The sequence below is a fragment of the Clostridium sp. AM42-4 genome (genome assembly GCF_003480105.1).
Lineage (GTDB): Bacteria > Bacillota > Clostridia > Lachnospirales > Lachnospiraceae > Brotaphodocola.
This window is the reverse complement of the sequence record NZ_QUIK01000008.1, coordinates 1,362-59,032: the sequence shown is the minus strand read 5'-3', so window position 1 is coordinate 59,032 and position 57,671 is coordinate 1,362. Positions and strand designations below refer to the sequence as shown.

The following is a 57,671-nucleotide window of genomic DNA, read 5'->3' as shown; positions in this document are numbered from 1 at the left end:
GCAGCGCAAACGCTGTGGCTTAAAAAAGGATCAGATCGTCATTTCTGATTCTGCCTTAAAAAAGATCATCCATAATTACACCCGCGAGGCCGGTGTCCGTAATCTGGAGCGCCGGATCGGGGAAATCTGCCGGAAATCTGCCCGTGAGTATCTGGAACACAAAAAGGAACACATCCGTGTTACCGAGTCCAATCTGGAAAAGTACCTTGGCAAGGAGAAGATTACCTTTGAGGATGCGAATGAAGAAGACCAGGTTGGTATTGTGCGTGGTCTTGCGTGGACCAGTGTCGGTGGTGACACGCTGCAGATCGAGGTTAATGTGATGCCGGGCAAAGGCGAGTTAAAGCTGACCGGACAGATGGGCGATGTCATGAAGGAATCTGCCATGACAGCCTTAACCTATGTACGCTCCATCTGCCCGCAGTATGATGTGCCGGATGATTATTTTGCAAAGCATGACATCCATATCCATATTCCTGAAGGGGCCGTGCCGAAGGATGGTCCTTCTGCCGGAATTACTATGGCAACTGCCATGTTCTCCGCAGTGGTAAACCGCAAGGTACTGGCAAAGGTGGCTATGACCGGTGAGATCACCCTGCGCGGCCGTGTGCTTCCGATCGGCGGCCTGAAGGAGAAGATCCTGGCGGCTAAGATGGCCCATATGGAGACGGTTCTGGTGCCGGAGAAAAACCGTGCGGATATTGCGGAATTATCGAAGGAGATCACAAAGGGTCTGAATATCCTTTATATGAAGAGCATGGACGATGTGCTGGCTGCAGCACTTGCATAATAAAAAGTGAGGATGAAACATGATTATTAGAAAAGCGGAACTGGAGACAGTCTGTGGTATTACCAGTACATTGCCGGAAAACCTTCTTCCGGAATTTGCTTTTGCAGGGAAATCCAATGTAGGAAAATCTTCCCTAATCAATGGTCTGTTAAACCGCCGTGCGCTGGCGAGGACTTCCTCACAGCCTGGCAAGACGCAGACGATCAATTTCTATAATGTCAATGACAGCTTGTACTTTGTTGATCTGCCGGGCTATGGCTACGCAAAGGTATCTGTTGAGGTAAAAGCAAAATGGGGCAAGATGATCGAACGGTATTTAAAGAAATCGAAGATGCTCAAATGCATTTTCCTTTTAATCGATATCCGGCATGATCCATCTGCGAATGACAAGATGATGTACGACTGGATCGTTTCCAATGGCTATAAGCCAGTTATCATCGCAACAAAGCTTGATAAATTAAAGCGCAGCCAGATCCAGAAGCATGTGAAGATGGTGCGCGAGGGACTTGGTCTCGCCAAAGAAGATATCCTGATCCCGTTCTCTGCGGAAACGAAACAGGGACGGGATGAAATCTGGGCACTGATCGATTCTTTACAAAATCCTGTTTCCGAAAGCGAAGCTATTTCCGGAAACACATTGCCGGATCCGGAAAATAGACCGGAAAAGGAATAAGATGATACGATAAAATTTTACAAAAATTTCACTTGTATGTTTTTCAAATATGTGATACCTTTTAGCTAATCCGCAGAGGAAAAATATGGTTGTCATTCACACAAGGGTGGATGGCAGCAATAAGGAGGATCTGTTATATGTCTCAGGAATACATTACATTTACTATTGGCAGCAAAAAGAACATTGCACTGATCGCTCATGACAATGAAAAACCAAAGCTGATCGCATGGTGCAAAGAGCATAAGGACGAGCTGGAAAAGCATAATCTGTATGGAACCGGCACGACCGCCCGCATGATCACGGATCAGACAGGGCTTACGGTAAAAGGCTACAACAGCGGCCCTCTGGGCGGTGACCAGCAGATCGGCGCGAAGATCGTGGAAGGCGTCATCGATTTCGTGGTATTCTTTTCCGATCCATTAACAGCCCAGCCTCACGATCCGGATGTAAAAGCCCTGATGCGTATCGCGCAGGTTTATGATATTCCCATGGCTGTCAACAAAGCTACAGCGGATTTCATGATCACATCCTGTTTTATGAACACGGATTATCAGCATGAGGTGATCAATTTTAAACGCAATATTGAAGAACGTGCGGAAACATTATAATATGAAAAAGAAAAGAGACCGGTGGGAAAGCCGGTCTCCTGTTTTTAGAGGGAGGACGAAACGTCCATGAAGGTAGTGGATATGCACTGTGATACGATCTCTGAGCTTTTTAAAGCCAGGGAGCGTGGAGAAGCAGGATCTATTTTCGATAACCAGCTTCACATCGACCTAAATAAAATGAAAAAAGGAGACTATTTCCTGCAGAATTTTGCCATGTTTGTGCATCTTGGAAGAGAACAGGATCCGTTTCACTATGCAATGAAGCTGGTAGATTTTTTTTACACGGAGCTTGGGCGTTATGAAGACCAGATCGGCATTGTGAAAAGCTGGAATGACATTGAAGAAAACCGGAGGCAGGGCAGAATGTCTGCCATGCTGACGCTGGAAGAGGGCGGGATCTGTAAAGGTGACCTGGCGTGTCTGCGCGATTTTTACCGTCTGGGTGCCAGAATGATGACGATTACCTGGAATTTCCCAAATGAGCTGGGATTTCCGAATGGAAAGGATGAGAGCGCATCCCCGGCCAGACCAGTGCCGGACACGGTACACGGTTTAACGGAAACCGGAATTGCATTCGTTCAGGAAATGGAACGGATCGGAATGATCATCGATATTTCCCATTTAAATGATGCCGGAATCTGGGATGTATTCCGTTACACAAAAAAGCCATTTGTTGCAAGTCATTCCAATGCACGGGTACTGGCACATCATCCGAGAAATTTAACCGATGAAATGATCCGGGCACTGGCAGAGCGCGGTGGCGTGGCAGGAATCAACTATTACGCATCATTTCTAAAAGACAGACAAGACGAATCAGCGGACACACCATTGGTCTCTTCCCGGGATGCAGTACAAAAAATGCCGCTGCACAGTCTGTGCAGCGACATGGTGGCGCATATGAAACATATGAAACAGGTTGGCGGTATCGGATGTATTGGGCTTGGTTCTGATTTCGATGGAATCGATACCCCGACAGAAATGAAGGACTGCTCCGGAATGCAGCTTCTGGCAGACACCATGAGCCGGAGTGGTTTTACAACCGGAGAGATCGAAGCAGTCTTTCATGGAAATGTACTGCGGCTCTACAAAGAATTATTGTAGAAGGTATTGAAAGAATGCATGTCATGCCCCAGGCTGCGGGTTTCGCTGTTCCAGCCGGTATAAAAGAATGGTAACGGCAAGCAGATCGGCGCATCCGCCTGGGCTGACATTCATCTGGATGAATTTCTTATTTAATTTCTTTAAGGCATCCATTCCCTGGCTGGTGGAGGCACCGCCCAGCTTTAAGAACTGTGCAGCGGCAGTCTTGACATAGCCCTGGACCACGGGGTTGGTCCGGCTTAATACGTTGGTATCGTCGACGTTAGCCATCAGGGTAAGGAGCGTATTCAGATAAGCTTCATTTTCTGTCTGTCCGGAAGAAAAGGAAGCACGGAGCTTTGGAAGGGAAATGGTGCGGACAGAAGGAAAGCCTTTCTGTGCTTCCCCACGGATCCCCTTTGTGCTATAACGCAGGTACAAAAGCTCACCGTTGGTTTTCGGGTTTTTCCGGTCTATTTTCTGGAAATCCTTTCGCATAGCATCGTAGCAGATGTATCCGGCAAGCATAAGGATCTTTTCAGCATCAAAGCGGTTGTGCCGGTTATAGAAGAGCCCGGCTGCTGCCGCGATCGTTCCCATGGAAAAAATCATACCCTTGTGGGTGTTAACGCCGTCTGTTGCCTGAAACATAGCCTTTTCTGCCTCTACGCCTACTGGGCGGATCTGCTCAAACAGGGCATTAAAATCCTTGGAGCTCCACCCATGGCCAAGCTCAAACATCCGGGTCAGATATGGGACAATTGCCTTTGTGCTGGCAGCAAAGGTGTCATAGTTCATATCGGTGTGTGCACCGCTGTCGTGGCGGTCTACCAGACCAGGCTTCGGGGTAGCGCCTACCTCCGCCATGAGCGAATAGGCGCATTCCTCAGAAAAAATAGAAGCAATCATAAATACCAGTACCTCCGCAATACAGGATAGTTTGAAATCTTTAAAGTTTGTTCAGAATCTGCGAAATTTCCGCTGTCAGCTCTGCTACGCTATGGCTGCGGCTGCGGCTGCATACATGGGCAGGCTGTCCGCACAGTAGGCACGTTCTGGGAGAAAAGCCAAGGTCCTCCCTGGAAACCTTGCATGCATCGGGACGGAGTACATCAATATCGAACAGGCGTCCAATGCGGTCCTGATCTTCTAAGGAAACCATGAGCTCCTTTACAAAATCGGGATTTGCATCGACATTGTAGAATGCCTCATAGCCGGTTTTCTCTTTTATGGTTTCCATATGCTGGATCAAAACAAGACGCTCCTTTAACAGTGCCTCAATCCGGCTGCACCCCAGGGCAAAGGCTTCTGGAACACCTGGAAGCACTTTGATGGGGCCAGGTATGTTTAAGGTAAAGCTGATCAGGCTCTTTTTATATTGCTGTAACAGCTGGGCTTGCAGATAGCAGCGGCGTTCCCTGGCCGCCAGCATTTCCTGCAGGTTTACTTCTTCCATAAAAATCCCCTTATTATGTTTTATTTTTATATGCCAATAAAGCTCCGTATTTCACCCGTATGGCAATGAATTCACGATCATTTGGCAGAAATCGGATAAAAGCCATCGTTTTGAAACAGAAGCTGTATTGGATCTCAGAACACTACTTAGTTGTTACGTTTCTCATTATAGGTGAAACATAGCAAAAAGGCAAATACTTAATAAGTTATGGCCTATATAAAGAAGCCCTTATCAGTTTTTAACATTAGGTTTACGTGTATTTAAACTGTTGAAATCTGAAGAAAAACATTTAATATTATCAGAAAAAATGAATTTGGGTCGGCAGAGTGTAAAAAAGTTTGGCACAAGAGTGGTTTTGTGATATACTGAACATAGTGGATATAAAAACAAGTTACTGTTTACGCGTTGCGCAGACAGCAGAAAAAAATAATCCTTAGAGGGAGGATTTCTTATGGATAAAAGTAAATTGGTGATCACGATCGAGCGCCAGTATGGAAGCGGCGGCCGTATTGTTGGAAAAAAGCTTGCTGAGGAATTGAACATTCCGTTTTATGATGACGAAATTTTAAGTATGACAGCCGAAAAAAGTGCAGTAGGAGAGCGCTATTTCCGTCTTGCAGATGAAAAAGCAGGAAATAACCTTCTCAGGAAGATCGTTGGAAACCTGCATCTGCCTACCGGTATTTTTGAAGAACCAAAGAAAGAGGGGGATGTCACCTCACCGGACAATCTGTTCCGTTTCCAGTCGGAGGTTATCCGTGAGCTGGCGGCTGCGCAGTCCTGTGTGATTGTTGGCCGTTGCGCGGATTATATTCTGGAGACCGCTGGAAAAGAAGATCTGGTAAAGATTTTTGTATACGCAGACACAGAAACCTGTGTCCGGAGAACTCAGGAAACCGATGGTATTACAGACAGCAAAGAAGCGCTTAATAAATTAAACAAGATCACCAAACAGCGCAGGGCTTACCACAAGTATTTTACCGGAAAAGAGTGGGAGGATCTGACGAACTACGATCTTCCGATCAATGCAAGTAAGCTGGAGCTTGAACAGGTGGTAGCACTGATCAAAGATTATATCCGCATGATCGGCTACGATATTTAACAGCATATAATAGAATGAATATGGCCCGTGTGAGCTATTACTGTTAGCTTACACGGGCCTGTTCTTCCCTATTTTTTTAAATGAAAGCTATTATTTTTTGGTGATCTTTACAATCTGGATCTCTTTGTCATTGATGGAGCCATCGTACTGGATCTGAAGGGTATCGCCCTCAGCGTACTGGCTGAAATCGGTATCGCCAGAAACGAATGTGAAAAAGTCACCGGTCTGTGCTTCCAGAACGATATGATCACCATCTTCACCGATCTGCGCAACTTTACCTACAAAGGCATTGATCTTAGCCTCATCAGAATCCTTCTGGTCTTCGGAAACGATCTTGATCGCCAGAGGCTCATCGTCCAGATCGCCGAGATAGGTTACTTCTACGGTTTCGTCAGCCTTGATGCCGTCCTTTGCAACAACATATGCGTTGCCGGTCAGAACCTTATATTCCTCACCGTCTACCTCCAGGGTCATGCTGTCAGAAGCAACGTCTTTGATGGTACCTTCTGCAACTGGATCTGTGGTCTGCTCTAACATGGATGAGGTAACCTCGAGTGCGATAGCCGGAACCGGATCGTCTGTGCTGCCGGCCGGGAAGGTGATGTCTACCCAGTCACCCTCGGAAAGCGGGAATTCATTGGTAACCTCTGCGCCGGAAATATCGTATTTCTTCTCTTCGTCGTTGTAATCGTCTTTTACGGTAAGGACATCGCCGTCGATCGCTGTGATGATACCGCTGGTATAATCCTCGTCGGTCTCAGCCTCGGTTGTGGTTTCTGCTGCTGTGGTTTCTGCCGGTGCTGCTGTGGTTTCCGTTGCTTTTTTGCTGGAGCAAGCTGCTGCACTGATAGAAACTGCTGCGATTGCAGTAATTAATAATGCCTTTTTCATAATATATCACTCCTCTGATCTTTCTTTGTGGTTCTATGCTGTTATCTGTGCGTTTGCGCAAACAGTAACAATCATCTCTCGTGAACCAACAAACAAGAGTTTACTACAAAGCCAGGGAAAAAGCCATTGATTTTTTATTAAGTTTTCCGTAAAATGGTGAACATTTGGTGAACTTTGGCCGATGCCTTGCATTCCAAACTTTGTTCTCGGCATGTTGGTCATGGTATTCCAGATCTCGCTTCCAGGTTTTTTCAGCCTGACGATCAAAAATATAGCAGGTGCGAATACCTTTCTGGCTATGGCACTGGTAGGAACGATCCTGGCAGAGGTACGACTGCGGTCCTTGCGGCAAAGTACCAAAAGGATGAGATCTTTGCAACAAAATGCGTAGTGTTATCGACGCTGCTTTCTATGGTAACAGTTCCGCTCTGATGCCTGGTTCTGGCATAAACAACCCTGCCGGGCTGTCGCCGGACGAGGTTTTCAGCAACAATATGATAAAAAAATACGCCTTGTCACAGAAATGTGCTAAGGCGTATCTTTTTTTATGGTATTTTATGCCATCATACGGAAAAGTCCGATGACCTTGCCGAGGATTTCCACATGGTCAACGATGATCGGCTCCATGGTGTCATTCTCCGGCTGCAGGCGGTAATGCCCGTCTTCCTTGTAAAAACGTTTGACAGTAGCGGAATCGTCGACGAGTGCAACAACGATTTCCCCGTTTTCTGCAGTATTGGTCTGCTCAACGATGACCTGGTCCCCATTAAAAATACCTGCATTGACCATACTCTCGCCCTTGACCTTCAGCATGAAAGTATCCTTGTTTGGGAGCATTTCGGCCGGGATCGGGAAATAATCTTCAATATGTTCCTGTGCCAGGATCGGCTCACCGGCAGCAACTGTGCCGATCATAGGAACCTGCACCACCTCGCGGCGGTTTAATGCAAACTCGTCATCCAGGATCTCGATCGCGCGCGGCTTGGTCGGGTCCTTGCGGATATATCCGTTTGCCTCCAGGGATTCCAGGTGGGAATGGACGGAAGAGGTGGACTTTAAGTTGACTGCTTCACAAATTTCACGTACTGCAGGCGGATAGCCTTTTTTTAAGATGCATTCTTTGATATATGTTAAGATTTCCTGTTGTTTTGCGGTAATTTTACCCTGTGCCATAATGTTCCCTCCTTGCGGGTGTATTCTGAAAAATTCTTTCTAAGGATATAGTAGCACAGCTTAGCCAAAAAAGCAAACTTTTGTTCGGGAATTTTTGCGAAAACGTATTGACAAACGCATGTTCGGATTCTATAATAGCAACATAGCAAACGTACGTTCACAATTATTCCGGACAGGGGGAATCACTTATGAGAAGCAAAAGAACAATGAAGCGCAGTTTACGGAATCTTACGGTTATTTTACTTATGATCCTGGCATTTTGTTCCGGTTTTCTGGGACATACACTGTTAAATGCGCGGGCAGAAGAAAAGGCAATACCTGAGCTGAAGCGTTATTACACAAGTGTACAGATCCGCCAGGGAGACAGCCTCTGGGACCTTGCAGGCCAATACTGTCAGGGAAGTCCTTATACCAAGGCAGAATATGTAGAAGAATTAAAGCGCATGAATGGTCTGAAATCCGAACAGATCCATTCCGGTGAATACCTGACGGTCGTGTATTTTTCTGAATAGCTTGCATATGAATCCTGCTTTGGTTATAATAAAATCTGTTTTTTATCCAATATAACCAAGTGAGGAAATTCCCTATGTTACACGATCATATCGTTCCTATAACAGATCTTTCCAGTCCGGAGCTTGAGGTATACTCCAGCTTATCAGAAAACCAGCTATTCCATTATTATGAACCAGAGGCTGGTCTTTTTATTGCAGAAAGCCCGATCGTAATCGGCCGTGCTCTGGATGCCGGATACCAGCCAGTCTCCATCCTTGCCGAAGAGCGGGAATTAAAGGGAGCAGCTGCAGAAATACTGGCCAGATGTGGAGAGGTCCCAGTCTATGTAGCTCCCATGGAGCTTTTAAAACAGATCACAGGTTTCTCTTTGACACGCGGTCTGCTTTGTGCCATGCGCCGCAAACAACTGCCATCTATTGAGCAGATCTGTGCGAAGGCCAGACGGATCGTTGTTCTCGAAAATGTAGTAAACCCGACCAATGTGGGAGCTATATTCCGTTCGGCGGCAGCGCTGAATATGGATGCAGTTTTGCTTACTTCTGGCTGCAGCGATCCTTTGTACAGAAGATCCGTGAGGGTCAGCATGGGAACGGTGTTCCAGATCCCGTGGACGGTACTTAAGCACGACAGTGCCTGGCCGCACCCGGCTATGGAGCTTTTGCGGGATCTGGGCTTTAAAACAGCTGCCATGGCTCTTACAGACCGCTCAGTCCGCATTGATGATCCTTGTGTCCAGGCAGAGGAGAAGCTTGCAATCGTTCTTGGAACCGAGGGCGATGGCCTCGCAAAAGAAACCATTGCCGACTGCGATCACACCATCCGGATTCCAATGTCCCATGGCGTAGATTCCCTGAATGTAGCTGCTGCCAGTGCAGTGGCATTCTGGCAGCTTGGAAACCATCATACAGAAGGCGGGGAAGCTTAGCATGAATATCAAAAGACAGTTTATCCGCTATGTTTCCCAGAATATGTTAGGCATGCTCGGTATGTCCCTTTACATTCTGGCCGACACATTCTTTATTGCTAAGGCTGTCGGTGCGAATGGTATCACGGCATTGAATCTGGTATTACCCCTTTACAATCTGATCTTTGCGGTAGGCGCAATGATCGGAGTCGGCTCTGCAATCCGTTTTACGGTTGAGCGTAATAAAGGAATGAAAGAAGCGGAAGGCTATTTCTTTCATGCACTGTCATGGGCAGCAGTGATCAGTGTCCTGTTTGTTTTGGCAGGAGCCTTTTTCCCGGGACAGATCATCCACCTTCTTGGAGGCAATGCACAGATTGTATCGACCGGAATCATGTATACCCGCATATTTCTGATGTTTGCCCCGTTTTTTATGTGGAATCATATTATCAGTGCATTTGTTCGCAATGATGGAGATCCATCCATCGCAATGTATGCAACACTTGCAAGCAATCTGTTTAATATCGTATTTGACTATGTGCTGATGTTTCCTTTGGGAATGTCTATGCCGGGAGCGGCACTTGCAACCGCATTATCACCGGTTATCAGTATTCTTATCTGCTTCAGACATTTCCGTAGCAGCAGAAATACGATCTGCTTCAAGCCGGTACGTTTGTCTGTCCGGAAGCTGCTTTTTTCCTGTCAGGTTGGTATCTCTGCCTTTGTAGGGGAAATATCCTCCGGTGTCATCACAATGGCATTTAATACCATCATTCTCCGGCTTTCGGGTAATATCGGGGTTGCAGCGTATGGAGTCGTTGCAAATTTCTCGCTTGTGGCAGTTGCATTATTCAATGGAATCGCGCAGGGCTCCCAGCCGCTGCTCAGCCGTTTCTATGGACTTGGCGATAAAGAAAGCCTGAGAACCGTGATCCGTCTTGCAATTAAAACAGCTTTATGTGTCGCCTGCTTGCTTATTGTGACCGTACAGCTCTGGTCAGAACCGATGGCTGGAATTTTTAACCAGGAACAAAGTGCAGAGCTGGCAGCTCTTGCAAGACAGGGATTAAAGATTTATTTTACCGGTTTTTTGTTTGCCGGAGTTAATATTGTCGGAACCAATATCCTAAGTGCCGTAGAGTCAGCACGCTGGGCGTTTGCAGCTTCTGTATCCCGTGGGTTTGTTGCAATCCTTGCGTTTGCTTTCCTCCTTTCTGCTGTATTTGGCATGAATGGGGTATGGATGGCATTTCCATGTGCAGAATTAACAACCATGTTTTTGACGCTGAACGGTATCCGGAAGCTATAAACTATAACTGTACTATACGGGATTTTCAGTTCAGAAAATACCTACCTGTGAACAGTAACACAATGGTGACACAACGGTAACATAACGACAATACAGTTGACAGGGTCAAGTCTCTGTGTTATGCTTACTTACGTTAAAAGAGAAAAAGCGCGGGAGTCTGTGAGACAGGCTGAGAGGAAGATCGATCTTCGACCGTACCTGATTTGGGTAATGCCAACGGAGGGAAGCAAGGAATAGAAGTGTGCGTCTTCGGGCAATTTCCTGAAGGCGCATTTTTTTGTTTCATAGGAAAGTGCGTCCTATGAAATATAATGATTATAGAAACTAGTATCCGGATGCACTGCAAAAGCTCCAGATGCAGGGGAGACGTCTCTGTCAGCTGGAAATCCTGAAAGTGTGTTTGTGCAACGCATGAACAGGAACAGAATCATATTTTGCAGGAAAAGTAGACTGGAGGGGGAGCGCCCTGCAGTCTGGCAGAAGGAGTTTATATAGCGATGGGAATCCGTGTTTTCGGAGTGAGAGGAAGTAAGTAAACTTCGACCGAACAAGAATTAGTATACTGTCTTATTCACATTTCGCATAATGATGCAGAACGTGAGTCATACCGTACACTACCTGCCGCTATCTGACCTGTTTCTTTGGAATCTGGCTCTGGCGGCAGGATTCTGGAAAAAACAGGAGGACAAACAAATGGAAAAACAAAGAATGAAAACGTTTCGCATGGTATTTTTAGCTATGATGGTAGCAATCGGAGTCGTAATTTCACCGATCTTACGGATTGAGGGAATGTGCCCGACTGCGCATCTGATCAATATTACCTGTTCTGTATTTATGGGACCGTGGTATTCCCTTCTCTGCGCCTGTATGATCGGTGTGATCCGTATGATGTTTATGGGCATTCCGCCGTTAGCACTGACGGGTGCGGTATTTGGAGCGTTTTTATCTGGTGTATTTTACCGTGCATCGAAGGGAAAAATCATCTGTGCAGTATTTGGTGAAATTTTTGGTACCGGAATCATTGGATCCCTGGTATCTTATCCGGTCATGGCGTTTATTATGGGACGCGATGGTCTGAACGCCTTCTATTATACCCCGATGTTTATTTCCGCAACGATCATGGGAGGCATCGCAGCTTATGTATTCCTGAAGGCATTGAGCCAGACCGGAATGCTGGCAAAATTTCAAGAGAGTCTGGGAGCAAAGGTTTATGACAGAAACGGAAGAAAGAAAACTGAAACAGTCCATGCAGCTGCAGGGCATGCTGGAGATTCGAAGGTATATTAAAGAAACGGCACCTCTGATCCATTGCATTACCAATCCGATTTCTATCCATGACTGTGCCAATATCATACTGGCGGCAGGGGGAAGACCGATCATGGCAGAGCATCCGGCAGAAGTAAGAGAGATCACGGCGGTTTCTTCTGCGCTGATGCTGAATCTTGGAAATATCACGGATGCACGGATGGAATCCATGAAAGCTTCGCTTACAGAAGCAAACCAGCGCCATATTCCAGTACTGTTAGATCTAGTCGGGGTTACCTGCAGCAGCCTTCGCCGTGATTACGCGAAGCAATTGCTGGAAAACGGAGTATTTTCTGTGATCAAGGGGAATATTTCTGAGATTCTGGCTGTTGCAGAGCTTCCTTTTCACGGGACCGGAATAGATGCAGGAGTCCAGGATGCACTTTCCGATGCAAACGAGGACTGGTATTGCCGTACAGCGAGGACACTTGCGTTTCACCTTGGCTGTACAGTTATGGCAACCGGAAAGCAGGACCTGATCGCAGATAGCCAGGATGTATTTCTTGTTTCAAATGGAAATGCCAGCTTATCTGGGATCACGGGTACCGGCTGTATGGTAGGCGCACTTACAGCGGCTTATCTTCCAGGAAATAGCAGAAAATCCGTGGTCCGGGAAAATCGTGAGAGCAAAGACATCAAAATGGCTGGCTCTCAGGACAATGGTTCTTCCAGAAATACAGGAAATCCTGCCGGGACTGGAACAACAGCAGCACTTCTTGCAGCAGCTACCATGGGAATTGCTGGGGAACATGCTTCCGGGATTTCCCGCGGGCCAGGAAGCTTTCAGGTAAACCTGCTCGATGAAATTTATGCTCTGGGGGAAGATCAGCTTCTGTCAGAAGCAAGAATACGACAGCATGCGTTTTGATTTTCACAGGAAACTGTAGAATGCAGTTCTTGGAAAAATCATTAAAAAGAAAACAGAGAAAACAGAAAAGAGGCAAACCTTATGACAAAAAATCTGGATCTGAGTCTGTATCTTGTGACAGACAGTACCTATCATACAGAGGAATCTCTCTTATATACGGTGGAAGAGGCCTGCAAGGGCGGCGTAACACTGGTGCAGCTTCGAGAAAAAAATACAGGAGGGCGTGACTATCTGGAAAAGGCCTGCAAGATCAAGAAAATCACCGATCGATATCAGGTTCCGCTGATCATCGATGACCGTGCCGATGTGGCTATGGCATGTGGTGCAGCAGGTGTCCATGTAGGAGCCTCTGACCTGCCTGTCGCTGAGGTACGTCGCTTACTTGGACCGGATAAAATTGTTGGTGCAACCGCAAAAACAGTAGAAGCAGCAAAGAAAGCTTATGAGGATGGCGCAGATTACCTTGGTGTCGGGGCAATCTACCCGACCACAACCAAGGTAACGACCGTGCTGACTGCAGTTTCGACCTTGTCGGATATCTGTAAGGCAGTTCCGATTCCGGTAGTAGCGATCGGCGGGCTGAATTTGGAGAACATGGGAATTCTGGCCGGAAGCGGGGCAGACGGAATTGCGGTTGTATCCGCGATCATGAAAGCAAAAGACCCGCAAAAAGCAGTTGCGGATCTTTTACAGGCAGTAAAGCAGCTGTAGCGATGTTCCTATTTCTGGTTTGGGAGTAAGGATACCGCTACTTTACTTATGAGTAACTTAACAGTTTAACGCCGTTTCCCGGTATAGTCCTGCTTCCGGCGTTCCTGAACCACATGATTCAGGATTCCGCCACCGACGATCATAGCGGCGGCTGTAAGTAAAACACGTTTGGCACCTTCCTGCGGGAGGGTGCTTTTTGATTTTATGGAATCTGGATAAAGCTGTAGCTGATACGGAATCTCATATGGCGTGCCCATAGCCAGTGTGTCAGCAATGACATCCAGTTCTCTGGTGAGATCTGGAACTGGAATTGTAAAATGTGAATTCGTCCCCTTTTTGCTGTCGTTTAAGATTTTCTGTTCATTTACGATCATATAATCGTAGTTTGGGCTGCTCCAGGTGATGGAGAGGTAAGCAGTTCCATCTGCCACCGTGAGTAGTGTCGGGCTCTGAACGGATGCTTTTCCGCTTCCTCCTGTCATGCTCAGCTCAATGGCATATTCTCCGTCTGCAAGCTCTGCTTTGGGTGAAAGTGATGTCTGAGCCGCTGTGGCATAAGGGGTGCCAGACAAAAATGCAATAGAAAACAGAGGGATGAGAACTGCTTTCCGGAACATTTGGTGTATCGGTATCGATTTCATAAGAAACGGCTCCTTTTTATATTACAGGTTTTTCTTTTTATACAGAAACCATGATGCTGCACAGGAAAAGCATACCAGATACAGAAGCAAAATGCCGATGCCCTGATAAGAAAACGGTTCATGGTTGGCAATGCAGCGCAGTGCAGCACTGGTCTGCGACAATGGCAGATATTCGATCACCTGGCGGATCCCGTCAGGCATATTCTGTGCCGAGAAAAAGGTATTGCAAAGGTATGCCATCGGCATAATGACATAGTTGGAAAAGCGCGGGACATCCGCGTGGTTTTTGGCGTAGAAAGAAACCACAACTCCAATGGTGGAAAACACCGCCCCATTTAAAAACATAAACAGGAACGACCAGCCATTAAAGCATAATCCCGTTCCGATCGGAAGGACCAGAAGAATGATGACCATTCCCGCATAAAGACCACGCAGGCTTCCGCCGATGATCTGTCCTGCAATGAATTGCCATAGCGGGGTAGGCGAGATCATGACCTGGTCAAACGCCTTCTCATACAGGCGCTGGACGTTTAAATTCTGTGCGATCGCATTGAAGCTTCCGTTCATTGTGGTCAGTGCAACAACGCCGGGGATCAGGAAGTTCAGATAGGACTGGCCATGCGACATCGTCTGGATGCCTAAGCCGAACACCAGAATATAAAGAAGAGGTGCGATCATGGCGGCTAATGTGATCTTATAGAAATCGCGGCGGAATTCTACCCATTTTTCCCATAGTACGGTTATAATTCCCATTATGATCTGCGTTCCAGCTGCTGCCCGATCTTTTCCAGAAAAACATCTTCCAGCGTTGTGCTGCGCAAGGAAGCCTCCGTGCTGGAAGCGGACAGATAGTGGATTGCATCCTCCTTTCCCTGAAAATAATGGTTTGTGATGCCGCCTTCTGCAGCTTCATCTACGGTATAGCGCCCAAGCGCTCCGATCATATTGGCAGGTGCATCTGTTTCACCGAGTGTTCCGTTACACATAAATCCGACCCGGTCACACAGCGTCTCAGCTTCTTCCATATAGTGTGTTGTCAAAAGAATAGTCAGATTTTGCTGGTTCAGCTTTTTTAACAGGTTCCACATCTGCCGCCGTGCCAGGGCGTCCATACCGGCAGTCGGTTCGTCCAAAAGCAGAATTTCCGGTTCTGTCAGAAGGGCGCGGCAAACCATGAGCTTCCGTTTCATTCCGCCGGAAAGCTTACGCACGGTCCGGCGGCGGTAATCGATCAGACCACAGAACTCTAACAGCTCCTCGGTACGTTCCCGGATTTTTTTTGCCGGCATATAGTAGAGCCGTCCTTGGTATTGCATAATCTCATCCATGGTCATATCCTGGCGCATGGAATATTCCTGGGTTACAACACTCAGTTTCCGCTTCAAGCGGTCATTTTTCCGTGTCAATGGTTCCCCGTCTAAAAGAATTTCCCCGTCTGTGGGCAGCAGGAGAGTGGAAAGCATGCCGATCGTCGTGGTCTTTCCGGCTCCGTTTGGTCCAAGAAGGCCAAAAAACTCCCCAGTAGCAATGCGCAGGTTCAGGTCATCCACGGCAAGAAAATGATCATATTTTTTTGTCAGGTGTTTTAGTTCAATCATGGTTTCAAAGTCCTTTTTACAGTTGATCAGGTGCCAATTGTGTGCGCAATGCGGGAACACGAAGGCACTTGGTAAGTATACCTTATTTCAACTTACACTACAATGCTTTTCAAAGATGCATGAGGTATAATGATAGGAAATCGGAAGGAGGCAGCTGCTGCCCAAGGGTATCATTTTCCAGGGATTTTGTGCATGCAAGGTATGCAGGAATAAAGCAGCATGGAAGAGGTTTGACTGGAACTATGAAAAGGACCACACAGAGGAGCCAAAACCAGAGAAAACACAACCAGCACAACCAGACAAACCAGCACAAAAGCCACAAAAAAAGAAACCGGTCTTCAAAGATTTTCGTAAGCTTCCATTAACGGATAAAAACATCATGCTGAATAATTTTTTTATCCCACATGTAGAAAATAGAAATTTTTACTACAATTAGATCTCGCGCAATTTCACTGCATTTCTTGCGCTTCTCCGGCGTTCATCCTCCAGGGCAGCGTAGTGCTTTTTCGTGGTGTTGACATCTGAATGCCCGAGAACATCTGCTACCAGGTAGATATCCCCGGTCTCACGGTACAGATTCGTGCCATAAGTGCTGCGCAGCTTATGTGGGGTGATCTTCTTTAACGGTGTCACGATCCTGGCATATTTTTTCACCAGATTTTCTACACTGCGCACGTTGATCCGTTTTCGCTGCAGGGAAAGGAAGAGTGCATTCTCGCTTCCTTCTTCGGCTACGATGCCAAACCGTTCATCTAGATAATCCTGAAGCGCGTTTTCTACCTCAGCTCCAAAATAAACGGTTACTTCCTTTCCTCCTTTCCGGTGAATATGGATACCGCCATTTTTAAAGTCGATGTCATTGATATCCAGTCCCACGCACTCGGAAACACGGATGCCGGTGCCGAGCAGCAGGGTCATCAGAGCCAGGTCGCGCAGGCGTGTGCGGTTGTGAAAGGCTTTTTGTTTCTCGGTAAGGCCGTCTCCCTGTTCTACGGCATCTAAGAGAAGCGCTACCTCATCGACATCAAGGCGGATGATCTCTTTCTCGTGGAGCTTTGGAAGCTGGACAAGGGCAGCAGGATTCGTTGCCAGCTTTTCCGTCCGGAAGAAATAGTTGTAAAAGCTTTTTAGAGAAGATATTTTCCGCATGATTCCGCGTTCCTTGTTTATGACCTCCTGATTATGGTCATTGAACCGGTACTTTAAATATTCCATGTATTCCTCCAGATCCGTTACGGTAATCTGGTCTAAATGCCCGAGCTTAAAGTCCATGCGTTCCATTTTTGCGAATACCGGATTCTCTTTCTTTAGGAAATCAAAAAAGACGGAGAGATCGTATGCATAGGCAATGCGGGTTCTGGTGGAAGTGCGCGGCTCAATCCCACGGAAAAATTCTGTGCAGAATGGAGGTAGCTCCTTCATCATTTCGCGCAGCTTCTTAATGTTTTCAATATCCTTTTGTTCATAATATGGAATATTCGCCATGATATTCAGTCCTTTCTTTGTCAGTCAGAAATGTTCGAGTCGGGATGACATTTTATTTGATATGATCCGGCCAGCCCTCGATATTTCCTGTCGTTACGGCATGAAAAAGCCGCTCCCGCACCCCTGGGCTGTCTGCATTTAGTGTGCGGATCAGGTTTTTTACATATTCCCGGTGGGTATGACCGTCCATAGGGCACGGGTTTTTGCACACAGGAAGCTGATACTTGTTGCGGAATCCCCTAACGTCAGCTTCCGATACCAGCATCAGTGGACGGATCACCGTGAGGTTCGTCCGGTCCAAATGTGTGACAGGAGAAAATGCATAAAAGCGGCCCTCATACAGCAGAGACATCATGGCTGTTTCGATCAGATCGTCTTTGTGGTGTGCATATGCAATCTTGTTGCATCCAAGCTCTAGCGCCTTCTGGTTCAGAGCACCCTTCCGCATCTTTGCACAAAGGGCACATGGATTAGACTCCTTACGCGCCTCAAAAAGGATTTTTCCGATATCAGTGGAGATGATCTCGTAGGGAATGTTAAAACCGTCGCAAAGGGCCTTTACGGGCTCTAGATTCATCGTATCCAGTCCCATATCAACCGTGATTGCAGAAAGCCGGAACGATTTCGGATAAAATTTCTGCAGGCTGGCAAGTCCGTAAAGGAGCGTAAGGCTATCCTTGCCGCCGGAAATCCCAATAGCAATGTGGTCCCCGTCTTCAATCATCTGGTACTGGTCAATTGCCTGGCGCAGCAGGCTTAAGAGGCGCTGAAGCTTCATATCGTTAAATCCTCGTCTTTCTTATAAAAAATATGGTTTTTAAGCATATTGTGAATGCTAATCAAATTGCAGGATGAAGATAATAACACTCTAACACAGAAGAATCAGAAAATCAAATACGGTATTGTACGGGATTTTCAGCCGGGATTTTCAATTTAGAAAATCCCGGCCTGTGAACAATAACCAAATAATCTTCTGAATTTCACAACAATTTATGAATGTAATGGAAAATAACAGAAAAAAGTGGTATACTACAGATAATACAAATGTATAAATGGAGGGTATTCACATGGCAAACAAATATGCAGGAACTCAGACAGAAAAAAACTTAATGGAGGCATTTTCCGGGGAATCACAGGCAAGAAACAAATATACTTATTTTGCTTCCAAAGCGAAAAAAGAAGGCTTTGAACAGATATCCGCATTGTTCTTAAAAACAGCAGACAATGAGAAAGAACATGCAAAGATGTGGTTTAAGGAGTTAAACGGACTTGGCAATACGGCAGAGAATCTGGCAGCAGCTGCAGATGGTGAGAACTACGAGTGGACCGATATGTACGATGGATTCGCCAAAACTGCAGAGGAAGAGGGATTTCCGGAGCTTGCAGCAAAATTCCGTATGGTGGCAGCTATTGAGAAAATGCATGAGGAGCGTTACCGTGCACTGCTTCACAATGTAGAGGCACAGGAAGTATTTGCAAAGAGTGAAGTAAAGGTATGGGAATGCCGCAATTGCGGACATATCGTAGTGGGAGAGAAGGCACCGGAAATCTGCCCAGTTTGCGCACATCCGCAGGCATACTTTGAAGTTCATGCAGAGAATTATTAAATGAAAAAGAGTAGAATGTCAATGTAGGTAAACCAGATACAAAACCGAAATGCTAAAATCCTTTATATTTATAAGCATTTCGGTTTTTTAACCAGGTACAACTATTCGTTAAACTATTCTTTCGCGAATAGTTGAAAATAGCAAAGGAACACTGCTATTCAGTTTCGTTTGTTTTTGAAATCCCATATTGCTCCACCATACTCCGTGTTTCTTCCTGCATGGCCGTAACAACCTCTGCGGGTCCGAGAATCTTTACCTGCGGTCCCAACGAAAATACCCATGCCAGAAACTGCCTGCTTACCCGGACATCTACATTTATGGTAATATGTTCGTCATCTGCAGGTATCATCATAATGTCTCTGCCAAAGCGGTCAATCATGACCCCGGCTAGATCATTATGGACCAGAATCCTGACTTTTTCATCTTTTCCGCCGATTATGCCAAAGCTCTTTTTGGCATAATCGGCCATATCCAGCTTTTTAAAAGAATCTTTCCCATCACGTTTTTCTTCGGACAGCTCAATATCCAGCATCTTATCAACACGGTAATGCTTGATCTTTTGCGCCTCGGAATCAAAGCCGATCATATAATAGTTTTCATCGTCCCACAAAAGGCCCCACGGGCTGATATGGTACAATTTGCCATGATGGCGTAATTCTGGCTTTTTTTTGATATTCCATTGGAAATATTTAAAGTAGATTTTCCGGTTTCCTGAGATTGCTGTGTGGATTGCATCTACGGAATAATAAATACTTTCGTTCATGTTTTTGATCCGGCCGGATACAAACACCTGACGCTGAAGCTTTTGTGCATCGTATTTACTGACCAGCGTCTCCAGTTTTTTGATCAGGACATTCGTCTTTTTTTCGGTTATGAATTTGGATGACTGGATTGCGTCTACGAGCAGCTTTAATTCAGGAAGCTCAAAAGGGCGGCTGACAACATGGTAATGATAGCGGTTGCCGGTCTGCTCTCCTTCTACCTCGATCCCAAAGGACGAAAGGTCTTTTAAATCGTTGTAGATGCTTTTTCTGTCTGCAGTGATCTCATACTGTTTGAGTGCATTTAAGATTTCAGACATTGTGATATAGTGGTCTTCGTCGGTCTTTTCCATCATGATCTGGGCAAGACGGTATAGCTTAAATTTCTGATTGGTCCCTTTCGGCATAGGCGTACATCCTTTATTCGTATATATTTTTTATCTTACATTATTTTCCGTGTGTCTGCAATCACATTATGAAAGAAGAAGGAGCAGAGGTGATTCTGCTCCTTCTTCTTTCATGCATATTAGGGAGATGCCGGTGGCGCCTCTGGTGCGTTGTTACAGGCAGCTCTCTGTCTGGTACTGGATGCCCTCCTTCATGACGAAAGCACAGTCTAAAAGAGCTTTTTTATCCTGCATCAGATCCCGTTTCCATGCAGAGATATCGGCCAGTTTTCCTGGTTCAAGGGTACCAATCTGGTCAGAAAGCTGCAAAATATCCGCATTCACAGAGGTTGCGGCCTTCAGTGCGGCAAATGGATGCATGCCGCTGCTCATCCATGCTTCGTATTCGTATCCGCTTTCGTAGTTCTGGTGGTTTGCCACAAAATCGGTGCCGTAGCCCAGCTTGATCTTGCTGCTGCAGATGACTTCGCGGCCAGCCTGCAGCGCATCCTTGTAAAGCTCCAGCTTTTTGCGGAATTCCGGCTGCTTCTTTTTGATCTCTTCCGGGTCATAGTGAACAGCTTCTTCGTATGGACTAAAGGTCGGTACCAGATAAATACCTTTTTCTTCTATGATCTGGGCCGTTTCCCGGTTCATCAGGCTTCCGTGCTCCATTCCGTCAATGCCAAAGGAAATCAGCTTCTGCATCAGTTCGTTGGTGTACACGTGTGCAGTCACAGTCTTTCCAAGCTCATGGGCGGTATCCATAATGGCTTTTAATTCTTCGTCATTGAGCTGCTGCTGGATCGGGGTATCATAAGGCGTAAAAAAGCCTCCGGTTGCCATGATCTTTAAGAAATCTGAGCCATATTTGACCTGTTCGCGCACGGCATTTACAAAATAGTCTTTGCCGGTGCCAAGGGTTATGCGTTCATTCTGAAGCTTCTGGGACAGAAGCGGGTTTCTGGCAAAGCCCTGGCTTAGATCCCCGTGGCTTCCTGCAGAGCAGAGAAACATCGGGGCAGCCACGATACGGCTTCCGGCGAAGTAGCCCTTTTCAATGGCATGCTTTACATCCAGAACGCCGTAGCTGTTGCTGGTGATGCCGCCTACGTGCCGGACGGTCGTGAAGCCCCTGCGCAGTGCTTTTTCCGCACAGCGGGCGATTGCCAGGGTTTTTGCCTCCTCACTCTGGGAATAAACTTCTTCGCGCACGGTATGCCAGTCAAAAAAGTCCATGTGCATATGCGCATCAATCATACCAGGAGTAACCTGGCAGTCAGTCAGATCAATGATCCTGGCCCCTTCCGGGATATTCATCTCATTGCCGATCTCAGCAATGTGGTCATCTTCGATTAAAATACTTTGCCCAGTCTTCCACTCCGGGGTAATGCCATCGTAGAGACGGCCGCAGCGAAGGACCTGATAACGTTTTTCCATTTGTAAATCCTCTTTATCGTTCATTTTTTATGGTTACCGTTTCTAAATGCGAGTACAGTAGCCTGTTGTTATAATTTTGTGTTGCAATCCGGCATTGCTTATTCTCCGAAGATTTCTGGATCCTCTGTACCAAGCAGGTTCCGGACAAAATAATCCATCTTCCGGCGCACAAAGTAGGCATTTGCCGGTACATTGTGGTTGGCTCTTGGCAGGACAACCAGATCATACCGTTTGTTGTGTGCGTTGAGTTCATCGCAAAGCCGCAGAGTCTGTGCCATGGAAACATTGTCATCCATAGCGCCGTAAGCCAGCATCAGCTTTCCACTCAGGTTGCCAGCCAGCCTGGTGATGTCTCCGTACCGGTAAACTTCCTCATTGTAAAGTCCGTTGTAACGCTCGGTCCAGGAATGCTCATACATGCGCTGGTCGTAGTTTCCGGAGGAAGCAACACCAACACGGTAAACCTCCGGGTATTTTAACATGGCAGAAACGGTTGCATAGCCGCCGGCAGAATTGCCCCACATGCCGATCCGGTTGAAATCAATCTGCGGATACAGATTTTTCAGCTCATTTAACGCGTAGACATGGTCTTCCAGTCCTGCGCAGGCATGAATGTTGTGGTAGCTGAGCTTATGGAAGTCCATGCCGCGACCGGGGATTCCGCGACCATCGAGGATCAGTCCGGCAAATCCAAGCTTTGCAAACGATTCCAGTCCGCCGTAGATCTCGCGGTCCATGCCGTTATCCCAGGTGAATTCACGCGGGACATTGTAAAGCTGGGCACCACCGTAAATATAGTCGATCAGCGGCCAGAAATCCTGATGTTCGGAATCTGGTGTATCCGGGCGGAAGAAAACGCCGTAAAGCTTTGTCTTTCCGTCTGCTGCCGTCAATGTGATCCGCTCCGGCATCTGGTAACCTAAGGCAAGAAGATCCGTGATATCCGCCTGCTCCAGTTCGCGCACCAGCGTTCCGTCTGTTTTCCGGAGTACGGTAACCGGAGGAAGGTCAACGCGGGAATAGGTATCCACAAAGGCATCCTGTCCCATAGAAATGTGGTGAACGGCATCCTCCGGGGTCAGGCGTGTAAGCGCGTTTCCGTCAAACCGGATGGAATAAAGCTGGTAATACAGCGGGTCGGAGCATTCCGGCACGTTGTTTGCCATAAAATAGATGGTTTCTGCTGTTTCATCGACCCGGACCAGCTTTTGTACGATCAGCTCCTTATGGGATACATCGAACAGATCGCCCTCACAAGTCCATCCCTGGCCGTTTTTGCGGTAACGGTAAAGATGGGCAAAGCCGTTTCGCTCACTCTGCCAGAAGGCTAAGGTACCGTCGCTCGTGATGCAGTTGGAAAACAGATAGCTTCCGTAGCCATCTACCAGACCAAACGCGCCAAGGTTCAGAAACAGATCGGTAGTTTCGTCTACAACGATCTCGCAGGCTCCTGTTTCGGCATTGCCGAGGTAGAGGCGCCCGTTCTGAAAGCCTCTCGCGGTCCAGGTGAAATAGAAATGTCTGCTATCTTCCATCCATTTTACCGTAGACTGGTTTGCTGCGGTAAACACAGGATAGAGAAACTCCGGTGCATCGACCCGTGTCATGGATTTGTCTTTGACAGAGCCAAGATACAGGCTGTAGTGAGGAAGCTCGTCATCGGCATCCGTCACAAACGGGCACGGATATTCATAAAGCTCCGGCCGTAAATCCTTAAGACTGTCAGAATAGGACGCGATCAGCGGGAGCTTCTTGGTCTGTCTGCGGTCTGCAAGGTAGGTGATAAAACGGGTGCCATCCGGACTCCATAAAACGTTCGGGCACTCCTTCATTCCCTGACGCTTTACGGTGATCTGGCTGTAAATGTCAATATAACAGCCGTACTCGAAATCTTCGCTCCCGTCAGAGGTAAGCTGTGTCTGCTCTCCTGTTTTTACCTCAGTCAGAAACAGGTTGTGACGGATATTGGAAATTGCATAATGTCCATCCGGAGAAAAAATTGTATTTTCTGGAATGATTTTTGAGATGTCTGGTGTGATACGATCATTTGCCGGAATACAACCGGAAACAGAGCCGCTTTCGCGGCTCTGTCCGTTACAAGGTAAATTTTGCTGATTCAGGCTTATGATTGTTTCTGTTCCATCGGATGCATTGACGCATACGGTAACGTTTAAAACATCTCCGTTAGAACGGGTCTGGCGTTCATACTGGAATGCAGTGTGATCCGGATTCCAGATGATTTTTGGATCTCCGTTCAGAACGGCATGTCTGGTATGTGCAGTCAGGAGTTTCTCTGCTGCTGCATACCGTGTACTAATAATCCCTTTTTTCATGATAAGTCTCCTGTTTGTTTATAAAAATACGTTGACACCCGGGCCAAGCGGCAGGTTTAACAGTACCCAGACAATCATCTGGACGATCCATACGAGCAGGAATGCAATGGAGTACGGAAGCATCATGGAGATCAGGCTTCCCATACCGAAGTTGCGGTCGTATTTCTTTGCCATCCCGATCGCGATCGGGATATACGGATAGATCGGGGTGATCGCGTTTGTGGTGGAATCACCGATACGGTATACGATCTGGGCGAATGCCGGGCTGTATCCGAGCATCATCATCATCGGAACCAGGATCGGTGCGAAGATGTACCATTTACCGGAGCCGCTGGTCATGAACAGGTTAACTACGCAGCAAAGGATGATGAAGAACAGCATCAGCGGGATGCCGGTAAAGCCTGCTGCCTGCAGCGCATCGGCACTCTTCACGGCGATGATCATACCAAGGTTGGTATAGCTGAACATGTTGATGAACTGTGCGATGACAAATACCAGTACGATGTAACCGGTCATGCCTTCCAGAGCCTGCCCCATTAACAGCGGAACATCGGAGCTCTTTTTGATCGTGCCTGCGATCAGACCATACACAACGCCTACCAGGATAAAGTAGATCATCAGGATCGGAACCAGACCTTTGATGAACGGACCATTTAAGATGGAGCCGTCCTCCGCACGCAGGATACCGCCGGACGGGATGACCATCAGCGCGAACAGTACAATGTAAAGAATACTGAAGATGCCTGCACCACGAAGCGCCTTTGCCTGGACCGGGGTGATCTCAGAGCTGGACTCTACGGCATCGACACCCTCTCCGTTTGCCGGATCATAGGTGCCAAGACGCGGAACGATAAACTTCTTGTTAACAAAGACGCCTGCCACAGTCAGGGTAAATACAGATACGAACATGAAGTACCAGTTGCAGGTAGCGTTTACGGTCATGGCCGGATCAATCATCTGCGCTGCGGATTCCGTAACACCGGCAAGAAGCACATCGGTACCGGCTACGATCACGCAGGCGGTAAAACCGGCATTGGTTGCGGCATATCCGGCAAGAAGTCCTGCAATCGGGTGCATGCCAACGGATTCGAAGGCAGCAGCTGCCAGAGCCGGAACAACGATGATGGAAGCCTCAGAAGCGATACTTCCGTTGATACCAAGGAACAATACGGTTGCAGTCAATGCCCAGAGCGGAACACCAAGGATCGCTCTTCTCATTGCTGTGGTAAGAAGCCCCACCTTTTCAGAAAAGCCGATCGCGATCTGCATGGCAAGGACCAGACCGAGCGGTGAGAATCCCTGGAAGTTGGAAAGCAGGTTTTCCAGCAGCCAGATGAGTCCGTCTTTGCTGATGAGGCTCTTGGCCAGAACCATTTCTCCGTTGGTTGGGTTTACGACGCTGACACCTGCCAGACTGCAGGCCAGGCTGATCAGCGCAAGGATCAGACATAACCACAAAAACAGAATGTAGGGATGGGGAAGCTGGTTCCCGACCCGTTCAATAAAATCGAGGACTTTTCCGTCCTTTTTCTTTTGTGCCATTCCCTGCATAAAAGTACCTCCTAGTTCGTTTTCTTTTTTAGATCATGGTCTTTATTATAAACAAAAAAAGAGGAAGGTGCAACCGTTCCTGTATACACCCTCCTAAATTTCTTCTTTTTGGGAATACTATTTGAAGATTTTTCCGAAAATAAAACGAACCAGCGGACCTGCTGCAAACAGCTGCCAGAAGAATGCCATCGGGAAGTTCTTGATCGTGGTGGAGATCCAGATGCTTAAGAACTCCGGCTGCAGACCGTTCTTGAATAAAATGGTTGCCATCAGGCTCATGTACGGGCACATCATCCAGATGGAAAGGACAGAGATCATCAGGATTACGAAAATAGGCTTATCTTCTGCCGGATTGAAAATTCGGAATGTAACTTTTTTGGCAATTGGTCCAACTACAAAAAAGTCAAAGATAAACGCCAGCGGACACATGATCGGGAGTTCATGAAGTGCAGCTGCAAATACGAAGTTCTGCATGCCGCCTACGTTCAGCGTTACATTGTAGCAAACCATAGCGTAAACCATGGCAAAGACCATCATGATTCCATAAACAATTTCCTGTTTTAAAGATTTTGGCATAATTTCCTCCTTGATTGCATGAGAACATCGTGCAGCTGCAAAGTATGTGGGAGAACTTCTCATGGATAAAAGAGCTGTCAGCTGGTGTACTGCCAACACCGCATCAATATGAATGCAACAAAAAATGCAGCGAAGCCGTCAAACTCGTTGCGACTCCACTGCATTCTGATTTCAGATATCGGAAACCTCTATGGCAGATTTCCGGTGTGCATCTCACTGCGTTCTCATAAAACTGTATTTTGTATTTTTCTTACCGAGGTGCTATTATAGCGGAAATTTTGATTTTGTATAATAGTTTTTTGGTAATTTTTTGAATTTTGTCTCATTAGACAAAAGTATACTCGATACAGACATATTTCTGTATATTATGACGAGTTTCACAGGAAACGCGGTACGGTGTATGTCCGGATCTGAATTTAAACACCTGGACCGGCTTCTTCTGGCTGACCAACTGCGTTCTGGCCCGGTGCTTCCAGGGCTGCATTCGTTTCTGCGGCAGTTGGTGCATTGGATGAAACAGGACCATTTGATGAATTTCCAGGAGCATTCGATGTACCAGGTCCTGTCATTTCATGATCTGGCGCAGCTGATTCCGGTGATCCCGGACGATCCTGCGGTGCACTGATCACACCAGAGGAGGTTTCTGGTTCTTCCTGGGATTTTGTTTCTGTGTTTTCCGTTGCTTCCATGGTCTCTTCTGCAGATTCTGAACTCTCCTCGATCCCTGCTGCACTGCTCTCTTCCACTGCAGGCTCTGTCTGGGCCGGCGCTGCAGCAGGCTGCTCTGATTTTCCACCAGTCTGTCCACCGCCACTGTTGCCCTCTGCGCCGATATTCTTACCGGATTCAGTATCTTTACCAGGATCTCCAAGTCCAGTCTTTTTGGCAATATAGCTGCTGATCTCCTGCACAGACTGCGGCGCTGCATAGGAGGTATCATCAAATAAGAATGCATGAAGCTGGATGACATTGCTTTCCAGTGTGGTTGGGATGACACAGGATTTTTTTCCGATCTTCATTTCCTGATGCGAAAATGGGAAACCGGAGGTCTGTCCGATGTAGTATTTTTTCGCACCCTTTGAAAGGGTGAGGACATCGTTGACGCCGATGCTGGTAGAAATCTGAGGATAAACTGCCCCAACCAGAGTCTTTAAGGTTTTAAATCCAGAAGATTTTGCTTTTTCCATTGCCTGACCCAGCACTTTCCGCTGACGTTCCGTCCGGTTAAAGTCCGTATCCATCAGACGCAGTCTCGCATAAGCAACTGCCTGGACACCATCTAAATGGTTCATACCGCTGTGCTCCAGCTGGTAGGATCCGACTCCGGTGGAGTTTACGGTTTCTGTGATAAAGGAATTGATATAGGCAAACTCTTTGTCGGTGATTTCAATATCAACACCGCCAAGTACGTTGATGGCGTCAACGACTGCCTTCCAGTTGAAGGTTGCATAATCATCGATCCGGATGTTTAAATTGTTTTCCAATGCCTGAACCGCCTGCTCATGTCCGCCGAGAAAATAAGCTTCATTGATCTTGTCGTATTTTTCTTCTTCGTTGGAAATGCGCAGGTAGCTGTCACGGAAAACAGATACCAGTCTGATCTCACCGGTCTTTTTGTTGATGCTTGCCAGCATTTCTACATCAGACAGCGCCCCTTTTCCAAGATTTCCGTCGCGGGAGTCTACTCCGAATACTGCAATCGTCCAGTATCCATTATCACGGAAATGATGATAGAGAGAAAGACCGGCGACAAGGATAACAACCAGGAAAAGGATTTTTCCCATTTCTTTCTTTTTTCTGCGTTTTTTATGCGGTCTTTCGTAAGCAGAACGATCCTGTCTCATACGGTTCTGTTGACTCCTCCTTTCTGCTGCATTCCGGTTCTTTGGATATGGATTTCCCATTTCGCTTTGTTCGATGGTGCGGTCCAGTTCTTTTTGCAGTGCATTTTCATAGGTGTCATAATCCTCCAGATCCAGTTCTTCAATCTGGTCCGGACGTAAGTCATCCTCTTCTTCGACTGGATCATAATGTGCTGTTCTTGCTGTATTTCGTGCGTAACCGGTTATTCCAGGATCCGAACTATGCCGTCTGGAACCGGAAGCTTGGGCAGTTCCCTGTTTTTTCCGTTGCTGTCTGGCACGCATGCGGTCCAGCTCGTCGCCTTCAAAGGCATCGTCTCTGTAATTCAAAGTTCCTCCTCCCTGATCTCATTCAGGATCTGTAAGATGTTTGGTTTTAATTAATCAGTCTTCGGTAATATGGCCATCCAGCGTCTCTGGTTCCGACGGTGGCATTGTTGATAGAACCGCTGGTTTCATGGACGCAGCGGACTTTTCCATCGGAAGTCCAACCAAGAAACATGACAACATGGGCATCTGCTCCGGTGCGGATCAAAAGGTCGCCCGGCTGTAAGTCTTCCCGGCTGATCCGTGTTCCAAGGGCAGCCAGGCCACTGGTACTTTCATAAGGCAGATGGTTCCCTGTCACGGACCAGTATACCCAGCTGATCCAGCCGGAGCAATCCAGACCCTTTAGGGTACGGCCATCTACGTCTGGAGAGACCAGCGTACCGAAATGATTTCCATCGTAGTTTTTGGCAGATGGTTTTCCGCCCCAATAATAAGGTACCTTACCGACGGAATTCAATGCAAACCGCAAAAGTTCTTTTCTGGTCTCGGAAATGTCCGCTGGCAGCCCATCCAGATATTCTTCAATTTCCGAAGCGGTCAGCGGTGTCCCGGTAGAAATAGAAGATACGCTCAGTCCATATTTCTGGTACCAGTCTTCGGATGCAAGTGCAATCGCAGCCTGCCGGTTCTCTTCTGTCCAGCCCTGCCAGCCGCCTTCTGTGAATTTGCTTTCGTCATTTCCGGCTGCATCCAGTGAAAAAAGGCTGGCGCTTTCCGTCAATCCACCAATCTTCATGGTAACGGTCAGGTCGACATGTCCAGGGCAGCTCAGCGTGGCCGGGCCTGTTCCGGATGCGGCTGATGTTTCGGCATTTGAAACCGATGCTTCTGAATCCTGTCCAGATGTTGCATGCCCGGATGATTCCGATGATGTTTCCTCTGTAACGGCAATGGACTGTCCGCCTTCGGATGCCTGTATGGAGACTGCCTGTTCGGCATCGGATGGAGATGCAGTCTTTTCCTGTGCCGCATAGGAAGAAGACGCCTGGGATGCATTCGCTGCCCTGGTTGGTGCCGTGATCACACCGCTGGTGGATTCCGGTATGGTTTCTGTTTCCCTGGTTTCAGCAGCAATGCTTTCCGCCTTGCTTGATTCCTGTGCCTTTTTTTCGGCTGTGGCAGCTCCGGCTGTAATCACGCCATGCGCATTGGGTGCTGTTGTTTTATCTTCTGAAGAACTTGTTTCTGATTCTGTATGTTCTCCGGCTGTTTCATAAGGAAGTTCCAGATCATCCTGTTCTTTTTCGGCTTCTGCTTCTTCCAACAATGCCTTTTTCTCCAGCTCTTCCGCAGATTTTCCAACACAGCCGGAACAGTAATATACATCACTGATGGACATAGTATAGGAATGTGCAGCTTCCCACAGTGCTTTTGCATAGGAAAGAAAGGCGGCGCTGTCTTCCGGATTATGATAATAGGTATAGACGTTGGCCATAGCCATGATCTGTGGAACATCGGAATAAGGAGAAATCGTATGACCGTCTCCATCCACTGCCTGGATCCGCACATTGCGGAAGCTGCCGATGGTCCAGGTAGATGGATCTTCTTTTTTATGCTGCGAATCTTCCGGGTTATATTTGCCAAGGATCCGTTCCCTGGGAAGTCCAAGCTTCGCTGCCATATCAGCCGGTGTGACATCGGAATAACTGTAGAGGGCGCTGGACCAGTTTGCGTCACGCGTCATCAGTTCGTGGAATACCTGTCCGGCAAGACTTTTGGTGATATCGGTGGTGTCTCCCCATTCTGGAAAGTAGTGAGCCAGATTTAACTCATCCAGAGTGGGAATCCAGACGGTCTCGGTTTCGGTCTCTGGTGTTGCAGCTAAAGATGCTGCAGCAGTCGTTTCTTCCTCCGTTTCCTGTTCGGTGGGCGTCTCGTCCACGGCTGGATGATATAGAAAAGAAATACCAATGCTTCCGGCACCAAGAACCAGCGCCATACCGGCGGCGGCCCATTTGTTTTTATAGCGGATCATGGAATCCATCAGAAGTTTCCCAATCTGCTCAGAATGTAAATGTCGTTTCATGTTTATGATCTCGTTTTTCTTTGGTTTCATATAATAATACAACATCGTATTTTAACACAGAAGTTTTCGGAAATACAGAGTGGAAACTTTAATATTTCATGAAGAAACGGTATTTCGTTGACGAAAATACCATTCTGGTCTATAATAGACGCGATTTCGTTTTGAGGAGGAACGACAATCCAATAGCAAAGCTAAGCGCCATGCACCTGAACGCCGCACGTGAAAGCCTTAGGCATAAGGCTGGCTGGCAGGTTAACGAGGTGGAGAGATAATCGAACATTCGGCGGGTACTCTCCCATGCTTCTCCGGGCGTGTGTATTCTGTGAAATATGCGGGCAACTGCAAAACAAACACAGGATAACCGGAGGGTCTTCTTTTTGTACGCATTTTTCCGAAACGATCCGAATCGTGTATGGAATCCGTGAAAAAGAAACCATTTATTTTGGCACCATGACAACAGAACAGAAAGGAATTTTTTGATATTATGTGTGGAATTATTGGATATTCAGGACCTTTAGACGCAGCAAAGATCCTCTTAGACGGGCTCAGCGGTCTGGAATACCGTGGTTATGACAGCGCCGGAATCGGACTCTGTATGGAGGATACCAGCATCTGTATCGCAAAAAAGGTCGGAAAAGTGAAAAATTTGCGGGAGTACTGCAAAGAACATGTGCATGGAACCGCTCACAGCGGAATCGGTCATACCCGCTGGGCTACCCATGGCGGAGTAACCGATGCAAATGCGCACCCACATCGTGCGGGCAAGGTAACTTTGATCCACAATGGAATTATTGAAAATTACCATGAACTGACCGAACGCTTCCATCTGGATGGCAAGCTTGTTTCCCAGACAGACAGTGAAGTGGCTGCACGCGTGCTCGACGCCCTTTACGAGGGGGATCCGCTTCTGGCAATCCGGAAACTGCAGGATCTGCTGGAGGGTTCTTATGGCTTCTGCATCATGTTTGATGATCAGCCTGGCTCTGTGTATGCGATCCGAAAGGTAAGTCCTCTGGTAGCATCTTACACTCCGGCCGGTGCACTGATCGCTTCCGATCTTACCGCGCTGATCCCGTACAGCAATCAGTACTTTGTAGTCCCGGAAGATAAGATTGTACGCCTGACTCCGTATAAAGTGCATGTTTACAATCTGGATGATATCTTTTCTAAGGTTTATCCGGAAATCCTGACCGTAAACTGGAACATGGATGCAGCCATGAAGAACGGATATCCGCATTTCATGATGAAAGAGATCCATGAACAGCCGGAGGCAATGAAAAACACGATCATGCCGCGTATCAGCAAAGGGCTTCCGGACTTTTCAGATGATGGGATCCCGGATGAACTGTTTGAAAATTGCGATCAGATCCACATTGTAGCGTGCGGAACGGCCATGCATACCGGCATGGTGGCGCGTGCCCTGATCGAACCGATTCTCCGAATTCCGGTTACCGTAACCATTGCTTCAGAATTTCGATATGAACAGCCGTTGATTGATGAGCGCACCCTGGTCTTGATCATCTCCCAGTCCGGTGAAACGATTGACACGCTGGCTGCGCTTCGTCTGGCACATGACTATGGCTCGAAAACCCTTGCAATCGTAAATGTAAAGGGTTCTACTATTGCGCGGGAAAGTGACTATGTTTTATATACGCATGCCGGTCCGGAAATTGCTGTGGCAAGCACCAAGGCTTACTCCGTACAGCTTGCCGCACTTTATATGATCGGATGCCGCATGGCCCTGGTACGTGGGAAATTTACGGAAAACCAAGCCATGGATTTCCTTGCTGATCTTCTGGATGTGATTCCGGCTATGGAAACCATGATCGCACAGGAAGAAAAGATCAAGGCTGTAGTCTCCCATATCATTCCGAAGCCGGATGCGTTCTTTATCGGACGCGGACTGGACTATGCTTTTTCCTTGGAGGGCGCACTGAAGCTAAAGGAAATCTCCTACATCCATGCGGAGGCTTATGCAGCAGGAGAACTGAAGCACGGAACGATCGCTTTGATCTCCGACCAGGTTCCGGTCATTGCCATTGCAACACAGGAACGTGTGTTTGCAAAGACCATTTCCAATATCCGCGAGGTAAAGGCCCGTGGGGCATTTGTGATCCTGCTCACGAAGGAATCTTCCGTGGTAGATGAGAATCTGGCAGATATTTTGATCCGCATTCCAGATATGGATGACCACTTTACGGTATTCCCGATCGCGGTCGTACTGCAGCTGATCGCGTACTACGCTTCTCTTGGAAAGGACCTGGATGTGGACCAGCCGAGAAACTTAGCGAAGTCCGTAACGGTGGAATGAGATAAAATCCCAAAAAATTTCTCAGTTCCAAAACCCGGAAGTTATATCATCACTTTGCTGCCAGATACTATAGACCTGATACAACATTGATCGGATTCCCTTCCATAAACTGCTTTATATTATCCGCCAGAATAGAAACCAACCGCTGTCTTGTCTCAAGTCCTTTCCATCCCATATGTGGTGTCAAAAGGACATGATCCATAGTATAAAGAGGGTTGGTTTCTTCAGGTGGCTCAGTTTCCTGAACATCAAGTCCGGCTCCTGCAATCGTACCATTTTTCAATGCTTCTATAAGAGCTGACTCATCAATAAGTGCACCTCTTGAAGTATTAATGATAAACGCTGAAGGCTTCATAAGGGATAAGGACTCTTTGTTTATCATATGTTTTGTACTTTCTGCCAATGGACAGTGTAAGGAAACATAATCACTATTCTTAAGTAATTCCTCAAGCGATACATAGCGGATCCCCTTCTCATCCTCTCTCGGTGTCCTGGTATATACAAGTATGTTCATATCCAAAGCCCGTGCGATCTGGATAACTTTCCTGCCAATGTGTCCTGCACCTATAACACCAAGTGTTTTTCCATTTACCTCAACATGCGGAACCTGAAGATTTCTGGTAAAATTGTCATGATTTCCGCATGCCAGCATCTTCATCTGCACCTGCATTGCAGAACTCAGATTCAATATCATCATGATCACCGTATGTGCTACACGTTCTGTGCTGTATGCCGGGATATTGCAGACTGTAATCCCCTTCTTCCGTGCTGCTTCAAGAGCAATATTATTATATCCTGTACCTGCCTCGCAGATCAGTTTAACAGATTCCGGGAATTTCTGTATCATTTCTGCACTCACAGGCATCTCCTTTGTTACAATGATATCTGCACTCTGAATACGCTCTGACAGCTGCTGTTCTGTTGTATCATCATATACTGTAACATCAGAAGATAAAATGGAAAAATCCAGCTTCCCATCAAAATTCATTTTCTTTGCATTCAATACCACACATTTATCGTTCATACTATAAATTCCTCCATTTAAATTACTTTAGGCTATCGGGATTGCACCTCTTTATCAGTCGGCCATGCTCTCCGAAGAGCCACATAGGATATTAAAAAGTTTGCAAACCAACCTGCTGGTACAGCAAGCCAGACAAATACAATACCAAAACGCGGTGCACAAATCAACGCAACCGACAGGCGAATCGCCAGGTTCACCATATTTGCAATAAGGAACGGGCGCATGATTCCAAGACCACGCAGAACCCCATCGGTTGCCATTTTGATTCCCATAAAGATGAAGAAGTAACCGAGCCATCTCATATAACCCTCGGATACCTGATAAGCCAGGGCAGTTCCATCTTTGCCAAGGAATAGCGAGGAAATCTGAGTATGCAATGTTTCAATGACTATAAAAGCAAGAACTGCAAAACATACATCTAACACCAGTGCAGCGTGATATCCTTTTTTGATCCGTTCAATTTTCTTTGCACCAAGATTCTGGGAAACATATGGGGAAACCGCATTGCCAATTGATACAAAAATCAATGAAAAAACATTCTCTACCCGCATCGTCGCCGCATACCCCGCAAGTGCCTGTGTACCGAAAGGATTTACAACAGCCTGTACGATCATCATACCGATGGACACTGTAGACTGCTGAAGAACCGAAGGTACAGCAATTTGAAGCATGGAATATAACTCCTGCCTGTTAAACCAATCAAAGCGACTTTTATATCGACGCATCCGGCTAAGGAAAAGAAAAAGTGAACACACCGCAGAAATCCCCTGTGCTATAAGAGTCGCAAGGGCTGCACCAAACACACCGAGACCAAGTCCGGCCACCATCCAAAGATCCATAAAAATATTTAAGATTGACGAGAATACCAAGAGTCCCAGTGGGATTTTTGATTCACCAATGGAAGTGAACATGTTGGAAAGAATATTATACATAAACAGAAACGGAAAGCCCACAAAATAGACCCGCAGATATAACACTGCATCATTCAGTATATCGCCAGGGGTTTGTAATACCCGCATCATCGAGTGGGAAAAGCAAAAGCCAAAAACACCAAGGACTATGCTTAGAATTAAAAAGCTAAACAAGGACGTTGACACGATGGTCTTCATTTTTCCATACTCCCTGGCACCGAAATAGCGGCTCACGAGCACACCGGCACCGACACCTGCTCCCAGTGCCACACAAATGAAAACATTGGTCAGCGCTGCGCAGGCCCCGATAGCTGCAAGTGCAGAGGAGCCAACAAATTGGCCGACGATGATAGAGTCAGCCATATTGTATATTTGCTGAAAAAAACTGCCCAAAATCATCGGCATTGCAAAAACCGTCAACGCTTTAAGAGGCGTTTCTGCGATCAAATATTCATCTTTTGACATTATCATATTCCTCCACAGCCTTTATAATTTCACTTATTCTTTCCTTCACCAGAATTGATTCCTTGTGTTCAAAATGCAAGTTTTAAATTACGTTTCGAAATAATTATATGTAGTTACAGCTGCTAAGTCAAGCCAGAGTTTACTTTCAGCAACATAAATGATATGATATTTAAGGAAAATTACTATTCGGAGGATATTATTTTACAGGGGGACACTTATGTACCTGAACGGTTTAGATGAACTGGATCAGAAGATCATCCAGTTGCTTATAGAAAATGCACGTATTTCTTACTCTGATATCGGTAAAGAAACCGGTATTTCCAGAGTGGCAGTAAAAGCCCGGATTCAGGCTCTGGAGAAAAAAGGCATAATTGAAGAATATACAACTATAATAAACCCTCAAAAGATCAGCGGTGCTGTTTCATGCTATTTTGAAATCGAAACAAAACCAGACCATCTGTCGCAGGTGACAGATATATTACATAATAATGATACCGTTACGCAGATTTACCGTGTCACAGGAAGAGACAAGCTGCATGTACATGCCGTTGCTTCATCAAGTGATGAAATGGAACACTTCCTGCACACAGTCATTGATACACTTCCCGGCGTTATCAGCTGCAGCTGCAATACGGTCCTATCACGTATTAAAGATATTAAAGGATTACGGCTATAGAAGCCTGCATATAAGGCAATGAACCATTTCTGATCCATTACCTTTTACTTTACATACGCTATAATTGATTCGATCCTGGACCACACTTCACAAAGAGGATGCCCAATTTGGGACACCCTCTCTTTCTTAGCACAGGATACGGAATCCAAATCCGTCATTCCTGTTTCCATATATATTCCATTGTGTCTGTGTCTGCAACTTAAATCCCGGCAGATCGCTCGTGAAATTATGATTCCGGTTCATGTCCGGTACCCAGAGACATTTCTCTTTCTATGGCCTGACGAATGGAATTCGATGGCCCAAACTCCTCATACATATCCGCCAACAGCAGTTTCATATCTTCACTGGAAATACAGAAGTCATCCTGTCTGAAACGGTAAATGCTGTTTCTGGTAGTGAGTTTGATGATGCCGTCATCTTCCGCTTCCAAATCTCCCGGTGATGTTTTTTTAAAATGTAATTAAATTATTCCAGTTCATGCCTGGTATTCAGAGACAATTTTTTCCATAGCCTGCCGGATGGGGCATTCCATATTTAAGATATAAAGGGAAATTTTGAAATGCTCTTGAATACGCTTATTTAAGAAATAAAAGGAAAACTACAAGTTGTTTAAGCAAATTCCTTCGCATCCATGATCTTCCCGTCTCTCCAAATACGTTCCAGATCATAGAACAAGCGGTCTTCCTTATCAAAGACATGCACAATGATGTCACCGTAGTCCATCAGGATCCAGTTAGCACTCTGGTAGCCCTCTACCTGCTTGCATGGATATCCGGCTTTTCCAAGCTCCTCTTCTACGTTGTCGGCCATAGCCTGTACCTGGTTTCCGTTGGAACCACTTGCAATGAGGAAGTAGTCTGCCAGTACGGAGACTTCGCGGATATCGATCACGCGGATATCCTCACCCTTTTTATCTTCGAGGGCGGTAATCGCCAGTTTTACCATTTCATTTGCCTGACTCATTCATGTTCTCCTTCTTTGTTTTGTTTAATCTATAACTCCATTCATGCACAGAAATCGCAGCTTTCGCTTTATAGCAGCCTGACATGGCTTTTCCTTACACGGTTTCTGTCTGTTTCTTTTGTTCCATAATGCTTTCAAAATACTGGTATGCCTGCATCGTCATCGGGTCAATGCTGCTTCCCTTTTTATTGAGGTAATCCAGCGTTCCTTTTAAAATCTCATACATGGTCTGATCCAGATCCTGAAAGGCCAGATAGCGCATTTGTGGAAGGTTATCGGCTTTATCCCTGCGCGGCTCGATATAATCCGCGATATAGAGGATTTTGTCCAGTGTTGTCATATCCGGCTTTCCGGTCGTATGACATGCAATGGCAGAGATGATCTCTGCATCGTGAATGCCATATTTATTTTCTGCCAGAAATGCGCCATATTTTGCGTGGATCACGGCCGGAGCCTTGATTTCCGCTTCGGTCAGCGGGACGTTATGCTTCTGGCATTTCTGAATCAGCTCGCTGTCTGTAAAACGCTTGGCGCAGTCATGCATCAGCCCGGCAAGCTCTGCTTTCTTGATGTCGTAGCCATAGCGCATGGCAAGCGCGGTACAGGTAAAGGATACACTTACGGAATGCTCGTAGCGCATCGGATCCAGCTTTGATTTCAGCTGTTTACGCAGTGTAATGATCTGTTCTGTTATCATAGGTATTTCCTCCTCCTCATAGTCAGAGCTTCTCAGGATTCTGGTATAAACCATGTTCTTCAATATAGCGTTCCACGTTTTCCGGAACCAGATTATGGATTCTGCCTCCGTTCATTTCACGCTCTCGCAGTTCCTGGGAAGAAACCTCCATGGTATCACTGTGCAAAAGAAAAATTGCGGCTCCGTATTTCTTGATCAGATACGCAGCCTGCTCTTCTAACGTACAGGAAGCATCTTCGCATTCCCGACCGGCAGCCAGGATTGTAACCTGGCGCATGACTTCCTCCGGATGATACCAGCTTTCGATATGATACAGGGAATCTGCCCCCACGATAAAGAAAAAAGTATGCTTCGGATAAGCTTCTTTCAAAAGCTTTAGCGTCTGGGCTGTGTAGGTATTTCCTGCACGGGAAATCTCAAAATCAGAGAAACGGAAACGCGGTTCCCCTGCAATGGCCAGCTTTACCATTTCACACCGGTCTTTGGTGCCGGTTACACGATGATCTGTTTTGTGCGGGGGATTGTGGGAAGGCATAAACCAGATCTCATCGAGGTGATATTCTTTTAAAGCCTGTCTGCCAAGCATCAGGTGCGCATTGTGGATGGGATCAAAGGTTCCACCCATAATTCCGATCTTAGCCAATCACAGTCACTCCCTTCGCAAACAATGTTATTTCTATGATATTACGAACCCACAGGAGCAGATCATATGGTTTGTTCCTGTGGGCTATAGATCAATGTTTTGTAACTGTACAAGCAATGTAATGCGCTGCCTGTACAATTATGACTTTCTTTTATTAAGGCAGAACGATCTTGCGTTTTGCCTCGTCCTTTGCCGGCTTGTAAAGAACGATCTTTTTGCCGATCACCTGAACGACCTCGGAACGAGTGCGCTCAGCCAGAACTTCTGCGATGGAACGTCCATCGTCCAGGCAGTTCTTTAATACGGTGATCTTGATCAGCTCCCGTGCTTCCAGTGCTTCTGCGATCGCTGCAGTCAGCTCCGGAGTTACACTGGACTTGCCGATCTGGAAGATCGGATCCATCGTCATAGCCAGTCCCTTTAAATAGGATCTCTGCTTACTTGTCATGTTTTATCTCCTGTTATTTATAATAATCAAATGCAAGGCCATACATACGGACGGTGTCGCCCTCTTTGATGCCTGCAGCTTCGAGTTCGTCTAAAATACCATTTTCCTTTAAGAACTTCTGGAAGAACTGGAAGCCCTTCTCGGACTCCAGATTGGTATAACCAAGCATCTTCTCGATACGTGGTCCTTCGACTACAAACTCGCCGTCCTCGTTCTGCTCTACGGTGTACGGCAGGTTGCGGTCGCCGGCGTACTCAATTTCGAATTCTTTCTCAAAGATGACCGGATCGAGGTTTACGGTCTTAAGCAGCTCGTAAACCGCGTATAACAGCTCTTTTACGCCCTTACCGCTGACTGCGGAAATCGGGAATACCTTGATGCCTTCCGGTTCAAACTCCTGTTTCAAGATCTCTACCGGATCCTCATCTTCTGAGTAAACGGCATCAATCTTGTTGGCTGCAATGACCATAGGGCGCTTTAACAGATCCGGATTGTATGCTTCCAGCTCTGCGTTGATCGCGCGGATGTCCGCGATCGGGTCACGCCCCTCGGTACCTGCGGCATCTACCACATGGACCAGAACGCGGCAGCGTTCGATGTGGCGTAAGAAGTCATGACCAAGACCGATTCCCTGGGAAGCGCCCTCGATCAGCCCCGGAATATCTGCCATAACAAAACCGGCTCCGCCGTCTAAGTCAACCACACCCAGATGCGGGTTTAAGGTCGTAAAATGATAATTTGCAATTTTCGGTTTTGCGTTGGACACGCGGGAAAGAAGGGTGGACTTTCCTACGTTTGGGAAACCAACCAGTCCAACGTCTGCAATGACCTTCAGCTCCAGCTGAACCCAGAGCTCGTGGCCCTGCTGACCTGGCTGTGCATATTTCGGAGCCTGCATGGTCGGGGTTGCAAAGTTCATGTTGCCAAGACCGCCTTTACCGCCCCGTAAAATGGTCTCCCGTTTATTTTCACCGGACATATCCGCGATGACCTTGCCAGTCTCAAAATCCTTGATGACCGTTCCTTCCGGAACCTTGATCACCAGGTTTTCTGCATTGGCACCGTGGCACCGCTTCTTGCCCCCTTGTTCTCCATCTCGTGCTACATATTTCCGAACATGACGAAAATCTGTTAATGTATTTAAACCCGGATCTACCTCAAAAATGATGTCTCCGCCTTTTCCTCCATCACCGCCGTCAGGACCGCCTGCCGGCACAAACAATTCTTTGCGGAAGCTTACATGGCCGTCTCCGCCTTTTCCTGATTTAATAAAGATCTTTGCATTATCTGCAAACATGGATTCACCTAAATCCTTTCCTGTGTATCAGCAAACGTATGGGATACGTTTATGATGTCTCTGGCAAAAAAAGGCTTCATACCATTAATCAGTATGAAGCCTTCGTCAGTGTCATTATTCGTTGATTGTTCTCGGGTATACAGAAACCTGCTTTTTGTCTCTGCCCTTTCTCTCAAATCTTACAACGCCGTCTACAGTAGCGAATAAAGTATCATCGCCGCCGCGACCTACGTTCAGACCCGGATGAATCTTGGTACCGCGCTGTCTGTAAAGAATGTTACCAGCTAATACGAACTGACCATCTGCTCTTTTAGCGCCAAGTCTCTTGGACTCAGAATCTCTACCGTTCTTGGTAGAACCTACACCTTTTTTATGAGCGAATAACTGAAGGTTCATTTTAAACATCTCTTACACCTCCTCAAATCGAATTTTTATATACGGTTCTCCGTACGTTTCCTCAATGTCCTCTAAACCAAGGACCAGAGAATTCATAAGGAGTGCTGCTTCCGGACTAATCGTTCCGGTAAAACGGAAACGGAACATCCCGGACTGCTCGTCCTCATCTGCCTCAAACTGGTCTTCCGTGAAGTGTTCCACAGAGTTTGCCATGTTGAGGGTCAGGGCAGACACGGCTGCACAAACCAGCTCCTGTCCTTCCTGATAGTCATCGGCAAGGCCTGCATGACCCAGAAAAGAAATCCCATGATAACGATGTTCGGAATCAACAGATACGGTTACGTTAATCATGATTAATTAAGCATTGATCTTGTCGATCTTGATCTCGGTAAAGAGCTGTCTGTGACCATTTTTCTTATGATAGCCAGTTTTTCTCTTGTACTTATAAACGATCACCTTTTTTGCTTTTGCCTCTTTAACTACGGTTCCGGTAACAGTTGCACCTGCTACAGTCGGGCATCCGATGGATAACTCTCCGTTGTTAACTGCAAGAACCTGGTCAAACGTAACGGTTTCGCCAGCGTTTACACCAAGCTTTTCAACCTTAATGATATCGCCTTCTGCTACTTTGTACTGCTTACCACCTGTTGCAATAATCGCGTACATATGGCACCTCCTATTATCATTACTCGCCAGTTTCGGTGTCCGAATCCGATGGACTCGGAACTTTCAAACCTCGCTGTGCGGCACATACTCATGTATATTAGCATGAAATGTTGTTGCTGTCAATCTTATTTTTATCTTTTTTCGAACTTTTTTCGCAGCCCTTTTTCAAAGGGCTTCTGCCCATTTCCGGTCTGAACATTTTCCTGCATGAAAAGCAGTAATTTCGGAAATTTGTCCAGAATTACTCTCTCACCCACGTACGCGGGGAAAACAAAAGCAGCATTGGGAACAATTCCAGACGTCCAGCCAGCATGTCAAACATCAGGATATATTTGTTAAACGGATTAAAAATCCCGAAGTTGCAGGTCGGACCCACTTTTGAAAGTCCCGGACCAATGTTATTCAAGGTCGCTGCTACCGCCGTAAAGTTGGTAGTCATGTCGAAATTGTCCAGGCTGATCAGAAGCAGGGACACGGTAAAGATTAAAATATAAGCCACCAGATACGTGTTAATGGAACGCAGCACATTATGCTCGATCGGCTTTCCTTCATATTTCAATACCTTGACGTTCCGCGGGTGGATCAGGGAAGACAGCTCTTTGTTTACGGTCTTCACGGCAATCGCGATACGGGAAACCTTAATACCGCCGCCGGTACTTCCGGCACAGGCACCCACAAACATCAGACATACCAGGATTGTTTTGGAAAAGCCCGGCCATAAGTCAAAATCGGTTGTGGAATAACCAGTTGTGGTGATGATAGATCCAACCTGGAAGGCTGCATGCTTTAACGCTGTCAGGATATCCGGGAACATACCACGGATATTCCATGTGATGAGAAGTGTGCTGACCAGGATGATCCCAAGATACCCACGCATTTCTTCGCAGTGTAGTGCATCCTTCGGTTTCCGGATCAAAAACAGGTAATATACATTAAAGTTTACGCCAAATAGGATCATGAAAATGGTAAAGATCCACTGCTGCAGCGACGTATAGTCTCCACAGCTGCTGTTGACAATACCGAAACCGCCGGTTCCTGCCGTACCAAAGCTCATCGCCATAGAATCAAATAACGGCATGCCGCTCAAAAGCAGCAGAACGATCTGGACAACCGTAATAAAGAAGTAAATCAGATATAAGATCTTTGCGGTTGTGCGCACGCGCGGAACCAGCTTTCCGACAGACGGTCCAGGGCTCTCTGCCCTCATGATATGAATGTTGTAGCCCCCGGCAAGCGGGAGGACTGCCAGGATAAAGACCAGAACGCCCATACCGCCGATCCAGTGGGTGAAGCTGCGCCATATCAGCATACATTTGCTTAAGGCTTCCACATCCGGAAGCACGCTGGCTCCGGTGGTCGTAAACCCGGAAATGACTTCAAACAGTGCATCCTCGAACAACGGGATCTCCCGGCTTAAGAAAAACGGCAATGCACCAAAGAAACTTAATACGATCCAGCTTAAGGAAACTGCCACAAAGCCCTCTTTGGCGTAAAAAACAGTGCTTTTTAATTTTTTATGCGCCAGAAGCCAGCCGCTGATGGCACAAAATAAAGCGACACCAAGAAAATAAAATCCACTCGGCTCCTGATAGACCAATGCCACCACGCATGGCAGGATCATCAGGATTCCCTCAATTCCAAGGACCCAGCCTAAAAAATAAAATACAATTCCAATATTCATGATGCATCCCTCTTATCTTAAGACATCCTTCAGATCTTTCAGGCCCGAATGGGTCGTGACCACGATGACGGTATCGCCCGGCTCGATCGTATCTTTACCACGCGGGGTGATGATCTGTCCGCCGCGGTTGATGCAGGCGATCAGAAGGTTATCTTTAAAGGACAGCTTTTCCAGCGGAATGCCGATGAGCGGCGCGTCTTTTTCCACGCGGAACTCCAGCGCCTCGGCTTTGTTCGCGACAATCTTATACAGGGTTTCCACATTGCTTCCCATGGAATTCTGCATCGCACGGACATAACGGATGATGCCGTCTGCCGTGATCATTTTCGGATAGATGATGCTTCCGAGGTTCATCTGCTGGATGATATTTTCAAACGCGATGCGGTTAATCTTGGTGACCAGCTTTGCCCTGGAAACGCTTGCCGCGTAAAGGGAAAGCATGATGTTTTCTTCATCGAATCCGGTCAGCGCCGCAAAGGATTCGGTCTGGGTAATGCCCTCTTCCATTAAAAGCTGCTGGTCGGAACCGTCTCCGTGAATGATCATGGCCTTTGGCAAAAGCTCACTCAGTTCATGACAGCGGGTCAGATCCTGCTCGATGATCTTAACCTTAATGCCAGTGTCTTCCAGCATCTTGGCGAGGTAGTAAGAAATCCTGCCGCCGCCCACCAGCATGGCGGTTTTGATCGTATTATTGGAAAGTCCGACCTGGCGGAAAAACTCGGTTGCCTGAGATCCGGATGCCACAAAGGAAATTTTATCGCCCTTTTGCAGGCAGAAGCTTCCGCCAGGGATGATGACATCGTTTCCGCGCTCTACTGCACAGATCAGGATGCTGCAGTGAAGACGTGGTCCAACCTCGTATACCTGCATATTGTCAAGCACAGAGTTATCTGGAATGATAAATTTCATCAGCTCCACGCGGCCCTTTGCAAATGCGTCGATCTTAATGACAGACGGGAATTTTAACAGTCTGGAAATCTCGGTAGCTGCTGCCAGCTCCGGGTTGATCGCCATGGACAGGTTCAACTCCTCCCGGATATACTGTACTTCGTTCGCGTACTCCGGATTACGGATTCTCGCAATGGTGTGGCAGTTACCGGCTTTTTTTGCGATCAGGCAGCAGAGCATATTCAGCTCATCGGAGTTGGTGGTTGCGATCAGAAGGTCCGTTTCTTTGATTCCGGCCTCCATCTGCACCTGGTAAATCGCACCGTTCCCCTCTACTCCCATCACATCGATGTTATCGGTCACATAGCGGAGCTTGGCGCCGTCCTTGTCGATCACGGTGATATCATGTCCCTCATTATTTAGCTGTTCGGTCAGGGTCAGTCCGACCTTACCGCAGCCTACAATGATAATCTTCATGCTGCATCCCCTTTTCCTATCCCTTTCCGGTCTACAGGCCCTATTTTGTTGTGATCTGGGCAATCTGTTCCCACAGGGGTTTCTTTTCTTTCTTTCGTGTCATTTCCACCAGGTTGAGCGGTGTCATGTCAACAACGGTCGTTTTGACCGGATCCGGCCGCACGGCAGCTTTTAAGGTGTCCATGAGAAGTGCCTTATCCTCTTCCGTATCCATATCGATAAAATCGACCATGATGATGCCGGACAGATTGCGGAGTCTCAGCTGGTGTGCAACTTCCTGTGCTGCTTCTAAGTTGATCAGGCGAATGGTATCAGCGAGATTCTTCTTGCCGGAATATTTTCCGGTGTTCACGTCGATGACGACCATGGCCTCTGTGCACTCTATTATAAGGTATCCGCCAGACTTTAGCCATACCCTTTTCTGACAAGATTGTTCTAATGCATATTCCAGCGAATATAATTTCGCAAGACTTAAAAGTTTATCCTCATAAAAGCGCAGTCCGGTTGTCTCTGAGAGATCTGAAATGCGGAAATATTCCTGCAAACGTGCAAAAAGATCCGGCTGGTCCGTCACAACCTCCTCCAGACTTCCGTTTGGACAGTTGCGCAGCGCTTTTAAGTAATCCGGCTCCGCTTCATAAAGAAGACTGTAGCAGGTCCGGTACTGCGCAAGGTTCATGACACGGTCAAACTGCTCCAGTAACGCGGAAAGCTCCCGAAGGAGCTTTGTTTCCTGTCCATATGCATTTGTACGGATGATGACACCGGTGCTTTTGCCGTCTAGAAGCTGCTCAATCTGCGGATGCATGCGCTCTTTCCACTCCCGGTCGTCAATCTTAGAAGAAAAGCCGATCACACGCTTTCCGGCAGTCAGGACTGCATATTTTCCGGAAAAATTTAAGTTCCCGGACAGCACGGGATCCTTTGTTTTCACCGCATCCTTTGCCACCTGTACGATGATCTCATCGCCTTCCTTCAGTTTCCGGTCCCGGCCGTCGGCAAACAGCGTGACCTTATTGTCAGTCAGACTGTAGTAGCCAGTACGGCCATCGGAGAAATCCACGAAAGCGGAGTTTAAATTTTTTACGACCTTTTGGACTTTACCAATATAAATATTACCCAGAATGGATGATGCATCCTCCAGTCCAAGCTCCAGAGTCTCCTTGCCGGAAACCAGAGCTGTCAGGACACGGTCATGCCAACGGGTTACGATCAGCTTATTCAATGTCTTCACCAAACGATTCCAGGGTCACGAAGTCGTGTTTTTCTTCGTTTCCCTTATCTGCGTATACTTCCAGGCGGGTAACCATAAGCGCAAACTCGCCAAGTGTTTCGCCGCGGCTTTCTGCGTAAGCGCGAAGCACGGCATCCGGCTTTAAGTTTGCTGCACTTCCGGTCGCAATTTGTAAAAAGATCTTATGGTCCGAACGGGCTTCCATCTGGTAGATCTGCGGGCGGATATTGATCTCTTTCTCTCCCTTTTTGGTCTTCTTTAAAAACAGGATCTCTTCTTTTTTCAGAAATTCCGGGATCCCGGCGAAAAATGCATCCAGATCTTCTGGCTCATAACCCTCCCGGAAACGGACTTCGTAGTCGGCTGCTGCAACTAAGGACATGGCATTGCCTGCATCATCCGGAAGTGCCCGGTAAGAAAGCGCTTCCATGCCCTCTACCATATTTTCATTAATGCGGCGCAGCATTTCTTTGGAAGAATCGGTGCTCAGCACTTCGATATCGACATACTCGCCACGGCTCTCCAGTCCCACGCCGAGCGGAGCCGCAAACGACATGATCTGGTGCGGGCTGAAGCCCTCACTGTAGCGGATATCGACATCGGCACGGCGCATCACCTTCTGGAAATAACGCATGATATCCAGATGACCGATGAATTTCATGGTGCCTTCCTTGGCAAATTTAATTCTTATCTTCAAAGCAGACACCTCCTCCAAATTTTCTCGCGCCGCAGCCGGAACACTGCTGACGGCAGTTCGGAGTCACCTTCTCGCTGATGGCAGTCAGCCACTCGCGCTTTAAGAACTCCTTGGTCACGCCTGCATCGATGAAATCCCACGGGAAGATTTCATCTAAGCTGCGCTCTCTTACGGTATAGAAATCCGGGTCTATGCCGCAGGTCTCGAAGGCCTGCATCCAGGTGTCGTTGTTGAAATACTCACCCCAGGAATCGAACATGGCGCCGTTTTTGTAAACCTCTTCCACAACGCTTGCCACACGGCGGTCTCCGCGGGCCAGAACACCCTCAAGGACCGTCAGGTCAGCCTCATGGTAGTTATATTTTAAGCTCTTGCGGTTTAACATCTCCTTGAACTTATCTTTTACAATGTAAGCGCGCTCCAAAAACTCCTCCTTGGTGCACATCTGCGCCCACTGGAACGGGGTAAATGGCTTCGGAACAAAGAAGGAAGAGCTGGCAACAACCTGAACCTTGCCGTTGCGCTGCTCTTTCGGGATTTCGTCGTAGTAGAGCTCTGCAACCTTCTCAGACAGCAGGGCAATGCCCTCCATATCCTCTCTGGTCTCGGTCGGAAGTCCCAGCATAAAGTACAGCTTTACGCGGTTCCAGCCGCCGTGGAATGCCTCAGCGGCACCCTTTAAGATGATCTCCTCCGTCAGTCCCTTATTGATGACGTCACGCATACGCTGGGTACCAGCCTCCGGCGCGAAGGTCAGGCTGCTCTTCTTGATATCCTGGACCTTGCTCATGACATCCAGGGAGAACGCATCGATACGCAAAGACGGCAGGGAAATGTTCACGCCCTTGCCCTGGAACTCCTCGATCAGGAAGTTTACAATCTCCTTTAAATGGGTATAGTCACTGGAACTTAAGGAGCTTAAGGAAATCTCCTCATGGCCGGTGCTCTTTAACATCTTGTATGCATGATCTTTTAAGAACTCCAGACTGCGTTCACGCAGCGGACGGTAGATATTGCCTGCCTGGCAGAAACGACAGCCGCGGATGCAGCCGCGCTGAATCTCCAGAACCACGCGGTCCTGGGTTACCTTCAGGTACGGAACTACCGGATTTTCCAGATACGGGACATCGTTCATGTCCATAACCAGTTCCTTGGTAATGGTAGCCGGAATGCCCTCTTTATTCGGGGTGAAGGACGCAATGGTGCCGTCCTTGTTGTAAGCTACATCGTAAAACATCGGCACGTAGATGCCTGGAAGTTTGGCTGCTGCCTCCAGGAAATCTCTTCTGTTGCCGCCATTTTTCTTGTTTTCTTTGTACAGATCAAACAGTGCATCGTACTGGGTCTCGCCCTCGCCGATATAGAACATGTCAAAGAATACGGCAAGCGGCTCCGGGTTATAGGCACACGGACCACCACCGATCACGACCGGATCTTCCTCCGTACGGTCAGCCGCATGCAGCGGGATGCCGCTTAAATCCAGCACCTGCAGGATGTTGGTGTAACACATCTCATACTGGATCGTAAAGCCAAGGAAATCAAAATTCTTCACCGGATCCTGGGATTCCAGCGCAAACAGCGGGATATGCTGCTCCCGCATCACCTTGTCTAAGTCTGTCCACGGAGAGAACAAACGCTCACACCACACATCGTCCCGCTTGTTAAACATCGCGTACAGAATCTGCATGCCAAGGTGGGACATGCCGATCTCGTATACATCCGGAAAACACATGGCAAACCGGATGTCCACAAGGGACGGATCTTTCATGACACAGTTCACTTCCCCACCGATGTATCTGGCGGGTTGTTGAACGGTTAATAAAATTTCATCACTTAACGCTAACTTTCTCATAAATCCTTATTTTACCTACATTTCTCACGTTTTTAGCGATGGGTTCATCGCTGTTTTTTAGTTCTTTTTCTCTGATTTTCTCCGTAAGCGTAAAAACACAAATTCTTGTCAAGTGTCTTTTTTTCACGGACAGTTTACATAATATTTTTCGCTCTTACGACAAAAAAAATTGTTTCTGAAATACGCACAATTCGGATTTTCCGTTATTTTACGGATAAATCCGCTCTAAATGTACAGATCAGACCGCATTATTATACGGTATTTCGCGTGTTTCCGCAATAGATTCTTTCCCGAAATCAATTTTTCGATCTTCTATCGTCGAACTTTTTATCAAGTTTTCCGAATATTCGTCAAATCCAGGAACCTCAAAAATCAGGGTTTCCTTCAGAACGATCTCATCATTTTCCAGTTTTACCGGCATGGCATTCAGGAAAATTTTCTCAAATTCCGGAACGTCTTCACAAACTTTTTGGCTCGGAACAACATAGTGTTGCATCGTGAAAATTCCGCTGGAATGTCCGAGTGCGATGGCCAGTTCTTTGATATTGACCTGGTAATGGACCATCAATGTTGCGTATACATGACGCAGATCGTGCCAGTGAAAATCATCCGGGAGACCGTAAAGTTTTTTCATGGAATTGAAATCATCCTTATAGGACCGGCGGTTATAGGCAGTGCCATACGCCCGATGCCAGATTGTCACCTCGCCTGCATCCTTCCCTTCTGCCTCCGGCGACTGGGTCCACCTTTTGCAGCTTGCGGCTATTTCGTCCAATACAAAATCAGGCACCGGGAGATCTCGAATTCCGTTCCTACTTTTTGTATCGAGACGTTGTTTTGTCCTGCTGCCTTTTTCAAGCCCGGATATATCTATGGGCCGTCCCGCCTGCGCAGTAACATGGAGCACCTTTTTATTATAATCCACATCCCGATAACGCAGAGCGATCAATTCGCTGATCCGGCATCCGGTTGTACAGGCGATAAGGAGCGGGAGGTACAGACCAGGGTATTTGTTTTTTGCTATCAAAAGCATCTGGCCTGCCTGCTCTGATGTAAGTGCGTATTTTCTTTTTTTGCTTTTATGACCGCAGCCATCTTGTTCATTCACAGCTGCGGCTCTTTCATTCGCTTCTTTTTTGGATACCTGCTTTCGCTTTATGGAAATTGCGCTTGTAGCAGGATTTTTGTTAATCAGAACGTGTTTTTTGGCATACTTGAAAGAAGAGCCGAAGACTCCGTAAGCCGGTGATAAAAGCCCTGGCGTCATGGAATCCAGAATCTTTAAGAGGTCATCATTGGTTACTACATCCATCGTCCTCCCTTTTATTATGGGCAAAATATAATTTTGTATGATGTTCCGGTAACACACAAAGGTGCCGTATTTAATCTTCCGTACCTTTACCATATGTTCATTCAGCCAGTAATCATAAAAATTTTCTGCCAGAATCTGACTTGCGATGTATTCCTTTCTTTGCATAGAGAATTGGGGCGATATGGTGTTCCAGTTCACTGCGGATTCTGGATTCCGCTTCCATATAAGCAGTATAGACATCAAATGTAGTTCCAATATTGGCATGTCCAAGATATTCTGAAACATGCAACAGGATTTCTTCCGGATGGTCCTGATTACGCGTACCGTATTCAAACATCATAGTTGCCGCAATATGCCGCAGGTTGTGAGTCGTGACGATTGGAATGCCGGCATCCGTAAAACCCGGTCACTTTCCTCGGTTTTCGTTGCTTTTATTTCGATTCCTGTTCTGGAAACGCGAATTTTTTTACCTGCGTAATCGACGTCTGAGAGACGTACAGCCTGCCTTCGGACCGTTACCGTCCGCTCTTGCTTATTAAAATCTGTAAAACGGAGTCCTCGGATTTCCCCATACCGAAGCCCGTGCAGCATCAGACAGTATACCACGAACGCCGGGCTTTTCGAAGCTCGGCGTTTTGTGTTGGGAATATGAAATGAGCTGCCGCACGTTAGTGCGACAGCCCCGTTTTTCTATCTTCTACACCAGATTCTTCATATCCTTAAACGCTGTCCGCTCCATCTTCTCCCGAAGGTCATTCCTGATCTTCGCGAAGTCCTCACGGACAAGCTTCTTTTCTTTTACGAGGCACTCACCCGCAACATAAACATCTCTCACATTCGATGCAATCGCGCTATACACAAGAGCCGAATACGGGTCGTATACCGGGAACATATTTGGGGAGTTGGTCTCTACGAGGACGAGATCCGCCTGTTTTCCAGGCTCGATGGAACCAGTGATATCGCCGAGTCCTAACGCTCTTGCTCCCTCAATCGTCGCCATGGAAACGACCTCCGTTGACGGGAACGCGCTGCGATCGTGGAGCTCATTTTTGTGGAAGTTCTCGCACATCCGCATCTGGATGAACAGATCCAGCGTATTTCCGCTCGCCGGACCGTCGGTACCGAAGCCGACGGACATGCCGTGCTTATGCATCAGGGACACCGGAGCCACGCCCTTTGCGGCCTTCGTGTTGGAGGCGATACAGTGGGCCACGGACGCTCCGTGCTTCGCGAGGATCTCCACGTCATGTTCCGTCGTGCGGATGCTGTGGGCCGCCAGCGTATTCGGTCCGAGGACTCCGATATGCTCCATAAACTCGATGGGCGTCATATTATACTGTTCCCTCAACTGGGTCATCTCGTAGTCCATCTCCGCCACATGGAGCGTAAATACGGTTCCCGCCTTCACGTCCTCCTCATATGCCCGTTTTAAAGTTTCCGGGCTGCAGGTCGTCGTTCCGTGGGGCGTGATCGCTCCGGAAACGCGCGGGTGATCTTTGTACGCCTCGATCAGTGCAATTCCACGCTCGATGGCCTCATCCGCGTTCTTACTGTCGCAGGAATCCTTTTCCATCACCGTCTCACCGGCGATTCCGCGGATCCCCATCTCGTCCATGACCTTCGCCACAACTTCCTCGAAATAGTACATATCAAGCACTGTCGTCACACCGGAGAGCAGCAGCTCGCCTATGGCGTATCGCGTGGAAAGCCTGGCCATCTCCGCGTCCATGGCCTGATTCTCCATCGGAAGCAGGAACACCCGCAGGCGATCCTTACAATCGTCCCCGAGGCCGCGGAACGGGATCATGCCGAGGTGGCAGTGGGTGTTTACGAGGCCTGGGATCACGATGGCGCGCTTTGCGTCGATCTCCTCGAAGGTCTCGCCAGCCTTTAAAATCCCCTGCGCAGTAAGCGCCTGAAGCGCCTTCTCAAGCTCTTCCTCCGATCCTGCTGCCAGAATCTTTGTATCTTCAAACATCACATAACCATGATCCCAGACATCACCTGCCTCGTTCATCGTCACAACAATGCCGTTTTTGATAATCTTCTTCATCGTTCTAATTTCATCCTTCATAATTTCGACCTGATCCGGTTCTTCCACTATCCGCGGAGAAAAACCGGCGGCGGGCCGTAAAACTACTTTCCGTACTTCTCAACCAACGGCACATGTTCCTGCCCCGGCACCGTCAAAAGCCCGTGATCCGTGAGCTTCAGTTTCGGTGACACCGGAAGGCAAAGCGTGGACATGGACATGACCACGTTGTTGTTCACATATCCGAGACCTTCCATCGCCGTCCGCACTTCCTTTAATTCCTGTCCGAGAACCTCGATGGGCTGATCCGACACGATGCCGCCGATGGTGAGTCCCGCCTCTGCCAGGGATCTTCCTTCAGCGAACACCACATATGCCCCCTGGAGCTCCAGGACGCGCCTCTGGGCCAGTTTCATATCGTTCTCATCTGTTCCCAGGACAAACAGGTTATGGCTGTCGTGGGACCACGTGGTGGCCACAGCGCCCGGTTTCGTCAGTGCTCCTTCCACGAGACTATATCCGATATTTCCATTCTTGCCGTACCGCTCGAAAACGACTGCAAGGGAAAGTCCTGCCGACTTCCAGTCAAGCACACCGTCCTTCACCTCGACTCTGCATTTCACCGGTGTGGTTGCCGTTCCGAAGGTGCCGATCTTCATGACATTGACTTCCGCCCATTTCGCCTCCGGATCTTCCGCCTTTAACACAAAGTCGGAGATTTCCGCCGGACGGCAGTTGATCGTGTGGTAGAAAGAAGCCGGGAAACTGCACGCCGCAGCTTCTGCCGCACCGTAAGCCTCCTTGTCCTTGCAGTACACACACTCGCCCTTCTTATAAACCACAACCGGATCGATCCCATCCAGACTGTCCAGCAGCATAAAGTCTGCGATCTTTCCCGGCGCGATCATCCCTCTGTCATCCAGATGCATCCGTCTCGACGGTGTCCAGGTCGCGCAGTAGATCGCCTTCTCCATCGGCATTCCAGCCTTCACAGCCGTCTCGATAATCTTATTGAGATGTCCGGTCAGAAGCTTATCTGCCATCGTGTCATCCGTCACCAGCGCCACATTCTCATAGAGTTCATTGTCGCAGACGGTCTTCACGACCTCCGGCGTCAGGGATTTGAACTGCAGCTCCAGAAACATCCCAAGCTCTGTCTTCTCCATCACTGACTGTGGAGTCTGCTGGGTGTGGTCCGCATCAACACCTTCATAGATAAAGCGGTTAAGATCCGCCCCCGTAAGTCCCGGGCAGTGCCCCTCGATTCGGAGATTCTTTCCCGCGTTCCGGCACACATTGATGAGATCCCTCGTCCGGCTCTCGCCTTCTGCTGAGAGATCCTTATAGTTCATGATCTCTCCAAGGCAGAGAACTCCATCTAAGGATGCCATCTCAGAAATTTCCTTTACACCAAGTGACGCCCCGGCTGTCTCTAACTTCTCATTTGTCGCCGGTACACTGGACGGGATCGCCCAGAAGATATCCTGCTTCGTCTTCTGCGCCATAAAAGCCCGGATGCCGTCCATGCCGAACACGTTCGCCATCTCGTGGGCATCGGCAACCACCGTTGTTACTCCATATGGAAGCGTGATCCTTGAAAACTCGCCCGGATATGTCATCGAGCTCTCGATGTGCATATGGATATCCACGAGACCAGGCAGCATGTATCTGCCTTTTCCGTCGATCTCCCGCACTCCCGGATATGAAATTGCAGGGGAAACGCAATAAAACTTTTCCCCTGCAACTGCCACATCCCGCTTTTCAAAACACTGTCTGAAGGTCTGATAGACCATGACATTTTTCAGAATGAAATCGGGTCTCATATAAAATTCCTCGTTATTAGTTGTTGATCGTTCTGTTCCACTGGTCGATCCAGTTATTTAAGATCGGGTTTACAAAAGCATAGTCAACAACCTTAACTTTTGCAGCCTTGTCGCCGTAGGTCATATCCTTGGACTCTTCCTCAGTGAATGTAACGTCCTTGTTTGTCGGTGCCTCATTTAATGCCTTGCCTGTCTTTGTCTGAAGCTCCTCGCTGATACGGTAGTTGATGTACTCGTAAGCAAGCTCCTTGTTCGCACAGTTCTTTGTTACGTTGATGGTGTTGAAGTTAGCGTAAGCTCCGTCCGGTGTAACGTAAACAAGTGTCGGGTTAGCGGCTACGATCGTCGGAACGCCGAAGTCACCGACAACTGCTGCTGCAACCTCACCGGATGTGAACATGTTGATCAGGTCGGAAGACTTTGTGTAAGTCTTAACAAGGTTCGGCTTTAAGTCAGCAAGTGCCTTGAAAGCAGCCTCGCCGTTGTCTGTTGTTACGTCAACGCCTGCGTGGTCGCTTGCAACGTAAACCATAGCCGGTCCGAATGTTGTTGTGATCTCCGGGATGGAAACCATGCCTGCAAGGCGCTCGTCCCAAAGGTCATCAAAGCTTGTGAGTTCAAATCCTGTAAGCTCCGGGTTGTAGATGATACCGATGCTGTTGATGGTGTACGGAACACCCTGTCCTGCCTCTGCAATCTCCTTTGCAGCCGGGATCAGCTTCTCAGCATTCGGGATCTTGCTTAAGTCGATCGTATCGAAAAGTCCCTCGTCAGTGCCCTTCGCTGTCATAGCCTGGGAGAGCTCGATCACATCGATGGTGGAGTTCGGGTCTGCCGCTAACTTTGTATAACGGTCGTTTGTGCCGCCTGTCTCAGTAACGATCTCACAGCTGAACTCGTTCTCAAACGGTGTGTAAACCTCTTCTTCGGAGATATCTTCGCTGAGGCCGTATGTGGATAATACGAGCTTCTGTGCGTCTCCGGAAGCTGCCTTTGTCTCTTCTGCGGAAGAAGCTGCCTCAGAGCCTGCTGCCTGGCTTCCTGCTGCTGTGGTCTCTGTTGTGGATGCGCTGCCGCAGGCGGTAAGCATCATTGCTGCGCAAAGTACAACTGCTGCTGTTTTTTTCATGGTTTTTCTCCTCTTTCTCTCTTTTTGAGATAATGTTTTGTAACTGTCCGGCAGGTCTGTGCTTTCCGCACAAGCTGTACAAATGGGCAGTTGCATATTTTCCCGCATGAATATGGGTCTGTTTCGGAACTATCCGTTCATATCCCCCACATCCTGCGATGGTTCCCTTCATTGTTTTCCGTCCGGAGTACGATTCGATCTTTCCGGTTCTCCCTTCGGCGCATGACCTGTGCCCTAAGATCTCTGTCTCCTATCTTCTCACGAGAATCAGCTTATCCTTCGGCAGATACAGCCGGATCTCCTCGCCCTCTTTATAAACATGGTCAGTTCCCATATTTACCTTCAGGACACCGGCGGAAGTCTCAACCTCGTACTGGTAGCTTTTCCCGAGGAATGTGCGGACACCGATCTTACCGCTTAAGACATTCTCCGTCTGAACATCATCTGCCAGACAGATATCGTCCGGGCGGATCGTTCCCGCGAATTTCTCGCAATCGAGATCCATGGAAGTTAAGAACTCGCTTCCATCCGGTGCTGTATAAACGCCGTCCTGCTTTTTCGCAAGTTCAAGGAAGTTCTCGAAACCGATGAATCTCGCGACGAACTCTGTCGCCGGTCTCTTATAGATGTTCTCCGGTGTGTCAAACTGCTCGATGACACCGCCGTTCATAACAGCCACCTTGTCGGAGATGGAGAAGCATTCCTCCTGATCATGTGTAACAAATAATGTGGTGATTCCAAGGCGCTTCTGAAGTCTCTTGATCTCCACACGCATGGAAAGTCTTAATTTCGCATCAAGATTGGATAACGGCTCATCTAAGAGCAGTAGCTTTGGCTCGATGACAAGTGCTCTCGCGAGGGCAACTCGCTGGCGCTGTCCGCCGGACATCTGTTTCGGGAAACGGTCGGCAAGCTCTGTCAGGCCGCAGACCTCAAGGATCTCCCTGACCTTCTTGTCGATCAGGTCCTTGTCCATCTTTCTTGTTCTGAGCCCGAACGCTACATTGTCATAAACACTTAAGTGCGGGAACAGGGCGTAGCTCTGGAATACCAGGCCGAACTGGCGCTTGTGGACCGGGACCTTTGTCATGTCCTCTCCGTCTAATGTGAAGGTTCCGCCCTGAGGGTTGATAAAGCCTGCAACGACGCGGAGTGTCGTGGACTTGCCGCAGCCGCTGGGACCTAAGAGGGATACAAGCTCGCCCTCCTCGACTTCCAGATTCAGCCCCTTTAAGATCTGTTTCTTTTTATCGTAACTTACGTCGATTCCATTTAAACTCATAAAAGCCATGGTCATATTCTCCTTATTTCGCCAGGGCTGCGATACCCAGTGTGCGGTCTACGATCACCATGATGACTACGGTAGCTGCCATTAAAAGTACGGAAACCGCCGATACGGTCGGATCATAGTTGTATTCAATATAGTTCATCAGTGTTGACGGGAATGTGGAAACTCCCGGTCCGGATAAGAACATGGACACCGGAATGTTGTTGAAGGAATTGATGAACGCCAGCATGAATGCTGAGGAAATTCCGGAGGTCACATTTGGAAGAACGACCTTGAAGAACGCCGCTCCCTTCGGGCATCCGAGGCTCCACGCCGCCTCCTCGATTGAAAAGTCGAACTGCTCCATCGAAGAACCGACTACGCGGATCACATACGGAAGTGTCACCATAAAATGGCCTGCGAGAAGTCCCGCGAACACCGGGATCCTGAGTGTCAGGATCAGGCACTGGTACATAATAAAGCCGATTACAATTCCCGGAACGATTGTCGGGGAAAGGAAGATGGACTTTAATAACTGCTTTCCTTTTAAACCGGCTCTCGCCAGCGCGTAAGCCGCCGGGATTCCGACCAGAAGAGAGATGCATGTCGCGAGGAGCGCGACCTCAAGGCTGGTCAGGAATGATCTGCGGAAAGACTTTAACGCGAACACGTTCGCGAACCATTTCGTCGAGAAGGACTCGATCGGGAATGTGATGGCGCTTCCGCCGCCGAATGCCGTTACGGTGATGATCAGTAACGGGATCATCAAAAATGCAAATACGATCGCTGCCCATATGGTCAACACTTTATTTTTACGCATAATCTTCACCTCTGCGGTCCAGCCGTGCGGCCAGAGCGTTAAATCCTTTGATCACAACCAGGGTTACAACGATCATGATGAGGGCGATCACGGACGCGCCGGTCCAGTCACTGACGGACATCGCTCTCTGGTAGATCAGGGTCGCCATGACCATGTTGCTGTTGCCTCCTAATAACTGCGGCGTCGTGTACGCGGTCAGGGTTCCGGTAAATACCAGAATACCGCCGACGATGATTCCCGGAAGGCTCATCGGGAAGATGACTTTCATGAACGCTTCCGTTCTTGAGGCTCCGAGGCTCTGTGCCGCCTCCATCATATCATCATCAATATTTTCCATAACACCGGCAACCGTTACGATCATTAACGGAAGGAACAGGTAGACAGAACCAATGATGATAGAAAAGTCAGTGTATAAAAGCTTCATCGGCTTCTCAATCAGTCCCATAGCGATCATGGCCTTGTTGATGATCCCGTTGCTGCCGAGAATATTGATCCATGCAAAGCTTCGGATAACAGAGTTTGTCATCATCGGAAAGATCGACGCAGAGAGAAGCAGTCCTCTCCATTTCTTATCACAACGGCTGATGAAATACGCCGTCGGGATACCGCCCACCATACAGACAAAGGTGGTGATGACCGCGATCTTCACGGTTCTCAAAAAGATCTTTCTGTAATACTCGTCCTTAAAAAAGTCCACGTACGCGCTGAACGGGTAATCCCCCGTAAACACGCTTGGAACCAGAACGCGAAGCAGCGGGATCATCAGGAACAGAAATAAGATCACCAGTCCCGGAACCAGCATGCACCATGCACTGCTCTTTTTCATTGGTTTGCCCCTTTCTCAACTGTGCGTGATAAGTTTTAATTAGTGCTTCTTATAAATATTTGTTTTTTCATCAATTGCACTTATATTTTACATTCATTATAAAAAGTGATATACTATACGTCAAATACATATTATCTATAATTTTTATGCAGTAAAGCTATGAGGAGGCCCCTGTATGGAATTAAAAGAAGCCCGCTATATCCTGGCGATCGCCCGCCACCAGAGCATTGGCAAAGCCGCCGAATCCCTTTATATCTCCCAGCCGTCCCTGAGCAAGTACTTAAAGAACCTGGAAGAACGTCTCGGCGCTCCGCTGTTCAGCCGCCACGAAAACCGCTACTACCCGACTTACATGGGTGAACGCTACCTCCACTACGCCGAACAGATCGTTGCCTGCGGCGATGAGTGGATGCAGGAATACGACGATATCGCTCACCGCCAGCGCGGCCGCTTAAACATCGCCGTGCCGATCATGATGGGTAGCACGCTGATCGAACCGATGTTGGCACCGTTTCATAAACGATACCCCTATGTGACCTTAAATATCATGGAAGCAGTAAATTTCATTGCGGAGAACAGTCTGGAGACCTCATCCATCGACCTGACCCTTTACAATATCCATGAATTTCCCGAGACCATGGACTACCAGATCCTGCGCTCTGAGGAGATCGTTCTGGTCCTGCATGAAAACCATCCTCTCGCCGCAAAAGCCATTACCCGCCCCGGCTTCCGCTACCCGTGGCTGGATCTTTCCCTATTAAAAGAGGAAAACTTCATTCTCCTCTACCCGGACCAGAACACCGGTGGCATCTCCCTGGATCTCTTTCAAGAGTACAACATCAATCCACCGGTCTCTCTCCACACGAGAAACTCCTCCATGTCGATCCATCTGGCCATGGACGGCGTCGGCGCTGCCTTCGCCCCGGAGAGCTATTTCCATTATGAAAACCAGTACACCGGAAACCGCGCCCTCTGCTTCTCCGTCGGCCACAGACCGGCCCTCACAACTACCATCGCCGCCTATCGGAAAAACCGGTATCTGCCGCAGCATGCAAGAGATTTTCTGAAAATGATCCGGGAATATTGCCGTGAGAAATAAAACATTCTCCCAGAAATTTATATCCATCTGCGAGGTGCGCCGTCAGGCGCACCTC

The 57,671-nt window shown here is 47.7% G+C and carries 55 protein-coding genes and 1 riboswitch (1 of these 56 only partly in view); of the genes, 15 read left to right on the top strand and 40 right to left on the bottom strand.

Annotation, left to right across the window (positions count from 1 at the left end):
• The 4 genes from lon to DW922_RS08000 form a co-directional block, all read left to right on the top strand.
• Nucleotides 1-790: the final stretch of an endopeptidase La gene (gene lon, locus DW922_RS08015; protein WP_118726278.1), read on the top strand. 1,523 nt of this gene lie to the left of the window's left edge; only the last 790 of its 2,313 coding nucleotides appear in the window; its start codon lies off the left edge, out of view; its stop codon occupies nt 788-790.
• A gap of 19 nt (nt 791-809) precedes the next feature.
• Complete coding sequence (yihA, locus tag DW922_RS08010; RefSeq protein WP_118719245.1) at nt 810-1,463, top strand: ribosome biogenesis GTP-binding protein YihA/YsxC; 654 nt, start codon at nt 810-812, stop codon at nt 1,461-1,463.
• Between the two features lie 137 nt (nt 1,464-1,600).
• Nucleotides 1,601-2,071 carry a methylglyoxal synthase gene (locus tag DW922_RS08005; protein ID WP_182436831.1) on the top strand — a complete coding sequence of 157 codons (471 nt, stop codon included), beginning with the start codon at nt 1,601-1,603 and terminating at the stop codon, nt 2,069-2,071.
• Between the two features lie 66 nt (nt 2,072-2,137).
• Nucleotides 2,138-3,172, top strand: coding sequence for a dipeptidase (locus tag DW922_RS08000; protein WP_118726277.1), 1,035 nt, complete (start codon nt 2,138-2,140; stop codon nt 3,170-3,172).
• Between the two features lie 21 nt (nt 3,173-3,193).
• Here the strand turns inward: DW922_RS08000 and citG are convergent, their stop codons facing one another.
• Nucleotides 3,194-4,060, bottom strand: a complete 867-nt coding sequence (gene citG / locus DW922_RS07995) for a triphosphoribosyl-dephospho-CoA synthase CitG (protein WP_118719243.1) — start codon at nt 4,058-4,060, stop codon at nt 3,194-3,196.
• 40 nt (nt 4,061-4,100) lie between these two features.
• Entirely contained in the window at nt 4,101-4,607 is a 507-nt protein-coding gene (citX, locus tag DW922_RS07990) for a citrate lyase holo-[acyl-carrier protein] synthase (RefSeq protein WP_118719241.1), read from the bottom strand.
• 451 nt (nt 4,608-5,058) lie between these two features.
• Between citX and DW922_RS07985 the strand changes: the two genes are divergently transcribed.
• Nucleotides 5,059-5,709, top strand: coding sequence for a cytidylate kinase-like family protein (locus DW922_RS07985; RefSeq protein WP_118719239.1), 651 nt, complete (start codon nt 5,059-5,061; stop codon nt 5,707-5,709).
• Between the two features lie 90 nt (nt 5,710-5,799).
• Here DW922_RS07985 and DW922_RS07980 read toward each other — a convergent pair whose 3' ends face one another.
• Together DW922_RS07980 and lexA are read right to left on the bottom strand one after the other, a co-directional pair.
• Complete coding sequence (locus tag DW922_RS07980; RefSeq protein WP_118726276.1) at nt 5,800-6,600, bottom strand: hypothetical protein; 801 nt, start codon at nt 6,598-6,600, stop codon at nt 5,800-5,802.
• 555 nt (nt 6,601-7,155) lie between these two features.
• Nucleotides 7,156-7,773, bottom strand: a complete 618-nt coding sequence (gene lexA / locus DW922_RS07970) for a transcriptional repressor LexA (protein ID WP_118719235.1) — start codon at nt 7,771-7,773, stop codon at nt 7,156-7,158.
• A gap of 188 nt (nt 7,774-7,961) precedes the next feature.
• Between lexA and DW922_RS07965 the strand changes: the two genes are divergently transcribed.
• The 6 genes from DW922_RS07965 to thiE all read left to right on the top strand — a co-directional run bounded on the left by DW922_RS07965 (nt 7,962) and on the right by thiE (nt 13,383).
• Entirely contained in the window at nt 7,962-8,285 is a 324-nt protein-coding gene (locus tag DW922_RS07965) for a LysM peptidoglycan-binding domain-containing protein (RefSeq protein ID WP_243032134.1), read from the top strand.
• Nucleotides 8,286-8,359: 74 nt separating this feature from the next.
• Nucleotides 8,360-9,211, top strand: a complete 852-nt coding sequence (locus DW922_RS07960; protein WP_118726274.1) for an RNA methyltransferase — start codon at nt 8,360-8,362, stop codon at nt 9,209-9,211.
• Between the two features lies 1 nt (nt 9,212).
• On the top strand, nt 9,213-10,499 hold the full coding sequence (locus tag DW922_RS07955; protein ID WP_195715034.1) for an MATE family efflux transporter: 1,287 nt from the start codon (nt 9,213-9,215) through the stop codon (nt 10,497-10,499).
• Nucleotides 10,500-10,638: 139 nt separating this feature from the next.
• Nucleotides 10,639-10,742, top strand: a riboswitch (TPP riboswitch).
• A 450-nt stretch (nt 10,743-11,192) separates the two neighbouring features.
• Nucleotides 11,193-11,786, top strand: a complete 594-nt coding sequence (gene thiW, locus DW922_RS07950; protein WP_118719229.1) for an energy coupling factor transporter S component ThiW — start codon at nt 11,193-11,195, stop codon at nt 11,784-11,786.
• Entirely contained in the window at nt 11,710-12,672 is a 963-nt protein-coding gene (locus DW922_RS07945; protein ID WP_118726273.1) for a hydroxyethylthiazole kinase, read from the top strand. Before thiW ends, DW922_RS07945 begins: the two co-directional genes overlap by 77 nt.
• A gap of 81 nt (nt 12,673-12,753) precedes the next feature.
• A complete protein-coding gene (gene thiE / locus DW922_RS07940; protein ID WP_118726272.1) occupies nt 12,754-13,383 on the top strand; it encodes a thiamine phosphate synthase in 630 nt (209 codons plus the stop codon).
• Between the two features lie 65 nt (nt 13,384-13,448).
• Here thiE and DW922_RS07935 read toward each other — a convergent pair whose 3' ends face one another.
• The 5 genes from DW922_RS07935 to DW922_RS07915 form a co-directional block, all read right to left on the bottom strand.
• Nucleotides 13,449-14,024: a hypothetical protein gene (locus tag DW922_RS07935; RefSeq protein ID WP_118726271.1), complete on the bottom strand. Its 576-nt coding sequence runs from the start codon at nt 14,022-14,024 to the stop codon at nt 13,449-13,451.
• A 21-nt stretch (nt 14,025-14,045) separates the two neighbouring features.
• The gene (locus DW922_RS07930; protein WP_118726270.1) at nt 14,046-14,777 is read right to left on the bottom strand and encodes an ABC transporter permease; all 732 of its coding nucleotides are present in this window, start codon (nt 14,775-14,777) and stop codon (nt 14,046-14,048) included.
• A complete protein-coding gene (locus DW922_RS07925) occupies nt 14,777-15,622 on the bottom strand; it encodes an ABC transporter ATP-binding protein (RefSeq protein WP_118726269.1) in 846 nt (281 codons plus the stop codon). The genes DW922_RS07930 and DW922_RS07925 overlap by 1 nt, the downstream gene beginning before the upstream one ends.
• Nucleotides 15,623-16,054: 432 nt before the next feature.
• On the bottom strand, nt 16,055-17,107 hold the full coding sequence (locus tag DW922_RS07920; protein WP_118719219.1) for a tyrosine-type recombinase/integrase: 1,053 nt from the start codon (nt 17,105-17,107) through the stop codon (nt 16,055-16,057).
• Between the two features lie 52 nt (nt 17,108-17,159).
• On the bottom strand, nt 17,160-17,885 hold the full coding sequence (locus DW922_RS07915) for a tRNA 2-thiocytidine biosynthesis TtcA family protein (protein WP_118719217.1): 726 nt from the start codon (nt 17,883-17,885) through the stop codon (nt 17,160-17,162).
• Between the two features lie 289 nt (nt 17,886-18,174).
• On the opposite strand from DW922_RS07915, the gene rbr reads away from it, so the two are divergent.
• Nucleotides 18,175-18,714: a rubrerythrin gene (gene rbr, locus DW922_RS07910; RefSeq protein ID WP_118719215.1), complete on the top strand. Its 540-nt coding sequence runs from the start codon at nt 18,175-18,177 to the stop codon at nt 18,712-18,714.
• Nucleotides 18,715-18,868: 154 nt separating this feature from the next.
• Here rbr and DW922_RS07905 read toward each other — a convergent pair whose 3' ends face one another.
• The 7 genes from DW922_RS07905 to DW922_RS07875 form a co-directional block, all read right to left on the bottom strand.
• Nucleotides 18,869-19,882, bottom strand: a complete 1,014-nt coding sequence (locus DW922_RS07905; protein ID WP_118726268.1) for a WYL domain-containing protein — start codon at nt 19,880-19,882, stop codon at nt 18,869-18,871.
• A gap of 153 nt (nt 19,883-20,035) precedes the next feature.
• Nucleotides 20,036-21,301, bottom strand: coding sequence for an amidohydrolase family protein (locus DW922_RS07900; RefSeq protein ID WP_118726267.1), 1,266 nt, complete (start codon nt 21,299-21,301; stop codon nt 20,036-20,038).
• A gap of 98 nt (nt 21,302-21,399) precedes the next feature.
• The gene (locus DW922_RS07895) at nt 21,400-23,634 is read right to left on the bottom strand and encodes a DPP IV N-terminal domain-containing protein (RefSeq protein WP_118726266.1); all 2,235 of its coding nucleotides are present in this window, start codon (nt 23,632-23,634) and stop codon (nt 21,400-21,402) included.
• Between the two features lie 18 nt (nt 23,635-23,652).
• Nucleotides 23,653-25,185 carry an AbgT family transporter gene (locus DW922_RS07890; protein ID WP_243032132.1) on the bottom strand — a complete coding sequence of 511 codons (1,533 nt, stop codon included), beginning with the start codon at nt 25,183-25,185 and terminating at the stop codon, nt 23,653-23,655.
• A gap of 117 nt (nt 25,186-25,302) precedes the next feature.
• Nucleotides 25,303-25,761: a DUF2798 domain-containing protein gene (locus DW922_RS07885; RefSeq protein ID WP_118540570.1), complete on the bottom strand. Its 459-nt coding sequence runs from the start codon at nt 25,759-25,761 to the stop codon at nt 25,303-25,305.
• A 416-nt stretch (nt 25,762-26,177) separates the two neighbouring features.
• Nucleotides 26,178-27,953 carry an LCP family protein gene (locus DW922_RS07880; protein WP_243032130.1) on the bottom strand — a complete coding sequence of 592 codons (1,776 nt, stop codon included), beginning with the start codon at nt 27,951-27,953 and terminating at the stop codon, nt 26,178-26,180.
• 46 nt (nt 27,954-27,999) lie between these two features.
• Nucleotides 28,000-29,979 (bottom strand): NlpC/P60 family protein, encoded by a 1,980-nt coding sequence (locus DW922_RS07875; RefSeq protein ID WP_195715033.1) that lies wholly within the window; start codon nt 29,977-29,979, stop codon nt 28,000-28,002.
• A 484-nt stretch (nt 29,980-30,463) separates the two neighbouring features.
• On the opposite strand from DW922_RS07875, the gene glmS reads away from it, so the two are divergent.
• On the top strand, nt 30,464-32,290 hold the full coding sequence (gene glmS, locus DW922_RS07870; protein ID WP_118726264.1) for a glutamine--fructose-6-phosphate transaminase (isomerizing): 1,827 nt from the start codon (nt 30,464-30,466) through the stop codon (nt 32,288-32,290).
• Between the two features lie 67 nt (nt 32,291-32,357).
• Here the strand turns inward: glmS and DW922_RS07865 are convergent, their stop codons facing one another.
• Both DW922_RS07865 and DW922_RS07860 read right to left on the bottom strand, forming a co-directional pair.
• Nucleotides 32,358-33,314, bottom strand: coding sequence for an NAD(P)-dependent oxidoreductase (locus DW922_RS07865; RefSeq protein WP_118726263.1), 957 nt, complete (start codon nt 33,312-33,314; stop codon nt 32,358-32,360).
• A 32-nt stretch (nt 33,315-33,346) separates the two neighbouring features.
• Nucleotides 33,347-34,690 (bottom strand): MATE family efflux transporter, encoded by a 1,344-nt coding sequence (locus tag DW922_RS07860; RefSeq protein WP_118540566.1) that lies wholly within the window; start codon nt 34,688-34,690, stop codon nt 33,347-33,349.
• 217 nt (nt 34,691-34,907) lie between these two features.
• On the opposite strand from DW922_RS07860, the gene DW922_RS07855 reads away from it, so the two are divergent.
• On the top strand, nt 34,908-35,366 hold the full coding sequence (locus DW922_RS07855; protein ID WP_118726262.1) for an Lrp/AsnC family transcriptional regulator: 459 nt from the start codon (nt 34,908-34,910) through the stop codon (nt 35,364-35,366).
• Between the two features lie 226 nt (nt 35,367-35,592).
• Here the strand turns inward: DW922_RS07855 and DW922_RS07850 are convergent, their stop codons facing one another.
• The 22 genes from DW922_RS07850 to DW922_RS07750 form a co-directional block, all read right to left on the bottom strand.
• Nucleotides 35,593-35,796 carry a hypothetical protein gene (locus DW922_RS07850; protein ID WP_118726261.1) on the bottom strand — a complete coding sequence of 68 codons (204 nt, stop codon included), beginning with the start codon at nt 35,794-35,796 and terminating at the stop codon, nt 35,593-35,595.
• A 179-nt stretch (nt 35,797-35,975) separates the two neighbouring features.
• Complete coding sequence (gene rsfS, locus DW922_RS07845; protein ID WP_118726260.1) at nt 35,976-36,329, bottom strand: ribosome silencing factor; 354 nt, start codon at nt 36,327-36,329, stop codon at nt 35,976-35,978.
• 94 nt (nt 36,330-36,423) lie between these two features.
• Entirely contained in the window at nt 36,424-37,026 is a 603-nt protein-coding gene (gene yqeK, locus DW922_RS07840; RefSeq protein ID WP_118726259.1) for a bis(5'-nucleosyl)-tetraphosphatase (symmetrical) YqeK, read from the bottom strand.
• Between the two features lie 22 nt (nt 37,027-37,048).
• Complete coding sequence (gene nadD / locus DW922_RS07835; RefSeq protein WP_118726258.1) at nt 37,049-37,669, bottom strand: nicotinate-nucleotide adenylyltransferase; 621 nt, start codon at nt 37,667-37,669, stop codon at nt 37,049-37,051.
• Between the two features lie 154 nt (nt 37,670-37,823).
• Complete coding sequence (gene yhbY / locus DW922_RS07830) at nt 37,824-38,117, bottom strand: ribosome assembly RNA-binding protein YhbY (protein ID WP_118534197.1); 294 nt, start codon at nt 38,115-38,117, stop codon at nt 37,824-37,826.
• A 13-nt stretch (nt 38,118-38,130) separates the two neighbouring features.
• Nucleotides 38,131-39,414 carry a GTPase ObgE gene (gene obgE / locus DW922_RS07825; RefSeq protein WP_118705901.1) on the bottom strand — a complete coding sequence of 428 codons (1,284 nt, stop codon included), beginning with the start codon at nt 39,412-39,414 and terminating at the stop codon, nt 38,131-38,133.
• A 114-nt stretch (nt 39,415-39,528) separates the two neighbouring features.
• A complete protein-coding gene (gene rpmA, locus DW922_RS07820) occupies nt 39,529-39,819 on the bottom strand; it encodes a 50S ribosomal protein L27 (RefSeq protein WP_118534195.1) in 291 nt (96 codons plus the stop codon).
• 3 nt (nt 39,820-39,822) lie between these two features.
• On the bottom strand, nt 39,823-40,161 hold the full coding sequence (locus tag DW922_RS07815; RefSeq protein ID WP_118540553.1) for a ribosomal-processing cysteine protease Prp: 339 nt from the start codon (nt 40,159-40,161) through the stop codon (nt 39,823-39,825).
• A gap of 6 nt (nt 40,162-40,167) precedes the next feature.
• A complete protein-coding gene (gene rplU, locus DW922_RS07810; RefSeq protein ID WP_118540552.1) occupies nt 40,168-40,476 on the bottom strand; it encodes a 50S ribosomal protein L21 in 309 nt (102 codons plus the stop codon).
• A gap of 241 nt (nt 40,477-40,717) precedes the next feature.
• Nucleotides 40,718-42,157 (bottom strand): TrkH family potassium uptake protein, encoded by a 1,440-nt coding sequence (locus DW922_RS07805; protein ID WP_118726257.1) that lies wholly within the window; start codon nt 42,155-42,157, stop codon nt 40,718-40,720.
• 12 nt (nt 42,158-42,169) lie between these two features.
• Nucleotides 42,170-43,525 carry a Trk system potassium transporter TrkA gene (trkA, locus tag DW922_RS07800; RefSeq protein WP_118726256.1) on the bottom strand — a complete coding sequence of 452 codons (1,356 nt, stop codon included), beginning with the start codon at nt 43,523-43,525 and terminating at the stop codon, nt 42,170-42,172.
• A 40-nt stretch (nt 43,526-43,565) separates the two neighbouring features.
• Nucleotides 43,566-44,759, bottom strand: coding sequence for a ribonuclease E/G (locus DW922_RS07795; protein WP_347560281.1), 1,194 nt, complete (start codon nt 44,757-44,759; stop codon nt 43,566-43,568).
• Nucleotides 44,743-45,456, bottom strand: a complete 714-nt coding sequence (locus tag DW922_RS07790) for a TIGR03936 family radical SAM-associated protein (protein ID WP_118726255.1) — start codon at nt 45,454-45,456, stop codon at nt 44,743-44,745. The genes DW922_RS07795 and DW922_RS07790 overlap by 17 nt, the downstream gene beginning before the upstream one ends.
• Entirely contained in the window at nt 45,440-47,308 is a 1,869-nt protein-coding gene (locus DW922_RS07785; RefSeq protein ID WP_118726254.1) for a TIGR03960 family B12-binding radical SAM protein, read from the bottom strand. Before DW922_RS07785 ends, DW922_RS07790 begins: the two co-directional genes overlap by 17 nt.
• A gap of 238 nt (nt 47,309-47,546) precedes the next feature.
• The gene (locus tag DW922_RS07780; RefSeq protein WP_243032127.1) at nt 47,547-48,620 is read right to left on the bottom strand and encodes a site-specific integrase; all 1,074 of its coding nucleotides are present in this window, start codon (nt 48,618-48,620) and stop codon (nt 47,547-47,549) included.
• 112 nt (nt 48,621-48,732) lie between these two features.
• Nucleotides 48,733-48,960, bottom strand: a complete 228-nt coding sequence (locus DW922_RS17630) for a hypothetical protein (RefSeq protein WP_195715031.1) — start codon at nt 48,958-48,960, stop codon at nt 48,733-48,735.
• Between the two features lie 357 nt (nt 48,961-49,317).
• Nucleotides 49,318-50,673 carry an amidohydrolase gene (locus DW922_RS07775; protein WP_118726252.1) on the bottom strand — a complete coding sequence of 452 codons (1,356 nt, stop codon included), beginning with the start codon at nt 50,671-50,673 and terminating at the stop codon, nt 49,318-49,320.
• An 83-nt stretch (nt 50,674-50,756) separates the two neighbouring features.
• Nucleotides 50,757-52,475, bottom strand: a complete 1,719-nt coding sequence (locus DW922_RS07770; RefSeq protein WP_118530785.1) for an adenine deaminase C-terminal domain-containing protein — start codon at nt 52,473-52,475, stop codon at nt 50,757-50,759.
• 16 nt (nt 52,476-52,491) lie between these two features.
• Complete coding sequence (locus DW922_RS07765) at nt 52,492-53,604, bottom strand: ABC transporter substrate-binding protein (RefSeq protein WP_118726251.1); 1,113 nt, start codon at nt 53,602-53,604, stop codon at nt 52,492-52,494.
• Nucleotides 53,605-53,854: 250 nt separating this feature from the next.
• Complete coding sequence (locus DW922_RS07760; RefSeq protein WP_118726250.1) at nt 53,855-54,895, bottom strand: ABC transporter ATP-binding protein; 1,041 nt, start codon at nt 54,893-54,895, stop codon at nt 53,855-53,857.
• A gap of 13 nt (nt 54,896-54,908) precedes the next feature.
• Nucleotides 54,909-55,691: an ABC transporter permease gene (locus DW922_RS07755; protein WP_118297651.1), complete on the bottom strand. Its 783-nt coding sequence runs from the start codon at nt 55,689-55,691 to the stop codon at nt 54,909-54,911.
• Nucleotides 55,684-56,517 (bottom strand): ABC transporter permease, encoded by an 834-nt coding sequence (locus tag DW922_RS07750; RefSeq protein ID WP_015552826.1) that lies wholly within the window; start codon nt 56,515-56,517, stop codon nt 55,684-55,686. Before DW922_RS07750 ends, DW922_RS07755 begins: the two co-directional genes overlap by 8 nt.
• Before the next feature lie 175 nt (nt 56,518-56,692).
• On the opposite strand from DW922_RS07750, the gene DW922_RS07745 reads away from it, so the two are divergent.
• Entirely contained in the window at nt 56,693-57,616 is a 924-nt protein-coding gene (locus DW922_RS07745; RefSeq protein WP_118540541.1) for a LysR family transcriptional regulator, read from the top strand.
• Nucleotides 57,617-57,671: the final 55 nt, after the last annotated feature.

Coding starts and splice junctions, on each gene's coding strand:
- DW922_RS07760 (WP_118726250.1), bottom strand. CDS start 54,895: ATGGCTTTTATGAGTTTAAATGGAATCGACGTAAGTTACGATAAAAAG.
- obgE (WP_118705901.1), bottom strand. CDS start 39,414: ATGTTTGCAGATAATGCAAAGATCTTTATTAAATCAGGAAAAGGCGGA.
- yhbY (WP_118534197.1), bottom strand. CDS start 38,117: ATGACAAGTAAGCAGAGATCCTATTTAAAGGGACTGGCTATGACGATG.
- DW922_RS07875 (WP_195715033.1), bottom strand. CDS start 29,979: ATGAAACGACATTTACATTCTGAGCAGATTGGGAAACTTCTGATGGAT.
- DW922_RS07930 (WP_118726270.1), bottom strand. CDS start 14,777: ATGGGAATTATAACCGTACTATGGGAAAAATGGGTAGAATTCCGCCGC.
- DW922_RS07945 (WP_118726273.1), top strand. CDS start 11,710: ATGACAGAAACGGAAGAAAGAAAACTGAAACAGTCCATGCAGCTGCAG.
- DW922_RS07765 (WP_118726251.1), bottom strand. CDS start 53,604: ATGAAAAAAACAGCAGCAGTTGTACTTTGCGCAGCAATGATGCTTACC.
- rpmA (WP_118534195.1), bottom strand. CDS start 39,819: ATGTTTAAAATGAACCTTCAGTTATTCGCTCATAAAAAAGGTGTAGGT.
- DW922_RS07920 (WP_118719219.1), bottom strand. CDS start 17,107: ATGGCGAATATTCCATATTATGAACAAAAGGATATTGAAAACATTAAG.
- DW922_RS07770 (WP_118530785.1), bottom strand. CDS start 52,475: ATGAGACCCGATTTCATTCTGAAAAATGTCATGGTCTATCAGACCTTC.
- thiE (WP_118726272.1), top strand. CDS start 12,754: ATGACAAAAAATCTGGATCTGAGTCTGTATCTTGTGACAGACAGTACC.
- DW922_RS07780 (WP_243032127.1), bottom strand. CDS start 48,620: ATGGATGTAGTAACCAATGATGACCTCTTAAAGATTCTGGATTCCATG.
- DW922_RS07915 (WP_118719217.1), bottom strand. CDS start 17,885: ATGAAGCTTCAGCGCCTCTTAAGCCTGCTGCGCCAGGCAATTGACCAG.
- DW922_RS07905 (WP_118726268.1), bottom strand. CDS start 19,882: ATGCCGAAAGGGACCAATCAGAAATTTAAGCTATACCGTCTTGCCCAG.
- thiW (WP_118719229.1), top strand. CDS start 11,193: ATGGAAAAACAAAGAATGAAAACGTTTCGCATGGTATTTTTAGCTATG.
- DW922_RS07775 (WP_118726252.1), bottom strand. CDS start 50,673: ATGAAGAAGATTATCAAAAACGGCATTGTTGTGACGATGAACGAGGCA.
- DW922_RS08000 (WP_118726277.1), top strand. CDS start 2,138: ATGAAGGTAGTGGATATGCACTGTGATACGATCTCTGAGCTTTTTAAA.
- citG (WP_118719243.1), bottom strand. CDS start 4,060: ATGATTGCTTCTATTTTTTCTGAGGAATGCGCCTATTCGCTCATGGCG.
- DW922_RS07745 (WP_118540541.1), top strand. CDS start 56,693: ATGGAATTAAAAGAAGCCCGCTATATCCTGGCGATCGCCCGCCACCAG.
- DW922_RS07965 (WP_243032134.1), top strand. CDS start 7,962: ATGAGAAGCAAAAGAACAATGAAGCGCAGTTTACGGAATCTTACGGTT.
- rbr (WP_118719215.1), top strand. CDS start 18,175: ATGGCAAACAAATATGCAGGAACTCAGACAGAAAAAAACTTAATGGAG.
- yqeK (WP_118726259.1), bottom strand. CDS start 37,026: ATGATAACAGAACAGATCATTACACTGCGTAAACAGCTGAAATCAAAG.
- DW922_RS17630 (WP_195715031.1), bottom strand. CDS start 48,960: ATGATGTTTGAATACGGTACGCGTAATCAGGACCATCCGGAAGAAATC.
- DW922_RS07865 (WP_118726263.1), bottom strand. CDS start 33,314: ATGAACGATAAATGTGTGGTATTGAATGCAAAGAAAATGAATTTTGAT.
- DW922_RS07985 (WP_118719239.1), top strand. CDS start 5,059: ATGGATAAAAGTAAATTGGTGATCACGATCGAGCGCCAGTATGGAAGC.
- DW922_RS07750 (WP_015552826.1), bottom strand. CDS start 56,517: ATGAAAAAGAGCAGTGCATGGTGCATGCTGGTTCCGGGACTGGTGATC.
- DW922_RS07955 (WP_195715034.1), top strand. CDS start 9,213: ATGAATATCAAAAGACAGTTTATCCGCTATGTTTCCCAGAATATGTTA.
- lexA (WP_118719235.1), bottom strand. CDS start 7,773: ATGGCACAGGGTAAAATTACCGCAAAACAACAGGAAATCTTAACATAT.
- rsfS (WP_118726260.1), bottom strand. CDS start 36,329: ATGAGTCAGGCAAATGAAATGGTAAAACTGGCGATTACCGCCCTCGAA.
- DW922_RS07925 (WP_118726269.1), bottom strand. CDS start 15,622: ATGATTGAACTAAAACACCTGACAAAAAAATATGATCATTTTCTTGCC.
- glmS (WP_118726264.1), top strand. CDS start 30,464: ATGTGTGGAATTATTGGATATTCAGGACCTTTAGACGCAGCAAAGATC.
- DW922_RS07885 (WP_118540570.1), bottom strand. CDS start 25,761: ATGCCAAAATCTTTAAAACAGGAAATTGTTTATGGAATCATGATGGTC.
- DW922_RS07900 (WP_118726267.1), bottom strand. CDS start 21,301: ATGGAAAAACGTTATCAGGTCCTTCGCTGCGGCCGTCTCTACGATGGC.
- citX (WP_118719241.1), bottom strand. CDS start 4,607: ATGGAAGAAGTAAACCTGCAGGAAATGCTGGCGGCCAGGGAACGCCGC.
- DW922_RS07895 (WP_118726266.1), bottom strand. CDS start 23,634: ATGAAAAAAGGGATTATTAGTACACGGTATGCAGCAGCAGAGAAACTC.
- DW922_RS07815 (WP_118540553.1), bottom strand. CDS start 40,161: ATGATTAACGTAACCGTATCTGTTGATTCCGAACATCGTTATCATGGG.
- DW922_RS07755 (WP_118297651.1), bottom strand. CDS start 55,691: ATGCGTAAAAATAAAGTGTTGACCATATGGGCAGCGATCGTATTTGCA.
- DW922_RS07855 (WP_118726262.1), top strand. CDS start 34,908: ATGTACCTGAACGGTTTAGATGAACTGGATCAGAAGATCATCCAGTTG.
- DW922_RS07960 (WP_118726274.1), top strand. CDS start 8,360: ATGTTACACGATCATATCGTTCCTATAACAGATCTTTCCAGTCCGGAG.
- DW922_RS07935 (WP_118726271.1), bottom strand. CDS start 14,024: ATGAAATCGATACCGATACACCAAATGTTCCGGAAAGCAGTTCTCATC.
- DW922_RS07860 (WP_118540566.1), bottom strand. CDS start 34,690: ATGTCAAAAGATGAATATTTGATCGCAGAAACGCCTCTTAAAGCGTTG.
- trkA (WP_118726256.1), bottom strand. CDS start 43,525: ATGAAGATTATCATTGTAGGCTGCGGTAAGGTCGGACTGACCCTGACC.
- DW922_RS07805 (WP_118726257.1), bottom strand. CDS start 42,157: ATGAATATTGGAATTGTATTTTATTTTTTAGGCTGGGTCCTTGGAATT.
- rplU (WP_118540552.1), bottom strand. CDS start 40,476: ATGTACGCGATTATTGCAACAGGTGGTAAGCAGTACAAAGTAGCAGAA.
- DW922_RS08005 (WP_182436831.1), top strand. CDS start 1,601: ATGTCTCAGGAATACATTACATTTACTATTGGCAGCAAAAAGAACATT.
- DW922_RS07785 (WP_118726254.1), bottom strand. CDS start 47,308: ATGAGAAAGTTAGCGTTAAGTGATGAAATTTTATTAACCGTTCAACAA.
- DW922_RS07890 (WP_243032132.1), bottom strand. CDS start 25,185: ATGCAGGGAATGGCACAAAAGAAAAAGGACGGAAAAGTCCTCGATTTT.
- yihA (WP_118719245.1), top strand. CDS start 810: ATGATTATTAGAAAAGCGGAACTGGAGACAGTCTGTGGTATTACCAGT.
- DW922_RS07980 (WP_118726276.1), bottom strand. CDS start 6,600: ATGAAAAAGGCATTATTAATTACTGCAATCGCAGCAGTTTCTATCAGT.